Origin of the sequence: Neobacillus sp. (genome assembly GCF_031988165.1) — a bacterium.
Taxonomy (GTDB): Bacteria; Bacillota; Bacilli; order Bacillales; family Cytobacillaceae; genus Neobacillus; species Neobacillus rhizosphaerae.
Genome location: NZ_DALZYO010000005.1, coordinates 59,097 through 116,767 on the forward strand (window position 1 = coordinate 59,097; position 57,671 = coordinate 116,767).

Consider the following 57,671-nt stretch of genomic DNA (forward strand, 5'->3'; position numbering starts at 1 on the left):
ACTAATTGCTGTATTTGGATATAAGGGTATCTCGGTAGTGACCGTAAAGCATGAGCAGAATGGAAAAACAATGAAAGTTGTCAATAATAAGGTGAATTTGCAGGCTTTATTGATTCTTTGTTCTGGCTATTTACTATGTTGGGTTGCTTATAGTCAATGGACAACAACCATTGCTTCTTATACACAAGAAATCAATATTTCACTAACTCAATACAGCTTATTGTGGACGGTAAATGGTGCTATCATCGTCCTCGGGCAGCCGCTTCTCAATGGTGTGCTAATGAAACTGTCAGCTTCACTTAAGCTGCAAATACTGATTGGAATCGGTATTTTTATTATTTCATTTTTGGTTGCCGGAAAAGCTAGTGCTTTTTCAGGCTTATTAATTGCTATGATCATCTTAACCATCGGTGAAATGTTCATCTGGCCTGCGGTTCCTACTGTTGCATTTGATTTAGCACCAAAGGGCCGCGAAGGATTTTATCAAGGAATCGTCAACAGCACCGCTACAGGTGGTAGAATGATTGGCCCTTTACTTGGTGGAATGCTGGTAGATTTATATAGTATGTCCGCGTTATTCACTGTATTGATTGGTCTGTTTCTGATAGCAATAGTAACCACAATATTATATGATCGTGGTTTAAAAGCTAAAATGGTGTCAGGCACCAGCCATGGACAAATATAGTATTTGTCCGTGTGGAGTGGACAAAGGGGTATACTCCTTTGTCTTTTGTTCTAATATAAGAATTAATAATATTGGACTTTAAGAAGGGTTCAGAGCAAGCGCGCTTGCTCTTTTCTTTTTGTTGTTTAAAAGAGCAGTATTTCGTCCATCCTGAATTTAGGCAATTGTTTGCTTGCATAGTGGTAAAAAATTTAATACAATAACCGTAATACTTTTATATTGAAAAAACAGTGATCTGGAGTAGTAGTGGTTCATACCCGAGCGTAGAGAGTTGACGGCTGGTGGAAGTCAACCGGGTGTATCATGAACTCGCCTTTGAGTTGCAGACATGAACAAAAAGTAATGTTTGCCGTTTTCCGCGTTAAGGATGAATGAAGCGAGTGCATGCATGCACTAATGTGGGTGGTACCGCGGGAAGATACATACAATCCTCTCGTCCCTTTTTGGGATGAGGGGATTTTTTATTTTTTTTTAGGAGGAAACCAATATGAGTTTCGAACATCAGCATATCGAAAAAAAGTGGCAAAAAAAATGGGAAACAGAAAAAACATTCAAAACAAGTGAAGAATATGATAAACGAAAATTCTACGCGTTAGATATGTTTCCATATCCGTCCGGGGCTGGACTCCATGTTGGGCACCCTGAAGGCTATACAGCAACTGATATTCTTTCACGCTTAAAGAGGATGCAGGGATATAACGTGCTTCACCCGATGGGCTGGGACGCTTTTGGTTTACCGGCAGAACAATACGCATTAGATACCGGAAACGATCCAGCAGAATTTACAGCGAAAAATATTGATACTTTCCGAAGACAAATTAAAGCACTTGGCTTCTCCTATGATTGGGACCGAGAAGTCAACACAACGGATCCTGAATATTATAAATGGACCCAGTGGATATTCTTAAAGCTTTTTGAAAAAGGTCTTGCCTATATTGATGAAGTAGCCGTAAACTGGTGCCCAGCCTTAGGAACCGTATTGGCTAACGAAGAAGTCATTGACGGCAAGAGTGAACGTGGAGGTCATCCAGTAGAGCGTCGTCCAATGAAGCAATGGATGTTAAAAATCACGGCTTATGGTGACCGTTTACTTGAAGATTTAGAAGAGCTTGATTGGCCAGAGAGCTTGAAGGAAATGCAACGTAATTGGATTGGCCGCTCTGAAGGTGCCGAAGTAACCTTCCAAATCGATGGACACGCTGAAACATTTACTGTTTTCACTACACGCCCAGATACATTATTCGGTGCAACCTATGCGGTACTTGCTCCGGAGCATGATTTTGTTGACAAAATTACTACAGCTGACCAACGTGCAGCAGTTGATGCTTACCTGGATAAAGTAAAAACAAAGAGTGATCTAGAGCGCACAGACTTAGCAAAAGAGAAAACAGGAGTATTTACTGGTACGTATGCCATCAATCCTGCAAATGGCGAAAAAATGCCGATCTGGATTGCCGACTATGTATTGGTAAGCTACGGAACGGGTGCGATCATGGCGGTTCCTGCTCACGATGAACGTGACTATGAATTTGCCAAAGAATTTGGTTTATCAATTAAGCCAGTTGTTGCCGGCGGAGATGTTGAAAAAGAAGTCTATACTGGCGATGGCGAACACATCAATTCAGCTTTCTTAGATGGTCTTAATAAAGAAGAGGCAATCAAGAAAATGATTGCTTGGTTGGAAGAACAAGGGATCGGAACAAAGAAAGTAACTTTCCGATTACGCGATTGGTTATTCAGCCGCCAGCGTTATTGGGGCGAACCGATTCCAATCATCCATTGGGAAGATGGCACGATGACTGCGGTTCCTGAAGATCAGCTTCCATTGACATTACCAAAAACAAAAGATATCAAACCGTCTGGAACGGGTGAATCACCGCTTGCTAATATTGCGGATTGGGTAAATGTCATGGATCCGGAAACAGGTAAAAAAGGCCGCCGCGAAACCAATACGATGCCGCAATGGGCGGGCAGCTGTTGGTACTATTTACGTTATATTGATCCCAAAAATTCTGAAGCCCTTGCTTCACAGGAAAAATTAAATCACTGGTTGCCAGTTGATATTTACATTGGCGGTGCTGAGCATGCGGTGCTTCACTTGCTATATGCTCGCTTCTGGCATAAATTCTTATATGATATCGGTGTTGTTTCAACAAAAGAACCATTCCAAAAGCTATTTAACCAAGGAATGATTTTAGGTGAAGGCAATGAAAAGATGAGTAAGTCGAAAGGGAATGTTGTGAACCCAGATGATATCATTGACAGCCATGGTGCTGATACGCTTCGCTTATATGAAATGTTTATGGGTCCACTTGATGCCTCGATTGCTTGGTCGACAAACGGTTTGGACGGTTCCCGTCGCTTTCTAGATCGAATCTGGCGTTTATTGATCGAAGAGGATGGTTCTTTAAGTCCAAAAATCCAGTCAAATAATGAAGCATCTAACTTGGAGAAGGTTTATCATCAAACCGTGAAAAAGGTAACCGAGGATTACGAGGGCTTAAGATTTAATACCGCAATTTCACAAATGATGGTATTCATTAATGAAGCCTATAAAGCAACAGTGCTTCCAAAGGTTTACGTGGAAGGATTTGTCAAATTAATCGCGCCTATTTGTCCACATTTTGCAGAGGAACTTTGGGAAAAACTAGGACATAAAGGAACCATCTCTTACCAAGCATGGCCTGCATATGATGAAGCAAAGCTAGTGGATGAGGAAGTTGAAATTGTTATCCAAGTTAACGGTAAGGTTAAGACAAAGCTTATGGTGCCAACTGATGCGAGCAAAGAAGCATTAGAAGGAATCGCGATGGACGATGAACATGTGAAGGAACATATCGAAGGAAAAACGATTCGAAAAGTTATTACGGTTCCGGGAAAACTTGTTAACATCGTAGCAAACTAATAAAATAGAACATCCTCCACAATCGGAGGATGTTTTTCTAAAGGGATGATTGGGATGGAAGAAATTAAAATGATTACACCAGAAGAGTTACAAGAAAAGCTCGAGGCAGGGGAAAAACTTGAGCTTGTTGATGTTAGGGAAGATGAAGAGGTAGCATATGGTATGATACCTGGGGCGAAGCATATTCGCATGGGGGATATTCCTGCTAATCTCGATTATTTTGACAAGGATAAAGAATATATTTTTATCTGCCGCTCCAGTCACCGTAGTGAAAATGTATGCTATTACCTTCAAGAGCAGGGATATAAAGTCCGCAATATGATTGGCGGTATGATGAATTGGACAGGAGAGACAGAATACACAGAATAGCCGATTCCAATTTGGAATCGGTTTTTTCCTGCTAATTATCAAGGGATACGGAACTTTTTAATAGAGTTTATTTTTAAAATTCAGAAAAGTGGTGAATAATGATAATAAAAAAGAGAGGGAGAGTTCAATGATCCAGGTAAAGTTGTTCGATCGCGAGCATGAGAAGGATTTGGAACGGGAAATGAATCGCTTTTTAAAAGGGATTGAGGAAAAAAGTCTGCTAGATATTAAATATAATGTGGCAGCGATGACAGAGGAAGAAGAGGAAGAACAGATTTATTGCTTTTCGGCAATGATTATCTATCGGGCCTGACGATCAGGCCCGATTTTTTGTAGCTAGGGAGGCATTTGTTCCAGCTAATCTCCCGGTCACAAGCGCGGAGGTGATATTATATCCCCCGGTATATCCATGAACATCAAGGATTTCACCGCAAAAGTATAAACCATTCATTAATTTTGAACCCATTGTTTGCGGTTCGATTTCTTTTACTGAGACTCCGCCGCCAGTCACGAATGCTTTTTCGAGAGGAAGTGTCCCATTCACATTAATCGGAAATTGCTTGCAGCTTTTTGAAAAACTACGAATTTTTTCATTAGAAATCGTGCTGCCCTGTTCAGAAGGATCAATCCCATTATGTTCTAATAGAAATAGCAGGTAACGTTCTGGCACTAAGCCTTTTAACGTATTTTTGATACTTTTCTTAGGCTCGCTTTTTACGAGCTTGATGATGTCTTGAAAAACTTCTTCTTCCTTTTTATCTGGTAAAGAATCAAGGCTCATCGTTACTTCTTTTAAATTCCACTTCTTCATTGCTTTCACAACAAATTGACTGCAGCGCAGTACAGCTGGGCCGCTAATACCAAAATGGGTAAACAACATATCCATTCGATGCGATATAATCGGCTTTCCTTTTGGATTCAACACGCTTAAGTCAATCTCGCGTAATGATAAACCTTGAAGGGTTTTATTTTTAATAAAAGGTTCACTAGACGTGACAGGAACTTCGGTTGGAAACAATTCGGTAACCGTATGTCCGGCTTTTTTCGCCCAAGCATAGCCATCTCCGGTTGAGCCTGTATGGGGAACTGATTTGCCTCCGACAGCAATAACGATGGATTTAGCTGATATTTTTTGGCCATCTTTTAATACCACGGAAGAGACATTCCCATTTTCATAAATGACATCAGCAACAGGACTATTTTTGAAGATTCTTACATGGAGCTTCTCTAATTGCTCTAAAAGAGCGTCGACAACCGATTGAGCTTTATTAGAAGCGGGAAACATACGGCCATGGTCTTCTTCTTTTAAAGCGATACCCAACTTTTCGAAAAACTTAATAATATCTTCATTACTGAAGATTGAAAAAGCACTATATAAAAATTTTCCGTTACCGGGCAAATGTTTGATAATTTCCTCAATGGGCAGCCGGTTGGTAACGTTGCAGCGGCCACCACCAGAAATGGCAAGTTTTCTTCCAAGCTTATCTCCTTTATCAATTAACAGGACTCTAGCCCCTTTTTCTCCTGCGGCAATGGCTGCCATTAACCCTGATGGGCCGCCGCCAATGACGATTACATCATATTCCATATTTCCACCAACTTTATGTTCATTCGTTTTTATGGGAACCTAATGGTATTAAAACCAATTACTTCATTATAACCATTTCACCATAAACTGAAAACAAAATGAATAGTCAACAATTGTTAATAATTTTGCATGGTTGTTAGTAGCATCATAGGGAAAAGAGTTGTAAACTACAATAGTGTGAAAAAAAGTCGAATTTACTTGGTAAGGCGCTTGCGCTTTTCTAAATAGGAAGGGATTTTATGCAATCAAAGCTTTTAAGAGGTACGTTTATTTTAACTTTTGGAACCATATTATCAAAGGTTATCGGCTTAATTTATGTTATACCGTTTTATCAAATTGTCGGGAAGCATGGGACTCAGCTTTATTCCTTCTCGTACGTCCCCTATACGATTTTTATTAGTATTGCAACGGCTGGTGTTCCGCTAGCTGTGTCAAAGTTTATTTCAAAATATAATGCCCTTGAAGAATACGCCGTTGGCCGAAAACTATTTAAATCGGGAATAGTGGTCATGCTATTTACGGGGATTGCAGCCTTTCTTGTCATGTATTCAGCGGCACCGTTGTTGGCAGAGATGAGTCATCCTGGTAAAAAAGACATGGCAAGTGTTATTACCGTCATCAGAGCTGTTAGTTTCGCGTTGATTGTTGTGCCATTTATGAGCTTAATCAGGGGCTATTTTCAAGGACATCAATCAATGGGACCTTCTGCTGTGTCACAGGTCGTGGAACAAATTGTGCGGATTATTTTCACGCTTGCCGGTGCCTATGTTGTTCTGAAATTTTTAAATGGAACGATTGTTTCAGCTGTTAGCGTCGCCACTTTTGCTGCCTTTATTGGTGCCATCGGCGGCTTGCTCGTATTATTTTGGTATTGGTATAAAAGAAAACCTTATCTTGATGAGCTTTTGAAACACGATAAAGGAACAATCGATATCTCGCTAAAGGAAATCTATAAAGAAATTTTTATTTACGCAGCACCATTCGTGTTTGTCGGTATTGCCAATCCACTATTTCAATTCATTGACCAATTTACGCTTACCCGGGCATTGATGGAAATGGGGATGAAGGAGAAGTTAGCAGATGTCGCTTTTGGTATATTGAATTTTGAGTCACATAAAATCGTCATTATTCCGGTTTCACTCGCAACGGCCTTCTCTTTAACTCTAGTGCCAAGTATTACCAAGGCATTTGTTGAGAATGATCGCACGAGCATGAACCGGCAATTAAACCAAACATTTCAGGTCCTATTGTATCTAACTTTACCTGCAGCGATCGGGCTGTCTTTATTAGCCGAACCTGTTTATACGGTGTTCTATGAACATGATGTACTTGGAACACAGGTATTAGGCGCTTATGCACCGGTTGCCATTTTATTTTCTCTCTACGCGGTTACAGCTGCAATTTTGCAGGGAATCAATGAACAGCGCTTTACCATCTTAAGCTTACTAGTTGGTTTATTAATAAAACTCGCCCTAAATATCCCACTTATAAAAATGTTCGAAACAAGAGGGGCAGTATTAGCGACAGCACTTGGTTACATCGCAGCTATTATCATTAATTTGGTTGTAATTAAAACCTTCTCCCGTTACCAATTCCGTCTTGTTTGGAGACGAAGCTTATTAATTGTAATCTTTGCTGGTCTGATGTGGGCAGGGACAGAGATTGTTTATAAATTATTGTTGCTATTTCTTTCACCAGCGTCGAAGACTCAATCTGTTATTTTAATCCTATTAAGTGCTGGAGTAGGTGCCGTTATCTATTTTTACCTAGGATTGAAATCAGGTTTAATCGACCGATTATTTGGCGATCGGGTTGTTCGCCTTAAGCAAAAATTGCGGTTGCGCACTTAAAAATCTTCTTAAATTGAGGGGGATTACTATTGAGAATTGATAAAATGCTAGCTAATCTCGGCTACGGCAGCCGTAAGGAAGTCAAACAATTGCTAAAAGCCGGTGCTGTTAAAGTAGATGATCTCGTTGTGAAGGATGCTAAGCAGCAGGTGGATACGAACATTCAAACTGTTACTTTGAACGGTGAAGTGATTGAATACAAAGAATTTATCTATCTGATGATGAATAAGCCGCAAGGGGTATTGTCGGCAACAGAAGATAACGCCTGTGAGACCGTCATCGATTTATTGGAGATGGAGGACCAAGTGTACGAGCCATTTCCTGTCGGACGGTTGGACAAGGATACAGAAGGATTGCTGCTCATCACCAATGACGGCCAATTGGCTCATCGCTTGCTTTCTCCTAAAAAGCATGTGCCGAAGACGTATTTTGCTGTGATTGATGGGGAAGTGACAGAAGCAGATGTTGGTGCATTTGCTCGCGGTGTAATCCTTGATGACGGTTACGAAACAAAGCCAGGTGAATTAATAATTTTAAAATCAGGAATTCGTTCCGATATTAAACTGACCATTACCGAAGGGAAATTTCATCAAGTGAAAAGAATGTTCGAAGCCGTTGGAAAAAGGGTTGTTTACCTGAAAAGGATTTCAATGGGGCCTTTACCGTTGGATGAGACACTGGAACTTGGTGAATACCGAGAATTAACGGATGAAGAAGTTGAGTTATTGAGAGATTATCAAGTGAAATAGAGAATTTTTCTGAAAAAGCAGCTAAAATTAGCTGCTTTTTCAATGTTTTCAAGCACTTTTCCTCCTTATTGGTTTGGAATAAAGTTTGATTTAAAACAACCTGCAAACACTGATCTTACCAGGAAGCAAAAGAACTCATTTTGAATAAACATTGATCAAAATGAGTTCTTTTCTAACTTATTCCTGTAGTTATTATAAAAAAGTTTAATCAATCTTATTAAATTAAGATTCGCAAGAATTTCAAAAGTTAATTCCATCCGCGACTTTTTTATAAATGTTTAAACTTTATTTCAAATCCACACAACCTATAAATTTAAATAAAAAGACCTCTTTATGGCGAATAAATATATTATTAGTTAAGTGGTGAAAACATTGTTATCCATGAAGTAAATTATGCCCTTTAGTGTTATTCCTCTTTCGATAGAATTCAAATGCAGTAAAAATAAACAGCGCAAACAAAAGTGTAAATAAAGCAGACGCAACATTCGTATCTGGAATATAAACATCCCAGAATGAATTAATTAAGGCATGGAAAATAATACATAGAAAAATGCTATTGGTGGATGAATAAATGACCGTCAGCAGTAATGATAATGCCAAAGCACTTAGAGTGAACCAGAGAAAGTTCATACTCTTTTGATTTGAACCAACCACGAACCATAGTGGCAGATGCCATATTGCCCAAATACCACCCACAATGAGAGTACTTGTGAATGGCGACCATTTTTTTTGCAACGTAGGTTGTAAATAGCCGCGCCAGCCGATCTCTTCCAAACCACCTCCGATAATCATGATTGGGAATTCAATCAATGCTAGATATAGAGGGTTCTCCATAGATGCTCCACCCCAAAGAGTTGGCAAAAAACAAACTGCAAACGCAAGTCCGATGGTAAATAGGTACCATGCTAATGGGTGTCTAGGATTTTTTATATTATTAATTAATGATTTAAACTCTTCTTTAGAACTATATTTCTTTTTCAGCCAAATCTCGCAAATGGCAGGGGTAACACCACCAAGAATAAACAACATCATTGAAAATGCAGTTCCAAATCTGAGTAGATTTAACTGTGTTAATATCGCTAAGCCACCCCATAGTATCCACGACAAAACAAAGGTATAGAATAGAAACCTTCTTATCTCTTTCCCCAATTTTGAACCTCTCCTCTACTTATTTAGACCCCAACAATAATAATACGGACTTGCTTAGAGAATTCATCAGACGGATTTCGTCAAATTGCACTTGTTCATTTTGGAACATACCGTAACATTTTTGTAATATAACATCTCTTACAATGCCATCAATGGATGTCATAATAAAAGTAAATAAATCTTCTGGTGATACTTCAGGCTGAAAGCTCCCTAAAGAAATTCCCTCATGAATTGTACTAAATAACCGCTCGACCAAATATTGTCCGCTTTCATTTTCAGTAATGTTCGATAAAATTTTCTTTTGTCTCTCTGGATTGTTGGCAAATACGATTGTGAGCTCAAATTGAATTTTGCCAACCGTTGATAAGTTTTCTTTAATGTACTCACCGAGAAAAGTAAACAGTTTTTTTATCGATTCTTTGGGAGAATTACTATTTTCAATGATCGCATCGACAACTTGCCTATAGTCTGCATTAGCATTGGCTTGATTAATGACAGCAACAAGTATTTCGTCCAAATCCGAATAATAGCGATAAATCCCACCTTGACTTACCCCTGACGCTTTAATGATATCTCTCATCGTAATTTCATAGAGTGGCTTAACTTTACACACCGATAAAGCTGCTTCTAAAATGATATTTTTCTTTCTTATCACATACTCATTGCTTACCTTTGGCATAGTAACCACCTCCTATAATAAAAATGACACCGTAGTCATCTTTATATTATGTCACAAGCTATTCATTGTCAATATTAAAATGACACTATAGTCATTTTAAAATGATCATAATTTCCACCATTCTGAATGAGTTGCATACTCTTAGATTGGGATAGGTTAATCGCTAGAAGAGGAGAAAATTATAAATGCTAATCTTAATATGTACAAAAACGCTTAAATAAAGATGTACACTTTCGACGAGAACATTCATACTGACTTTCAAGTGGGAGATCAGTTTTTACATCACGTTGAATGTTCTTTTTCTTTTAGACATAAAAACCCCTCTTTAGATATGATTATTTAAAGGGGTAAAGCTTCGCAATTTTTTTACAAACATCGGATCTTTTTTATAAACATCGCATCTTTATTTTAAATCTACACTCCTCAACCCTTTGAAATAGTCTTCCTATCAGAGAATCAACATTTCCTAAGGTAGTAACCAAAGTTTTTTAATAATTTGAATTAAAACAGCTAAATAATGTATAATGTTGTTAATTTTCAAACTATTTGATTAAAAAATAGGTAAACACCTTGTTGGGAAATTATAGAAAGAGGAGAAGGTATGGAAAACACTGAATTCAAACAAACCATTACACTTAAAGAGGTTAATTTAGATAATTTTAGAGCCTGTATAAGACTAAAGGTAGCGGGGGATCAGGAGAAATTTATTGCTTCCAATCTTTTTACAATAGCAGAATCAAAGGTTGACCACTCAATGACTCCGTATGCTATATATGCAAATGAAACCCTTGTTGGTTTTTGCTGTTTGGAGTATGTACCTGAGAATGCAGCAAATGATAGGTATGGCATCCCAAGATTTATGATTGGAGAGGAGTTCCAAGGAAAAGGCTATGGAAAGCAAGCAATGGAAGAGATTATCTCGATGCTTTCAAAAAATGATGATTGTATTGAAATTAGCTTATCCTATGTTCCTGAAAATCAAGCAGCACGCAACTTCTATCTATCGTTAGGATTTGTTGATCAAGGGGAAAAACTCTCAAATGAAAATGTTCTCCATTATTTTGTGACCGAATAAATGGATTAAAAAGGGACCACTTTAAGATTGGTCCCTTTTTAACTATTTCCTACTAACAAACATCAATTATTGTTGTTGTCTTTATGCTATAAGAATGCATATCACTAGACTTTAAGAATTGTCCAGCTCCAGCGCACAGCGGCTAGTGTCCTTCGCTCTTCTCCTTACGATAAATTAACATTGCCTTTATCTAAATCGAAGCACTCTCGTCCATAATCCTCTAAATGTGCGCTTGCGCTTTTCTTACAATATAAGAATTTATATATTGAACTTTGAAAATTGTCCAGCGCAAGCGCCCTAGCGACTAGAGTGCTTCCTTCACCTCCCTACGATAAGTCAACATCGGTTCACTTCGTTTACCGTGTTTCCTTTATCTCAGTCGGTTCAGTCCAGCCCTTACGTCGCTGAACAGGACGCTTGCGCTTTTCTTACAATAGGTTATTGATAAGCTTTAATATTCAACAAATCTTGCAAGTCGACAATTTCAAAGTTTCTTTTTTGCAATTCTTCGATTAACAGCGGTAATGCTTTTTTGGTCTCACTCTTATCGGAATCGGAGTGCATTAAGATAATATCACCGTTTCGAACATTGGTGATTACATTGCTAATAATATTTTTTGAATCCTTCTGGGACCAATCCAGTGTATCAATCGACCATAGGACAATGGAATATCCTTCTTGCTTAGAAATCTCCGCCACTTGTGCGTTCGTATCCCCATAGGGTGTCCGAAGGATGGCAGGCTCTTTTCCGATAAGTGACTTTATGGCTTTTCCGGCACTATCAATTTCTTCTCGAATAGCTGCATTTCCTAATTTCGTTAATTCCACATGGTTGTAGCTATGGCTCAAAACCAAGTTTCCATGATCAAATGCATCCTTAACCACATCAGGGTGTTCCTTTACTCTGCTTCCTAAAAAGAAGAAATTTCCCTTCACATGATGGTTAGATAAAATATCAATGATTGCTGGGGTGATGATCTTATCTGGTCCATCATCGAATGTAAGGGCCACCTTCCTTTTATCAGGGCCATTAATATATACATTTTCCTGACTTTTAGAAAAAAGGATGATATCCTTCCGCCAATTTTGCATCGTTGTCCAAGCTTGCTCAGTTAGTTGATTAGATTTTCCTTTAATATCGAGAGTATAATCATTGTTTGCCTCTGCTCTTTTGGTGTTAAAAACAGAAATATGGTCAATGACATTGCTGCTTTTTGGAATGATGATTTTAAACTGAAGCTCCGGGCCTAATTTATAAACATAAATATGTTCATTATTATTGTCCTTTACTTCCGACGGCTGTCCGAATGATTTTACCAACAATTTGTTAGATATTTCTTTAAGGTCTTTAGAATAGGAACGGACATCGAAAATTTCGCCCGCCTTGTTATAGCCTAGAACGATATTCTTTTTATTATAGGTAGCATAGGAGCCATAACCTGCCTGGTCGACCTTGTCCGGTTCTCCCCATTCTGATTTCGCCTTTTCTATAGTGCTACCTAACGCATTAAATGGACAATCTTTAACCGTTCCTTTCTTAGCCCAAGCCATTATTTCATTAAGTAGTATAGGAGAGGAGTTGTTTACTTCCTTAGGAGCTAAGGCAGTTTGCTTTGGCTTTACGTTATTGTTTTGGTCTGGTGTTTGCGACACACAGGCAGTTAATATGGTGGAAAAAGAGAAAACAATCATTAATAATGCTTTTGGTAATTTCTTCAGATTCATTCCCTCCTTAAATTCTTTGTAATCTTATCTTGCTTTAATATTAACAAATCTGCTGCTATTCTTTTATATTTTATTAGTTAAAAAAAACGGACAAAAGCAGTGGGCTTTGGTCCGTTTACAATTAGTTTTTTTATTATGCTTGCAAGAAGGATTTTAGCATCCAGTTATGTTTATTAAGCTTGCCAATTAGGGCAAGAAACATATCGCTAGTAACCTCGTCATGGTTTTGTTCAGCCACTTCCATGCCAGTTTTTAATTCATCGATAATTAAAGAATAGTCGTTTACGATGACCTGAACCATTTCCTCAGCTGATAATGCTTCAGTTGTTTCTTCTATTGTTGCAAATTGAAGGTATTCCTTTAGGGTGGAAATTGGGTTTCCAGCGCTGGCTAGAAGTTGTTCTGCTAATTCATCCATAGTAGTTGCTGCATCCTCATATAGCTCTTCAAATTTTGCATGAAGGGTAAAGAATTGCGGACCTTTTACATACCAGTGAAAACGATGCAATTTTGTGTATAATATGTTCCAGTTAGCGATTTGTTGATTGATAACTTGTTCAATTGTCATTTAGCATTCCTCCAAATTTCTTATCTGAGTTAATTATAACATACATTAAATTAAAGTAAATATTAAATTATAATAATTATAATTTAGGCAAAAAATACCTATTAATATTAAAAGGTGCACTAAACTAGTTAGAGTTTAATAATTAAACAATAGTGAAGCGAAGAGACTACGCTGGTCTCTTTCTATGGCTTCATTTCAAAAAAATCATAACCACCAACGTTTTTTATCCAAACCTTGGGATTTTCCCTTTTTTGACCGGCAATCCATAAATCCCTTTGCGTTTCAGCCAAATCCTTTTTCCGCAGCCATGTTAATTTATTGGCTGAGGGAAGATAAATTGGGTCATAATCACCATAGTCCTTTGGCGGGTGGGTAATTTGCATTTGTGCATGATCGCCAATTTTTATCAAAAATAATGAAGGATCAGGCCGCTGCTTCTCGTTATTCGACCATTCGCTTTCTTTGACCCTAGAAACAACAAGTGAATGATCATTCTTCCAAGCAAAGCCTAATTCAGCAAACTTTGGTGGTGTAAGACTGATTGATTTAAAGGCAGGCATCTCGGTAACTTTCAAATCTTTATTTTTAAAACCAAAGACAATTCTGCCGCCGCCGGCAATATATCCGATACGATTTTGTTGAAAGGCCCATTTTGGTGAGAACTCTCCAATAATTTCGTCTAACGTTTCGAAGTTTTGCCCATCAGACGAAATCACACAGACCATATTGCTATCCATCGACCATGAAGCCGTCGGACTAACCACAAAAGAAATCCACTTTCCGTCAGGAGAAAATTGAAAATCAGATGCATCGATCGCCAGCAGGCTGATGTTTCCTTTCTTCAATTCACTAGGAATGGTATAAAGCTGCTTCACATTTTTGGTCAGACTGGTGATTTTAGCTAAATCCTTTTCCAGTCCGATTTTAAAAAGAATTGGATTCGTCCATCCATCGGGTCTTAGGGAAGCACCTGAGGCCGTAATGAAGGAACGGCCATCCGGGTACCAGCTATAATCTCCTACACCTAAGGCAATATTATAAAAGTGTTCAAGGTTTGAGACATTTAGGAAACCGCCACTTTTAAAAGCAAGGATATTCTCGACCGGTGACCACTTGGGATTAGTTCCATCTATTGTAATTCTCTTGTGCTTTTTCGTTTCCAGATTATATACCCATATTTCTGTCTGAGACTCTATATATGGACTTAGTTTCTTTTTAGCTTCAACCTGATAAGCTATCCATTTCCCATCGTGTGACCATTGGGGAGGATTAGTATAGGTGGACTTTTCTGTCGTGATTTTTTCTTCCTTATTATTAATTTTTGTCCATAGGAAACCATCCCTAACAAATGCAACTTTTACACCTTCAGTTACGGGTTCTGCATTTGCTATGTTTGGCAGCAATAATAGAAAAACAACTAATAGACAAAACTGTTTTTTCATCCTTTCACCTCATTTAGAAGACCTTCAATTATTTTCCTCAAGAAAGCGAGAAATATAATGAAAAATAAAAAACAAAGGATATAAGTTTTAATCCTATGCTCCGTTCTGAATAAACGGCAATTTTTATTTCAAAACATGGTATTCTTTTTGAAATAATAAGTAACCTGGCATAACAATGGGTACTATAAAACTAAAAAATGGATGAAATGAAAGGGGAATTATCATGAAACTTACTCACGAGGAGGCAATTGAATTACATGGCTTTAATAACCTGACGAAATCGTTAAGTTTTAATATGTATGATATATGTTTTACGAGAACGAGGGGAGAGCGAGAAGCCTATTTGAAATATATTGATGAACAATATAGTGCTGATAGACTGCAAAAAATTTTAAGGCATGTATCAGATATCATTGGTGCTCATGTTTTAAATGTTGCTAGTCAGGATTTTGAGCCGGCGGGGGCGAGCGTGACGTTGTTAGTATCTGAGGGGCCAGTTGCCAATGCTCCATCAGAATCATTTGAAGAATCCCCAGGACCGCTTCCTGAATCGGTAGTAATGCAGTTGGATAAGAGCCATATTACCGTTCATACATACCCGGAATTTCATCCTGATGAAGGAATCAGTACTTTTAGAGCAGATATTGATGTCTCAACCTGCGGAGAAATTTCTCCGCTTAAGGCGCTTCATTATTTAATCCGCTCGTTTGAGACCGATGTGATGACGATTGATTACCGCGTTCGCGGTTTTACAAGGGATAAAACGGGGCACAAGCTATTTATTGACCACGAAATAAACTCGATTCAGAATTACATCCCTGAAGATGTCGGCGAATTATTCGATATGATTGACGTCAATGTCTATCAGGAACATATTTTTCACACAAAATGCAAGCTGCGGGAATTTGATCTAAATAACTATTTATTTGGCTATACAAAAGATAAGTTAACGCCGGAAGAACATATTGAGATCACAGAGAGATTAAAGCTTGAGATGGATGAAATCTTTTATGGAAAAAATATTGTTCAATAAAAGGGCGCAGGACTTGCGCTCTTTTTGGCTAATAGGAAATTATAAATTTTCAAAAGACCAAATTGGTTAGTTCTTTCCTATGTCGCATAAGGGCAACTACGCCTCTGTCTTCGCCTAAAGGCCCGCCAGTCGGCGAGTTTTCTTTATGTCGATATCATTATCCATTTAACAAATGATGCAGCATTCTATCTTTATCATCAAAAAATTGTTTCATAATCCGATAATGGTTCGTTTCTTCAAGTGTGCTTTCTTTTATTCCTTCTTCCGTAAATTCAAAGATTTTTGCATCTGGATAGGCCATAATGATGGGCGAATGGGTAGCGATTACAAATTGGGAATTCTCGTTCACTAGGTCATGAATCCTCGTCAACATCGACATCTGCCTAAGTGGCGAGAGAGCGGCTTCAGGTTCATCTAAAATGTATATACCATTTCCCCCAAACCGATGAAGAAATGTGGCAAAGAAGGCCTCACCATGTGACTGTTCATGAAGGGAAACTCCGCCATAGCAATCAATTACTCGACGGCCCCTAAATTCACGATCCATTTCCTCAATGTTAGAAGCTACGTTATAAAAGCTTTCCGCCCGCAGAAAAAATCCATCTCTCGGTTTTTCTATTCCTTTGATTAATTTAAGGTAATCGGTAAGTGCAGAATGTGAATCATAGGTAGAAAAATTGAAATTAATAGATCCGCCTTCTGGGTTAAACCCTAATGAAACCGCAATCGCTTCAAGCAAGGTGGATTTACCCATCCCATTTTCACCGATGAGAAACGTTACATTAGGATGAAAAGATAGTTCGTCTAACGTCTTCAAACTGGGCAGGTTAAAGGGATATTTCTTAAATGAAGGAACTTCCTCTCTCTTAAATTGGACACTTCTTATATATTGACTGTTAAACATAAAAACTACCTCTTCATTTTTTGATTTATGTAATTGTACCATTTTTTTCAACCGTTTTATTTAAAGCATACCACTTAAGTAATAATAATGAGAAGGTTTCTTTTGAGGAGCTAATTGCTGTTGTCATGGGTATAAACGCCATACAGAAACGAAGAAGAAGTAACGCTGCTGCCAATGGTGGTGCGGGAAGTTGGTAGATATATGTATATTTCTAAAGCCCATCCCATACATTGAAATGAAAAGATGATGGGGGGATGTCTATGCAATTTTATTATGGGCCGCAAATGCCGTTAAGAATTTTAGATGAAGCAGAATTCTGGAAGCATCAGGAAGAAGAACATACGGTGGTTATTAGAGAGCTGGTCACGGGACTAGAGCCCGAATTTGTCGATGCCTTGAAAAAGTGGGAACAAGCTCTCGGCGAAACGCATCAGCAGGTTGTCCGTTTCATTGAATCTGTCATCCGCTCTGGTTCTCAAGTATCAGACCAATTACATCAACAAGTGCTTCAGCTTGTTTCGTATTGCCTGGAGCAGAGTGAAGCGTTTATTCAGCTTTGTGAGCAAATTAAAACACTTAGTGTAGCTGTAAGTAGTAATCCTACGGCCAAAGTAGTTTTGAACCATATTATTCGGGAATCAGAGTACTTTATTGGAATTGCCCAAGCACTGTTATATAGCGATCAAGGAAGCAGTCACTAGTTTTGATATAGGCAGAGCGCCCAAAAACGAATTATTATATTTAAACTGGCGAAAAATAAACATTTTAGTCGACGAATGAAGTGAAGCTCTGCTCAAAACGCCTCTATTTGGTTAGGCCGGTTCTCTAAATGTATTATCACAGCATATAAATTTAGAATGAAAATGGTAGTTTACGGTGACTTTACAAAATGTAAAGCACCGTTTTATTTTTAAAAAGAAATACTTGACGTGAAACCAAATGGTGTTATATTATTTTTGATGTGAAACCAAATGGTTTCGTATTGGAAAAAAATTTTTGACGATTTAAGGAGGCATTTCAATGGGAAATGAGACACAAGCAACATTAAAGGATATAAAGTACACGGTTGTTTACAATGCGCCTATTGCTAAAGTATGGGACGCGGTTGCTACAGCAGAAGGAATCGCTACCTGGTTTATGCCAAATGATTTTAAACCAGTAGAAGGTCATGAATTTCATATAAACGCGGGCCAGTTTGGGATGTCTCCATGTAAAGTTACACATATCGATCCTCCTAATAGCCTTTCATTTAATTGGGGAAAAGATTGGACACTTACATTTGAATTAAATGAACTGGATGGAAAAACAGAATTTACCCTCATTCATGGCGGGTGGGATGCAAATAAAGTTACAGAGTTTGGTGCTCCACATACCCCAATTCGTGAAAACATGAATCAGGGCTGGGCAGGTCTTGTGCAAAAATTAAAGGCATTTGTTGAGGCGTAAATGGCTGCTTCTTCTGCAAAGCATGATGTCTTTCAAGCTATCGCAGATCCGACAAGGCGAAAGCTGTTGAAACTTCTTAGCCATGACGAGATGCCTGTTACCGCTATTAGTAGCCACTTCCCAACGAGCCGAACGGCTGTATCCAAGCATTTACGCATTTTAGCAGATGCCGGATTAGTTAAAGAGCGAAAAGTCGGCAGGGAAACAAGGTACAAGCTTGAGCCAGAACCACTAAATGAATTAAAAGATTGGCTCCAATTTTTTGAATTATATTGGCAGAATAAGCTGACCGCACTGAAACTTTTTGTGGAGTCGGATGTCGAAGATCCAAGCCAAAAATAAGCAACACCTTAACTTAGATAAGAGATAGTTACCTGAGCCAGGCCAGTCGCCTGGCTTTTTGCCTGCTTGGGACGGTGGTCTGGAAGTGAGTTGACGGGTAAAAGGAGGAATGTGAGGGGTAAATCGGCAAAACGGAAGGGTAAAAAGGCCAGCAAGATATATATTTGCTGGCTCAGATTTGTGGCTATCTTTAAACGGTAATTTCATTAACACTAGTTTTCTTATGAATAAAAGAGAGAATGATAAGAAATCCAATTGTTGCAATGCTTACGGATGAACCGATGACATTATTTGAATTGAATAGGAACCCAATTAAGATAACACTCAAAGATCCCATTGCAAAGATGGTCGTGATGGGAAACCATTTTACCTTAAAGGCTGGTTGACTTTTGTATTGCGGTCTTAGCTTTAAATGTGCTGCACAAATACTAATCCAAATCATCATGACGGTAAAGCCTGGGATGGTCATGAGATAACCAATGACCTGACTGGGAGTTAAATAGGCTAAGTAAACAGCTCCTAAAATAAATACACTTGTGATCAAAATCCCATTAAATGGGGTGCCCTTACTAGATGTTTTTGCTAAGCGTTTAGGTGCAACCCCGCTTTGTGCCATCGAAAATAAAGTTCTAGAAGTGGCATAAATACCAGAATTAGCCGCGGAGAGTACGGCTGTCAAAAGAACAAAGTTCATAATATGTGCAGCACCTGGTAATCCTGTGATACTGAAAACCTGAACGAAAGGACTATCTACGCTAGAGACTTTGTTCCATGGCGTGATTCCACATATAATAAGGATAGGCATAATGTAAAAAATGATAACCCGCCATACGGCTCCTTTAATAATTTTGGGCAGGACACGCTCTGCATCTTTTGTCTCAGTTACAGCTACGCCAATTAATTCTGCACCGCCGTAGGAAAACATGACGACTAAAAGGGCACTTAAGGTTCCGTTAATTCCGTGCGGGAAAAATCCACCATGGGCAGTATAGTTCGAGAATGGATCCTGTATAGTGCTTGGAATAATACCCAAAAGAAGTAAACAGCCTAAAATAATAAAAGCAATCAAGGCAATGATCTTAATTCCAGCAAACCAAAACTCAAGCTCCCCGTAATATTTCACTTGAAATAAATTGATTCCTACGATGACTGCTGCGCAGAAAAAACTGAGAAGCCATAAAGGTATTGAAGGAAGCCAGAATTGCAGAAAACTTCCTGCTGCTAATAATTCCACAATAGTTACGATCGTCCAGTTGATCCAATAAAGCCAACCGATGATAAACGAATACTGGAATCCAAATGCTTTGTTAACTAGATGTTGAACATTGGAATTTGGAAAAGCTATCGCCATTTCCCCAAATGCTGCCATAATAACAAGTAATATTAGTCCACCAAATAAATAAGTGAACACAACACCCGGTCCGGCAATATTCAATGTGTCGGAACTCCCTTTGAAAATTCCTGTTCCTATCATACCTGCTAAAGCCATAAACTGGACATGCCTTGGCAATAGCCCCTTTTTTAATTCCTGATGATTATTATTCATGATGATTTTACCTACTTTTCTTTTATGCTTAGACGCTTTTAAGTACTAAAGTAATTTTATACTAATATATCATATTTTTGATCCCTGTCAACTAGATATAGAAGTTTGACTAGAAAATATAAGTATTTTTTTGGCTAAAGGAAACTTATTTGGGGGCGGTGAATATAATTTATTAAACTAGGAGGTTGATTTATATGATTACTAGCCTTCGATTGCAACGGAGGATATTCATTTATTCGTATGTTTTTAAGAAGCTGGGAATCTTAAGCGAGCAAGAATTTAACAAGATTAATTCTTTTACACAATTACAAGAATAGCGATAAATTATTATTTGAAAAACAAAAATGCACGCAGATTGCGCGTGCATTTTTTATGAATATCATTTAAAGTTTATTTTTAATGTTAAGATGACATCTTCACTTTCTTTTGGGTAGTCGTCCATTTTCCGCGGCTTGGGCTTATGACCAAGTCATTATAGGCTAAGACATTTAAATCTCGTTGTATGGTGCGAGGAGTGATACCAAATTCCTCTACAAGTTCCTGTGTTGTGACAGTGCCGTTATTGCGGATAAACATGTAGATACATTTGATGCGGTTTAACATCCGGTTAGTTGAAGGTTTCAAAGAACCACTCCCTATCCTTTTTTCAAACCTATGGCTTAATCCCTCTACCGACAGCCTCTTTGAAGATTACTCTTCAAGAAATATGTAGTTTCTTTTCCGCGCAGCCATCTCCTTTTTTCTGGCCGATAGGAAAGTATAACATTCCTATCAGGCATAAGTGCAACTACGCCTTTGACTTCGCCTAACGGCTTGCCAATCGGCGAGTTTTCTTTAGATGGGTTGAAGTGAGTTCTTAGATGTCATACATCTATTCTTATTGTACCCACAATTTCTGAAAATTTCTACCACTATAGAAAAAAATTACAAAACTTTAATAACTACTAAAAATAATTTGAATTTGCCGCCTCCTTTATTTTTCTCATACTATAAGTTATGGTGTACATTGTTTGGATTATGATAAATTATCTGAATTTTTAATTAAATATTTCTCTTTTTTATGGCATATATGCTACTAAAAAAAAACAGTGTTTTTCTTAAGCAAAATTGCTTAGATATTTGCAATAATGATATTGTTAATAATGGGTAAATATCTTGTACAGGGGGTAAACAATATTGGCACAATTGAATTGGCTAAGTGAAGTGGAAAAAAGAAAAGAGGCTCTTATAAAGGACACTCAGGATTTATTACATATTAGAAGCCTATTGGATGAAGAAAATGCAACGGATGATGCACCGCTAGGGAAAGGAGTAAAAGAAGCGCTAGATTTTATGCTTCAGCTAGGTGAAAGGGATGGCTTTACACCGAAAAATGTGGGCAATCTTGCAGGGCACCTAGAATTTGGCGAAGGGAAAGAACTGCTCGGTATCCTTTGCCATGTGGACGTCGTTCCAGAAGGGGATGGCTGGTCAAGTGATCCTTATGGAGCAGAAATTCGCGATGGGAAAATTTTTGCCCGCGGTGCATTAGATGACAAGGGGCCGACAATGGCGGCGTATTATGCAATGAAAATTGTGAAAGAACTTGGTTTGCCGCTTAAGAAGCGTGTTCGGATGATTATTGGTACAGACGAAGAAAGTAACTGGCGCTGTGTTGATCATTATTTTAAGCATGAAGAAATGCCGACGCTAGGATTTGCTCCTGATGCTGATTTCCCAATTATTAATGCGGAAAAAGGGATTGCCGATTTTGATTTCGTTCAGAAAAAAATGTTACAAGATATACCTGTGACAAATGTTGTGGTCGTGAGCTTTGTTTCTGGAAAAAGATACAATATGGTTCCCGATCATGCCAAAGCAACCCTTTTGATTAAGGATAATCAAGATGATGTCGTCCAGCAATTTGAAGATTTTATGAAGCAACATGAGCTAGAACATGATTACCATATCGAAAACGGAGAATTAATATTAGAAGTGAAAGGTATCTCTGCCCATGGAATGGAGCCCAAGAATGGGACAAATGCCGGATTGTTTTTAGGAGAATTTCTTTCTAATCTAGGTTTAGATGCGAAAGCCGCACATTATTTCCAATTCGTTTCCGACTATTTCTTTAACGATTCACGCGGTGTCAATCTTGGTGTCGCTTATTCAGATGATATTTCTGGAGAATTAACCATCAACCCTGGTAAGCTTTCCTATACAAAGGACTCTGGTGGAAGAATCGGAATGACATGCCGCTATCCTGTGACTAACAAAATGGAAGCAACAAAAACGAAGCTAGATGATCTATTGTTAAATAAAGGCTTCGAGATTGAAAACTTTTCTGACTCTAAACCACATCATGTCGACGAAAAAGAATTTCTGATTCAAACCTTGAAAAAAGTATATGAAGAACAAACAGGAGAAAAGGCGGAGTTAATTGCGATCGGAGGAGGTACCTATGCCCGTTCGCTAAAAGCGGGTGTGGCGTTTGGTCCATTATTTCCTGGAAGACCAGATATTGCACACCAAAAAGACGAATATATGTATATAGAGGATTTACTGAGAGCAACAGCGATTTATGCACAAGCCATTTATGAGCTTGCACAAAATGAATAAGTAAATCAGAGGAGAAATGGGAGAATGAAGTATGCAATTTTAAACGGGAAAATGATTGCCCGGTCGGAAGCGAAAGTGGATGTAGAGGACCGTGGCTATCAATTTGGCGATGGGGTGTATGAAGTCATCCGTGTCTATAACGGAAAAATGTTTACTGCCAAGGAACATTTGAAGCGTTTTGTCAAAAGTTCCGAAAGTATCGGCATATATATCCCATACACAATTGATCAATTAACGGAATCTCTTGAAGAACTCATTGAACAAAATAAGCTTCATCTTGGAACCATTTATATGCAAATTACAAGGGGAGTTGCCCCACGTAATCATGCCTTTCCAACTGCGGATGTAACACCAACTCTTGTAGCCTATACGAAGGAAGTTGCTAGACCAGAGGATAGTTTAAATTCGGGTGTGAAAACAATCATTATGGAGGATATTCGCTGGCTACGCTGTGACATTAAAAGTTTAAATTTGCTGGGCAATTTATTAGCCAAACAGAAAGCAGCTGATGAAGGTTGCTTTGAAGCAATCCAGCATCGTGGACAAGATGTGACAGAAGGAAGCTCGTCGAATGTTTTTATCGTTAAAAATGGCGTTGTTATTACCCATGAATCGAATAATTTAATTTTGAAGGGCATTACGAAAGATGTGATTTTGCAGGTTTGCACGGACAACAATGTTCAGGTTGAGGAACGAACATTTACTCTCGAAGAGCTAGAGCAGGCGGATGAGGTATTTCTCTCAAGCACGACATCCGAGGTCATGCCGATTGTTGAAATAGATGGAAAAAAAGTCAAAGAAGGTTTAACTGGACCTGTAACAAGAAAACTGCAAGAACTATTTGAGAGAGAAATTGCCAAACAATGTGGCAATCTTAAGCACGAGTTTTTATTATAGTAAAGAAAGACGTGTTAGCAACCTGCGACACGTCTTTTTTCAAAAGTTTAGTTAAACTGAAACAAATCACTCGATAAATATCTTCCTCCCATCTCACAGGCAATGCAAATGACCACCTGATCAGACGAAAGGTGCTTCGCGATCTCTATTGCAGCAGCAAAGCAAGCTGCACCAGAGGACCGGCCAACGAGAATTCCTTCCTCTAGCAAGGACCTTCCTTTCTTATTCTTTCTATCTCCATCATAAATATATTTTTTATCATTGTAAAAAATATCGGTTAACTTCGTCTGCAAATAGATACAATTAGGAGAAAATAGACTAAAATTGAGAAAAAGGAATGAATAAAATGGAGCAGCGAAACCACTATTTCTTTGCTGTAAGAATTCCCGATGACACGAAATTAATCATGAAAAATCGTATCAGTCAATTAAAGGAAATCATCTCTTTTAGCCGGTGGGTCCACTATGAAGATATCCATATTACATTGACCTTTCTTGGCGGTGCTGAAACAGTAAAACTAGATGCAGCAGTACGAAACGTGAAAAAGGCTTTAAAGGATGCAAAAGCCCTGCCGTTGAAAATTAACAAACTAGGATTTTTTGGGGCGGAAGATTCTCCGCGGGTATTTTGGGCGGATACCGAGGAAAGCAAGGAGCTACAGATTATCAGAAAAAAAGTATTTTCTGCCTGCGAGGAGGCAGGATTTCAACTAGAGACAAGACCCTTCCGACCCCATATAACACTTGCACGAAAGTGGAACGGGGCCTCAGTATTTCAAATTGAACTGCTGGACGAGTGGAATAAACTTCAGCCCGAACCACTGCCTTTTCAAGCAGATGAAATCGTTTTATACCAAACACATCTTCACCAAACACCGAAATATGAAGCAATAAATAGATTCCCATTGCAATCATAGAATTTTATAAATAAAGGTTGGTTTTATGAATTACATTTACTTTATTATTAATCCAAAAGCGGGAAACGGTCATTGTTTTAAAATTTGGGGGGGAATTGAAGCGCAGCTTAAGGCTGAACAGGTTCCCTATCTGGCATTTTTCACTGAATATCCAGGTCATGCTAAAAAACTTGCCAGTCAAATTGCCGTCAAAAATGATAACGAAAAAATCATTATTGCAGTTGGCGGTGACGGAACAATGCATGAGGTCATGAATGGTGTCATCAAGCATAATAATATAACACTTGGATTTATCCCAGGCGGGTCTGGGAATGATTTTTCAAGAGGATTTTTAATTCCTTCCGATCCATTAGAAGCCTTAAAAGTGCTACTTCGGCTGATGAAACATGAGCCAGCATTAATTGATGCTGGGAAAATGATCATGAAAGATAATACTGAACACTATTTTATTAACAATATGGGTGCAGGATTTGATGCAATCATTGCCTATAAAGTGAATCATTCGCGGATAAAGGCAGTGTTAAATAAGCTATCCCTCGGCCGTTTGGTTTATGTTTTTTTTCTGTTAAAAGAATTATTCACTTATAAAACAGCAACAATTGATTTATCAATTGATGGGCAAAAGCATATATTTGAAAAAACATGGTTTGTTACTGTCTCCAATCAACCATATTATGGCGGAGGGATGAAGATTGCCCCTGACGCACAACCGGATGATGGCCAGCTTGATATTACGGTTCTCCAACAGTTATCAAGATGGAAGCTATTACTTGTTTTCATCAGTGTTTTTTGGGGAAAGCACATACATTTTAAAGAAGTAAAGACATTTAAGGGAAAAATGGTGTCTATCCACTCGTCCGCCTCCTTGTATGTCCATGGTGATGGAGAGCATATTGGTTATACCCCATTAAATATAGATATCCAGGTTAAAGGATTGCAGGTGTTAACAAGAAGAAAAAATAAGAATGAAGTTGACTTGAAAGAGAGGAGCTCGAATGATATCTTCTGAACGAAAATTTCTGGCCTACTTGGATGAGATGAATATCATTACGGTACTTCTTCCACTTTCATATCATCAAGGTCTGTCGTCCTCATTCTTTCTTATTTATGATTCTGAGAAGAGCCCACTGTCAATCATTAGCAAAAGCCAGATTGAACATAATCAAAAATATATTTGTCAGCTAGCAGGGGATTTTTCATTTGGTAAGCAATATTGGATCATGGATGAACATGGGGGCAAAACAGACCTGCAGATAGGTGCAGTGATTCGAACGGAGTCATTTGATAATAAATTTTATTATGGCGGGAATGATCTTGGCGTGACCTTTGCTGCCAATCAAACTCGTTTTAAACTTTGGGCACCAACTGCCACTCAAGTGAAATTAAAAATACTTCCGCCAAACAGTCATTTTTCCGAAATGCTCAAGATGAAACGGGAGGATTTTGGTGTATGGTCAGTGGGAGTCAACCGGGATTTAGAGTTCTTTCAATATAGTTTTCTCATTCAAGTGAATCAGGAGTGGCGAGAGGCTGTTGATCCATATGCGAAGGCTGTGACAGCCAATGGGGAGCAAGGGGCTATTGTGAAGCTTGAGAAAAGCCGTGGGCAAAAATATTGGTTATCTGCCTTTGAAAGTCCGGTGGATATGATTATTTATGAAACTCATATTAGAGACTTCAGTATTCATGAAAACAGTGGAATCCACGATAAAGGACTCTATCTTGGTGGCGGAGAGCTAAATACCAAGGGGATTGACGGTGGGCCAACTGGATTATCCTATTTAAAAGATTTAGGAATTACCCATATTGAATTCCTCCCATTTAATGATTTTGCTGGTATTGATGAATTGGAAAGAAATAAAGCCTATAATTGGGGATATAATCCCCTTCATTTCAATACTCCCGAAGGCAGTTTTTCCACCGACCCCTCGAATCCTTATACAAGAATTATCGAATTGAAACAATTAATTGATCAGATTCATCGTAGCGATCTCCGCGTGATAATGGATGTGGTTTACAACCATGTTTTTATTCGTGAAAATTCCTCTTTTGAAAAAGTAGTCCCTGGCTATTATTTTCGCCATAATGAAATGGGATTGCCCTCTAACGGTACAGGTGTTGGAAACGATATTGCTTCCGAACGAAGAATGGTCAGGAAATTTATTCTTGATTCAGTGCGGTATTGGCAGGAGGAATATCATATTGATGGTTTTCGTTTTGATTTAATGGGGATATTGGATGTAGAGACCATGTCTGAAATCTGTAAACTGTGTGAAAGTTTGGCAAAAGGAACGATCATACTCGGCGAGGGGTGGAACCTCAATACCCCCCTTCCTCACGAACAAAAAGCGATTATTGCCAATCAGGCGAAAATGCCTCAAGTTGCTCAGTTCAATGATAAATTTCGCGACACGATTAAAGGCAGTACCTTTAACTTGTTTGATAAAGGATATGCCTTAGGGAATGAACATTATCGAGCCACTGCTTTCGAGGTCATCACAGGAAGCATTGGTTTTCAAAAGAAAGAAAATCGACTCTTTAATGAACCCTTTCAATCCGTGAATTATATTGAATGCCATGATAATCATACACTATGGGATAAACTTCTTTCATGTCTCCCTGAAGGGGATGACTTGACGCGGATGAAATATCACCGGCTTGCTACAGGAATTGTCCTATTGTCCCAAGGGATTCCTTTTCTTAACAGCGGGCAGGAGTTTTTTCGAACAAAACTGGGTGATGGAAATAGCTACCGCTCCCCTGATCATATTAATCAGCTTGATTGGGACCGGAAAAGTCAGTTTATAAAGAATGTGAATTATATAAAAGGACTCATTCAAATTCGTAAAGCCTTTCCTTGTTTCCGAATGAGAACGGCGGTTGAAATCCGTAACAATATCCACCCCTTACTAATAGCTGAACCGCTGATAGGATGCGTATTACACAAGGATCCACATGAGGTTCTTTTGTTGATTAATCCGTGCTCCAAGCAGCAATCCATTTCCCTTCCTGAGGGAGAATGGTCGATTTTGGCTGATCATGATTATGTGGGAATTTCTTCCAAATATGATCCTATTAAAGAAGAAATCACGATGGAACCTGTTTCGCTTTATGTTTTACTAAAAAAATAGTTTCTCAAGATTACTTGACGAAAAAAGGCAATTGGAGATAAAATTTATAAAGATGGCTATTGAATGGAATGGTATCAATAGCTTTTTTTTTATTTTCCGATAAGAAAGAATAACTTTTCTATCGGACATAAGGGCAACTACCCCTTATGAACCGCCCTTAGGGGCTCGCCAATCGGCGAGTTTTCTTTATGAAAAAGTAAAGCTGTTGATATGATTGTGGTTAAATAAACCTTCGGCAGCATAGGTTTTCCCACTGAATAAGATGGGTAATTAAGTCCATTAGAACGGCATAAATTGAAGGTGAACAATTTTGGAACATATACTAGGACAAGAATGGGAAATAATCCCTGCTGGGGGCGCAACGGGAGAGGCCTTTTATGCAAGCTATGAGGATCAAAGGCTTTTTTTAAAGCGGAATTCTTCTCCATTCCTTGCGGTTCTTTCAGCAGAGGGTATTGTCCCAAAGCTTGTTTGGACGAAACGATTGGAAAACGGAGATGTTATAACGGCACAACAATGGCTAGAAGGCCGTGAACTAAAGCCGTTTGAGATGGACCATGAGCTTGTGGCCAGGTTATTAAAGAAAATTCACCGTTCAGAGCCGATGCTGGGAATGCTTAGTCGGTTAGAGACTTCACCATTGCTGCCGGAAACCTTTTTTCAATCGGTGGTAAATGAGTTGGATGAACAGGTGTTATCCTTAACGGAAGTGCAAAAGGCGATGAGCTTTTTAAAGAAGGAAGCAGTAAATGTCTATTGCGAGGAAAAAGTCGTTTGCCATGGCGATGTGAACCATAACAACTGGCTGCTCGCGGAGGACAACCAGTTGTACTTGATTGATTGGGATGGGGCGATGATTGCCGACCCGGCCGTTGACTTAGGATTACTGCTTTATTGGTATATTCCAGAAGAAAACTGGCAAGATTGGCTAAACATGTACGGAAAAAGGCTTACCGATCATTTAAGGTTACGAATGAAATGGTATGTTGCTCTTCAAACCTTAACATCGATTCAGTGGTATAAAAGTAAAAATCGCCTGGAAGAAATGAACAAATGGATAACGTTTTTAAACGATATCCTCTAGCTAAGAAAACTGATCCATATTGTTTACCCATTGTGATAAATTATTTTGGTTGGATAAAATATGCTGATCCAAATCAGCAGTTTGCGCTCCGTGCTGGCTATACTGGTAGACCTCCTGCAAAATGTTTTTAATATTTTCATCAACTTGAGTGTTTACCATCAGTGATTTTACCAGGCGTTCCAATTGTTCACACTCTGCTACGGATCCACAGCAATCTGTTTGATGATTGTTTAAGATATCTTTTAATAAGGTTACTTGGTCATTATGATTTAATGGCATGAAAGCACATCCTTTCAAAGTGGGAATTTAAAAAGGAATTCACAGTTAGGTTGTGAATTCTTTTCTTGTTTATACATATGCTTCTTTCCTTAATTACCATTTAATTTAGCTTGCATGCGTGTATTTAGCGTGATATGGTTTGAACTATAATTTTTACTAGGAGTGCTAAAATGAGACTTAGGAATAAGCCTTGGGCAAAGGACAAAATAGAGCAACACTCACAATATATTGTGGCAAATCCAGAAAACAGCAAAGGTAATTGGCATAAAGTTTTTGAAAAGGATCAGCCGCTTCATATTGAAGTTGGCACCGGAAAAGGCCGATTCATAACGGAAATGGCACGAGCCAATCCAGAAATAAACTATATGGGAATTGAATTATACGATAGTGTTATCGTAGCGGCTTTGGATCGTTTAATTGAAGCGGATTTACCGAATTTAAAGCTTCTAAATGTCAATGCTGCTGATTTAGGGAAATATTTTGCGAAAAATGATGTAGATCGTGTTTATTTGAACTTCTCTGACCCATGGCCGAAAATCCGTCATGAAAAAAGAAGATTAACCTATAAAGACTTCTTAAAGCTTTATGAAGATATCATGGTCGATGGCGGAGAAATTCATTTTAAAACGGACAATCAAGGATTGTTTGAATACTCGCTGATGAGCTTCTCTGAATATGGGTTATTATTGAAATACCTTAGTCTTGATTTTCATAAAAGTGGCTATGAAGGAAATATCATGACAGAATATGAAGAGAAATTTTCCGAAAAAGGGAATCGTATTTATCGTTGTGAAGTTAAATATCAGAATTAATAAAGTAGACAGTTCTTTAAGAGAGCTGTCCTTTTTTGTTTTCTCCAGCATAAATGGGCAGTAAGGTCCCCAATGATTGAAGGAAGTTTCACTTTATTAATAATCAGCTAATGGTAAAATAGGGGAATAAGGAGGTTGGGATGATGGAGACATTACAGATTGGACATGTTTCACTTACGTGGTTATCAGGGGGTATTACCAATTTAGACGGCGGTGCTATGTTTGGGGTCGTTCCCAAAGCGCTATGGTCAAGGAAATATCCGCCAAATGAAAAGAACCAAATTGAATTGCCTACTGACCCGATTTTGATCCAAATCGATGGGAAAAATATATTAGTCGAAGCAGGCATTGGCAAAGGAAAGTTAACAGAGAAACAACTAAGGAATTATGGAGTAACGAAAGAATCCGAGCTTGACGAATCTTTACAGTCCTTAGGCTTAAATGTGGAGCAAATTGATTATGTCTTAATGACGCATTTGCATTTTGACCATGCCTGCGGTTTGACAAAGCTTGTGGATGAAGAGTACGTATCAGTCTTTCCTAATGCAAAAATCATTTCTTCACAAATCGAATGGGATGAAATGCGCAACCCTAATATCCGTTCGAAAAATACATATTGGAAAGAAAATTGGGAAGCGATAGAAGCTCAGGTTGAAACGTTTGATGGAACATGGAGTCTTGGTCCAATTCGGTTGGTCCATGTCGGAGGACATAGTAATGGACTTTCCATCCTTATCATTGAGGACGAAGGAGAAATGGCGATTCATATGGCTGATTTGATGGCGACACACGCTCATCAAAATAGTCTTTGGGTAATGGCCTATGATGATTACCCAATGGATTCGATTGCAGCAAAAGAAAAGTGGATTCCCTATGCACTTGAAAAAAACGCCTGGTTCACGTTTTACCATGACGCCTTTTACCGTGCAGTCAAATGGGGAGCAGATGGACAAATAGCAGAGAGTATTAAACGATTAAGATAAAGAAAACTCGCCGATTGTGAAGTGACCACCAAAAATGGGGGTGCAGTTCAATTGTGGCGAGTTTTCTTTCATCAAGATACTATTTCATTGGATAAACGACATATATCTATGAGGGTTCCTGTTTGAGCGTCGGCAATAAATTCATACTGTTCATTAGAGCCGTTGTTATTTTTTGAAATGCCTCCCTTGTAAACTTTATAATGGATTTGGTATTTTTCATACGGTTCTGCTTCCATATGTATCCATGAACCACTAATAGGTCCATTCTGTTTAAATTGCTTTTTTACCTGTTCTAATACTTTTTCAGGTGAGACTTTTATCTTTTGAGTAATGACTTCGTGAGCGGCATATCCCCCAATGATACCAACCGCAGCACCTAGGATAAACGACTTCCAGTTCATTTGCAAAAACCTCCAAAAAATTAATTGGAAAAGATTACATCCAAGATTCTCCTCTCAGTATATCGTATTTGCAAGTAACAAGGTAATATTACAAATATTGAAATGAAATATTGGTAAGCGGTCAAAAATTTCTGTAAAATAAAATTTATTCGTAGAATTAAAAAATGACCAAAAGGAGTTTCACAATGAACGAACAAACCTTAAAGCTTTTTCAAACGTTAACAGAGCTGCCCGGTGCACCCGGAAACGAGCATTTAGTAAGAAAATTTATGAGGGAACAGCTTTCTTCATACTCTGATGAAATTATCCAAGATCAGCTAGGAAGCATTTTTGGTGTAAAAAAAGGAAATGGTACTGGACCAACCGTGATGGTGGCGGGGCATATGGATGAAGTGGGATTCATGGTGACTTCGATTACAGATAATGGGATGATTCGGTTTCAGACGTTAGGTGGATGGTGGAGCCAGGTTCTTCTAGCCCAGCGTGTTCAAGTGATGACCAAAAATGGTCCGGTCATTGGTGTTGTTGGGTCGATTCCACCACATCTATTAGACGAATCAAAGAAAAATAAACCAATGGAAATGAAAAACATGCTTATTGATATCGGAGCAGATGACCGTGAGAACGCCGAGAGAATCGGGATCAAACCTGGTCAGGCAATCCTGCCAATTTGCCCATTTACGCCAATGGCAAATCCAAAAAAGATTTTAGCGAAGGCTTGGGATAACCGTTACGGCTGTGGATTAGCGATTGAACTGCTCAAGGAACTAAAAGACGAGACTTTACCAAATATCCTCTATTCCGGAGCAACGGTTCAGGAGGAAGTCGGTTTGCGCGGCGCTCAAACTGCGGCTAATATGATTAATCCTGATATCTTTTTTGCGTTAGATGCAAGCCCGGCAAATGATATGAGTGGAGATAAAAATGAATTTGGTCAATTAGGAAAAGGAACCCTACTTCGTATCCTTGATCGCACCATGGTAACACATCGCGGTATGCGCGAGTTTGTTCTTGATACAGCAGAAACACACAATATCCCCTATCAATATTTTGTTTCCCAGGGCGGTACAGATGCAGGGCGTGTTCATTTATCCAATGAAGGAGTTCCAAGTGCGGTTATCGGTATTTGTTCACGCTATATTCATACACATGCCTCTATCGTCCATGTTGATGATTACGCTGCCGCAAAAGAACTAGTGGTAAAATTGGTAAAAGCTTGTGACCAAACAACGGTAGATACCATCAAATCAAACAGTTAATATTCCAGGGGGCATAATTATATGTCTCCTTTTAATGTTGAAAAGGAGATTACCGTTATGAAAATTATCATCGGATCAAAAAATCCAGCAAAAATTAATGCTGTAAAAAATAGTTTTTCTCTCCAAGTAGCAGAGTTTATCTCGGTAGATATTCCATCTGGTGTAAACGAACAGCCGTTTTCTGATGAAGAAACGATTAAGGGAGCGATCAATCGAGCCGTAGGTGCTTTAACGCAAGGAAACGGCGATATTGGGATTGGTCTTGAGGGAGGAGTACAAGAAACGAGCCACGGTTTGCTGCTCTGTAACTGGGGAGCTCTTGCTTCAAACGAAATGGAGCCGATTATTGCCGGTGGTGCAAGATTCCTTCTTCCTGAAGAAGTAGCAGCAAGACTTAGAGCAGGCGAAGAGCTCGGCCCGGTTATGGATGACTACGCCAAAAGGCAAAATGTAAGAAAACATGAAGGGGCAGTTGGGATTTTTACAAATGGAAGAATTAACCGTGTGGAAATGTTTTCCCATCTAATGAACCTGCTAGTCGGACAATTTACCTATCAACGAGAAAGATAACTTATTTTTCGACCGCAAAAATCGACAAAAGTCTTGTCATTTGAATATTCTGGCAGGTATGATGGAAATAGGACTTTATTCGTGTTATTAGGAGGCGGAAAATCTGAATTTCTTCAAAACCATTACTATTTTCTTACTATCGGTTCTTTTATTAACTGCTTGTAACAAAGCAACCTTTAAAGAAGAAAGTAAGACAACTATAAAAACGGTACAGACAACATTTAATGAAAAGGAAAAAAAGCCAAATAAAAAAAGTGGAAAAATTCATTTTTATTTACCTGCCAGTTACGAAATAAAAGATGAATCTCCTACTAATATCATTTTAAAAAAGGGTGCTGACACCTATATTCTTTTTATTAATCCGCAAGAAGAAACCTCAAGTGATGTTAACTATAAAGCAACGGTTGACCAGTATAAAGCTCTTGATACGAACGAAAAATTTACACATGATAATAAACTTGGCTTTTTGACAATTAAGCAGTTGAAGGATGATAACTTAAATGAACTAACCATAGGTGTCGGTGGAGCAAAAATAACGACACAAGTAAAAACAAGTAATTTGAATGATGATTCAAAGGACATGATGGAAATTGTCAATTCGGTTAAAACAGAAAAATAAAACGGAGAGGGAGACCCCCTTCGTTTTTTTTCGTATAGAAAATAGCATTTTCTAGTAGTTCTATATTTTTTATGCTGTAAAAAATATAAGTAAGGAAACAAATAGGAAAATTCCAATATTGGAATTGGACAGAAAAAGAATAAATCTTATAAAGTTTGCCTGGTTCTGGGCACAATAATCGTATCTGATCATTCTTTTGCGAAAATATATCAGGTGCATATTATTGGACTGAAAAGCATTATGGTTGTTATGCTTTCAGTAGCAAGTTCCTAAAACACATATATTCAAACGGAGGCGTTGAATTTGAAAAACTTAGAGTCAATGGAGCAATTTGCCCAACTTCGTGACGGAGAAAAAACAATCTTTATGTTTTCAGCGAACTGGTGCGGGGATTGCCGCTTTATCGAACCTGTGCTGCCAGAAATAGAAGCAAAATTTAATGAATTTACTTTTATACATGTTGACCGTGATCAATTTATTGATTTATGCCAACAGGTGGACGTATATGGAATTCCAAGCTTTATCGCGTATGAAAGCGGAAAAGAGCTTGGCCGTTTTGTAAGTAAAGACCGCAAAACGCAAGAGGAAATCGAAGGATTTATTTCAGGTTTAAAATAAAATGGATGAAACCCTCTATCTTCTTTGAGATGGGGGTTTTTTAATGTACAATAGGATTTACAGCTCCTAGAAATGGTGGGTTTAATATGAAAATGGATAGCAAGAAAATGCGACGGGAATTAGAAGAACGATTGGCTAGAAAAGATAGAGTGATTTCTTATGACCGTGAAAAAGATCTGCTTCGTATCGAAAGTGAATTGAGTGGTAAGGGAATCACGATCTCATTGCCTGGAATTGTGGCTAAATGGCATGTCAAACAAGAAAAAGCCATCGATGAAATTGTTTACTACGTGGAAGAAGGACTCCAAGCAATGGAGGACCCCATCCAATTGACCGATCACGAGCGAAAAATATATCCTGTCATTCGCTCAACGTCTTTTCCGACTGAAGCAGAAGAGGGAGTCCCATTTTTAAGCGAAGAACATACTGCGGAAACCAAGATTTATTATGCCTATGACATGGGTAACACGTATCGCTTAATTGACAAACGTATTATGGAAAAAGAGGGATGGTCCCCTAGCAGGATTAAGGAAATTGCCTTATTTAATGCACGATCTCTTCCTACCCCGTTAAAAGAGGATCAGGTTGCAGGGAATACGTTTTATTTTCTAAACACCAATGATGGCTATGATGCTACTCGAATATTAAATAAGGGATTCCTAAATGATATTGAAAAGCGACTAACAGGGACAATGGTACTTGCCGTTCCCCATCAGGATGTGTTAATTATTGCTGATATCCGTAATGACCGAGGCTATGACGTTATTGCCCAAATGGCGATGAGCTTTTTTGCTAACGGCCATGTGCCTATCACAGCGTTGTCATTTCTATATGAAGATGGGGAATTAGAGCCGATTTTTATTATGGGGAAAAATAAATAACAACTCGGAGAAGGATCACAAAAAAAGAGTGGTCTTTTTTCATGACTACTTTCCTTATGTATCCAATTTGAATATATTTTGACTCATTCTTAAGAATAATGTCGAAAAAAAAATAATTACTGCTAAAATAGAATGATAGATAAAGTAGAAAGAGTGATAGTTTTGAGTTGGATTCAAGACTTTTTCCAAAAATTCAAAAGAGATGATGAAGAACAATACGACGAATACATTTTACATAATCATAAACCGGATGATTTCCCACTAGTTAACCAATATGAAAGTCTAAAAGATTTAGATACAAGAATTTCCTATCAATATCCAAAAGGGAGCGTTCGTCCTTCTCCTTCGCCGCAGGTAATTAGAAAAGTAAAGGAAGAGATAGGACTCCAAAAGAGAACGAAAAAGCTTCCTGAGGAGAGAAGGAAGATAGAACAAAAGGAAGTTCAGCCAGTAAAAAATGAAGTCCCTATTATGAAAAAAGAACAAACCCCAAGAAGAAATCGGGGTCCGTTTCAGCCAACCGAAATACCTTCACCGGTTTTCGGATTTAACAGGCCGAAAAAGACGAACACAGTCGTAGAGCATGAATTGAGTCATTTTTTAGATGAGAATCCTGATAATCAGCAAGACCATCTAGTTGCGATAGAGGAGACTTTAACTGCAGTCCATGAGTTTCTGGTTAACGAACAATATTCCCTGGAAAGCAATCAGACAAAAGAGGTTATAACTGTAGCTAAGGAAGCTATTGAAATCATTCAGGGACCTCGAGCCGACGAGTTAGATTATGGCCAAAAAGAAGTAGTGGAAGAGGCTGCACTTGGACTCGAAATCGAACTTGAAAGGAAGCCTGAACCAGAATCTGAACCAGAACGAGAACTAGAACGAGAACTAGAACGTGAATCAGAACGAGAACCTGAACCTGAACGTGAACCAGATCCAGAACCATCAGCACCAAAACGATCCCATTTGCCTTTCAATGTAATGATGTTAAAGCAGGATAAACAAAATTGGGAAGAAAGAAAACGAAGAAAAGAACTAGAACATCAGCAAATGGTTCCAACCGAAACCAAACCTTTCGAGAAGGTTAATCGGATTAATGAGCAAGTTCCTGACATAGTGGAGGAAATCCCGCATAAGATGGATGATGGATTATTCGAACTCCCAAAATCTAGTTTGTTAAGCCCGCCGGTAACTGAGGTAAGGGATACCAAATGGTTATTAGAACAAGAGGAACTTTTAAACCTTACACTACAAAACTTTAATGTTGGGGCAAGTGTTGTCAACGTGACCCAAGGTCCGTCCGTTACCCGCTTTGAGGTACAGCCGGAACCAGGAGTTAAAGTAAACAAAATTACCAACTTAAGTGACGATATTAAATTAAGCCTTGCTGCAAGAGATATTCGGATTGAAGCACCTATCCCAGGAAAACATACGATTGGTATTGAGGTTCCGAATCAAAAGTCAAGGCCTGTACTCATTAATGAAATTATCCAGACCAATGTTTTTGAAGAAGCATCTTCTCCATTAACGGCGGTACTTGGCCTTGATATTGCCGGAAAGCCGATTGTAACTGACTTAAAGAAAATGCCGCACGGATTAATTGCCGGGGCGACAGGTTCGGGAAAAAGTGTGTGCATTAACACGATTTTAGTTAGCCTGCTATTTAAAGCAAGCCCGGAAGATTTAAAGCTTTTACTGATTGATCCAAAAATGGTGGAGTTAGCACCATATAATCGAATTCCACACTTAGTTAGCCCGGTTATCACAGATGTGAAGGCAGCAACTGCCGCGTTAAAATGGGCTGTCGATGAAATGGAACGGCGCTACGAACTTTTTGCTCATACGGGTGTTCGTGATATCAACCGATTTAATGAACTAGCCATGCAGCATAAGCGCTATTCAGATAAGCTACCGTTTATTGTTATCGTAATTGACGAATTAGCCGATTTAATGATGATGTCACCGGCAGATGTAGAAGAGGCGATATGTAGGATTGCCCAAAAAGCAAGAGCTTGCGGCATCCATCTAATTGTTGCGACACAGAGACCTTCTGTGGATGTTATCACTGGATTAATTAAGGCAAATATACCAACAAGGATTGCTTTCTCCGTTTCATCTCAGGTTGATTCGCGTACAATTATTGATATAAGTGGTGCTGAAAAATTACTTGGCCGCGGCGATATGCTATTTTTAGAAAATGGCTCCTCAAAGCCTGTCCGCTTGCAAGGAACATTTGTATCTGATGAAGAAATTGATCTTGTTGTTGCCCATGTGAGGGAGCAGCGGGAGCCTGAATACTTGTTTGAGCAAGAAGAGCTGTTAAAAAAGGCACAAGTAACGGAAGACGAAGATGAACTTTTTTACGAGGCCTGTGAATTTATTATTGAGCAAGGTGGTGCTTCCACTTCAAGTCTGCAAAGGCGCTTTAAAATTGGCTATAACCGGGCAGCAAGATTAATGGATATGCTTGAGCAAAACGGTTATATTACAGGAGCTAATGGTAGCAAGCCACGTGATGTATTAATAACTGAGGCTGATTTAGAGGCTATTCAAGACTAGTACAATTCAATAATCTTTTGTATTCTTTGGAGACAAGGACAAATAATAAAATGACCAGAGTGGATTCAAAGTGAAATGGTCACAAATAGTTTTTATAAACGAACAATGGTATAATAATTAAATGATTTTCTTTAAGTTAAAAAAATATCTATAATGTTTCTGAGTTTCTCAGCAATTAGCAAATAAAAACAGATGTCATATACTGTTTTACAGTATTACGTTCGTTGGAGGTTCTTTCTATGACTATTTACCATTTTGTAGGTATAAAGGGGTCTGGAATGAGTGCGCTCGCACAAGTTCTACATGATATGAAATTTCAGGTGCAGGGCTCTGATGTCGAAAAGCACTTTTTTACTCAGGATGCCCTTGAACAATCAGGGATTACGATCCTTCCCTTTCAAAAGGAAAATATCAAGCCAGGAATGACAATTATTGCAGGAAATGCATTTCCTGATACTCACGAGGAAATTCAAGAGGCGATGAAGCTCGGACTTCCTATTGTACGTTACCATCGCTTTTTAGGCGATTTTATGCAGAACTTTACAAGTGTAGCGATTACAGGTGCACACGGTAAAACGTCTACTACAGGACTGCTTGCACATGTAATTGCGGGTGCTAGACCTACTTCATTTTTAATTGGTGATGGTACTGGAAAGGGGGAAGAAGGTGCAGAATATTTTGTATTCGAAGCCTGTGAATATAGAAGACACTTCTTATCGTACTTTCCAGACTATGCTATCATGACAAATATTGATTTTGATCACCCTGATTATTTTGCCAACATTGAAGATGTTTTTTTAGCCTTTCAAGAAATGGCGATACAGGTAAAAAAAGGTATATTTGCCTATGGCGATGATGAACATCTGCAAAAAATCCAAGCAAAGGTTCCTGTTTTGTTTTACGGATTTGACGAAGAAAATGACTATCAGGCCAAAAATCTAGTCAAATCGACAAATGGAACAAGCTTTGATGTTTTTATTCGTAATACATTCTATGATACCTTCTCCATTCCGACCTTCGGCGACCATAGTGTCTTAAATGCACTTGCTGTAATCGGATTGTGTCATTATGAAGAAATAAATGTTGATGTCGTTAAGGAACAGCTAACCACGTTCCAAGGTGTGAAAAGAAGATTCTCTGAAAAAAGAATGGGCACACAAATATTAATTGATGATTATGCTCATCATCCTACAGAAATTAAAGCAACCATTCAGGCAGCAAAACAAAAATACCCTGATCATAAGATTGTCGCTGTATTCCAGCCGCATACCTTTACGCGTACCCAAGCCTTTTTAGAGGATTTTGCCGAAAGCTTACGCCTTGCAGATAAAACGTATTTATGTGAGATTTTTGGCTCGGCACGGGAAAATCAGGGAAAGCTGACAATCAAGGACTTACAAGATAAAATAGATGAGTCTGAAATTATTACTGAAGAAATTACTTCTGTCTTAAATGAACATACCAACAGTGTTATTATTTTTATGGGCGCTGGCGACATCCAGAAGTTTCAGGAATCTTACGAAAAACAATTATCTTAAATTAAAAAGGATGCCGACATGCCGGCATCCTTTTACTGTTATTTTAAGTTTTCAGGATTCAATCCTGCTAATTCTGGAATGACGAACAGTCCATCTTTACGGATTAACACATCATCAAAATAGATCTCTCCGCCACCGTATTCAGGGCGTTGGATATTCACCATATCCCAATGGATATTTGAATGATTACCATTAAAGGCATCATCATAGCATTGTCCTGGAGTAAAGTGGAAGCTGCCTGCGATTTTTTCATCAAACAAAATGTCCTGCATTGGATTGAGGATAAACGGATTTACCCCAATCGCAAACTCGCCAACGTAACGTGCTCCTTCATCTGTATCAAAGATTTTATTAATGCGGCTGGTATCGTTAGACTCGGCTTCAACAATTTTTCCCTCTTTAAAGGTCAGCTTCACATTTTCAAATGTAAAGCCTTGGTATGGGGAAGGGGTATTATAGGTAATAACCCCATTGATGGAGTCACGAACGGGAGCCGTATAAACTTCTCCATCAGGAATATTTAATCTTCCGGCACACTTAATTGCAGGAATATCCTTAATCGAGAAGGTAAGGTCGGTTCCAGGTCCAGTAAGGCGAACCTTATCTGTCCGGTCCATGAGGTCCTTAAGACTATCCATGGCTTTATCCATTTTTCCATAATCCAAGTTACATACTTCAAAATAAAAGTTTTCAAATGCTTCTGTGCTCATTTTTGCTAACTGAGCCATGGATGAAGTAGGATACCGGAGAACCACCCATTTTGTTTTAGGAACACGGATATTGCTATGAACCTTTTTGCCAATCGTATTTCCGTGGATTTTCATTTTATCAGCTGGGACGTCGGCCTGTTCATTGATGTTATCACCAGAACGAAGCCCTATGTATGCATCCATTTTGCTCATCACATTTGCTTCAAACTCCGCTATCATGTTAAACTGCTCTTCCTGTGCACCTAATAATAGAGAGCGGTCAACTTGTTGGTCCTTTAGTAATACAAATGGATAACCACCTGCCGCGTAGGCTTCCTTCACAAGTGCGGTTACGAGTTCACGCTGCAGACCAAAGTTTTCAATTAATACTTTTTCACCCTTTTGGAGCTGTACAGAATAGTTAATTAAATTATTCGCTAGTTTTTCAATACGAGGATCTTTCAAAAGTAACGCCTCCAACTTAAAATAAGTAATAACTCTCTTATTGTACCCGAATGTAGCTTTAATGTAGAAAAATAATACTTGTACAACAAATTCAAGGTGAAATTTTTTAAACAAATGGCAGGAAAACAAGACAAAGATATGGAACTAGTATAAGATTATTAGCAAGGTTTATATCCATCTTGGATGGGTAATACATAATGATAGGATTAAGGCGGAGGTGCACGATGCAAATTATTTTATACTTAAGCGTAGCCTTGATAGCAATTGCGTTTTTAGTGCTTGTCATTTACTTGTCGACTACACTTAAATCACTTCAAGGTACACTTACAAGTGTTTCGAAAACGTTAACAGGATTGGAAAAACAACTGGAGGGTGTGACAAGTGAAACGACGCAGCTTTTACAAAAAACAAATGCACTTGCTGAAGATATTCAGCATAAATCCGAAAGTTTAAATAGTGTGGTGGATGCGGTAAAGGACGTTGGAACAACAGTCACTAAATTTAATGATACTCTTAAGAACATAACGGGTTCAGTTGATAAGCAAGTTGATGAAAATAAAGAGAAAATCTCGCAAATCGTTCAATGGAGTAATGTCTTGCTTGAACTTAAGGATAACTGGCAGGCCAGAAAGCAAGCAAAAAACAAAATAGGCTCAGACAAGGGTAAGAAGGTTAGATCTCATTAGAAATTTAAGGAGGTATATAAATTTATGTCCAATCGAGAATATGAATCACGTGAAACGAATCAAACTCGGACAGAAGAATCTTCTAATAGTTTTTTACTAGGAGCAATAATTGGAGGAGTGATTGGGGCGGCGGCTGCACTGCTTTTGGCTCCTAAGTCTGGCAAAGAGCTTCGAACTAGTTTAACCAATCAAGCAGGGACCATCAAGGATAAATCAGTTTTATTGCGGGAAAATGTGATGAACAAAAGCAATGGATTGGTATCTAAAACTACTTCTCTTTCTCAAGGGCTTGTCCAGCAATCCTCTGAACTATTAAATAAAGTAAAAGGAAAAAAAAACACTCAAGATGTTGTCGATGAAGAATCGGAAATTACTTATATTCCGATCTCTGACCCAAAAGAAAAGAAAACTTCCAAAAAAACCATCGCCATCGGAACAATAGATAGCACTTCGATTAGAAAAAAGTTGGAGGAAGCTCAAAAAGCTTTTGACGAGGAAGAGAGCAAAGTAAAACTTTAATGTTTTATCAAGTAAAACAGTTTATTTGTGATACAAACGGTGAAGTGATAAAATTACTTCACCGTTTATTTATGGAGGTTGTTAGTATGCTTAAGAAAATTGATTCCATTGAACAATTCGATGAACTATTAGAAAAAGAAAGTAAATTTTATCTTTTAAAACATAGTTTAACCTGTCCAATTAGTCACGCGGCGTACAAAGAATATGAAAAATATGCAGATGAACATCAGGATATTCCAACATTTTATTTAGCTGTTCAGGAATCACGCCCGTTGTCTAACGAAATAGCGGAGAAATTTCAGATTAAGCATGAAACCCCGCAAGCGATTCTTTTTTCTAACGGAAAAGCATTATGGAGCGCCTCACACTGGAAAATAACGAATCGTTCTTTGGTCAATTCAAGGACTGAAAACAAATAAGGTTGTTGTATTTATCGGCATAGTTAATAAATTTCTGCAAAGGTAGCACATCATAGTTGTTTTGAACATATTTTAATAAAATAAAATCTAATGCGCTTTAACACATAAAAGCGTTTAATCGTTAAAGAAAAAAGAGATGACAAAGAAATATATTTCCGCTATAATAAAGCCTAATTTAAAAAATTATAAAATTTTAAATTTTTTGCTTGTAAGCCAGTTACTTATGCTTGGATAAACAAACTTTTGTATAAGACTGATTTGCATCTGAAAGGATGGGGACGAATGATGGGCAAAAATGATTTGGATCAATTGCGGGCGCGTGTCGATGAACTTAACTTGGAGCTACTTAGGCTAATTAATGAAAGAGCTGAGCTCGTCCAAGAGATTGGACAGGTAAAAGGAAATCAAGGAGTTTATCGTTACGATCCAGTCCGTGAAAGAAAAATGCTTGAGGTAATCAAGGAGCATAACGATGGTCCGTTCGAAAATTCAACCATCGATCATATTTTTAAGGAAATTTTTAAAGCAGGCCTTGATTTGCAAAAGGATGACCACAGTAAGGCATTACTTGTCTCTAGAAAGAAAAAGCCAGAAAATACCATTGTTACGTTAAAAGGTGAAAATATTGGTGATGGAAAAACGCATTTCGTTTTCGGACCGTGCGCAGTTGAGTCATATGAGCAAGTAGCAACTGTAGCAAAAACAATGAAAGAAAAAGGCTTAAAGCTACTACGTGGAGGGGCATACAAACCAAGAACTTCTCCTTATGATTTCCAAGGTCTTGGGGTAGAAGGATTAAAAATTCTCAAACGAGTAGCAGACGAATTCGATATGGCCGTTATTAGTGAAATTGTCAATCCTGCTGATATTGAAATGGCGGTTGATTATATTGACGTTATTCAAATTGGGGCACGGAATATGCAAAACTTTGAATTACTAAAAGCTGCTGGTGCAGTCAATAAGCCTGTTTTGTTAAAAAGAGGAATTGCAGCAACAATCGAGGAATTTATTAATGCTGCTGAGTATATTATGGCACAAGGAAATGGACAAATCATACTTTGTGAACGTGGAATTAGAACGTACGAGCGGGCAACAAGAAATACACTTGATATTTCGGCAGTGCCAATTTTAAAACAAGAAACACATTTACCAGTATTCGTGGACGTTACTCATTCTACGGGCAGAAGAGATTTACTCCTTCCATGTGCAAAAGCCGCCATTGCAATTGGAGCAGATGGAGTGATGGCGGAGGTTCATCCGGATCCTGCTGTTGCCCTTTCCGATGCCCAGCAGCAAATGGACCTTAACCAATTTGACAATTTCTATAATGAATTACTCGCATCAAACTTTGTCAGGAATTAATTATTAATGGGAATCTTCATTAAAAAATCTTCTGCAGCATCCATGCAGGAGGTTTTTTTGATATTTTTTAGAAAATTAGCGAAAAATGTTGACACATGTAATTGCGGCTTTACTCATCTTGTCGTATCATTAAGTACATAAATATGATTGTATATTTCATCACAATGACTAGATTTAAATTAGATGATGTAAAATAAAGAAAACATTGAACGTTTTAGGAGAGTGTTATTAGTGAATATAACTATTTATGATGTTGCCAGAGAAGCCAATGTTTCGATGGCAACCGTTTCCCGTGTAGTCAATGGGAACCCAAATGTAAAGCCCGTTACCCGCAAAAAGGTTTTAGAAGTCATTGACAGATTAGGCTATCGCCCAAATGCTGTTGCAAGAGGATTGGCAAGTAAAAAAACAACAACCGTCGGCGTCATCATTCCGGATATCTCGAATATCTTTTTTGCTGAATTAGCCCGGGGAATTGAAGATATTGCCACAATGTATAAGTACAATATCATTTTAAGCAATTCCGATCAAAATAAAGAGAAGGAATTACATTTGCTAAACACGATGCTTGGCAAACAAGTGGACGGGATTGTCTTCATGGGAGGAAATATTTCCGCTGATCACGTGGAGGAATTTAAAAAATCACCTGTGCCGATTGTTCTTGCGGGCTCTATTGAAGAGTCAGAAAAAATTCCTTCAGTGAATATTGATTACGAAAAAGCTGTTTTTGATTCTGTTAAGGAATTCATTGAAAAAGGTCATAAGCATATCGCCTTTGTTGTCGGGCCTCTTCACGAGCCAAAAAATGCCCAGAAAAAACTCAAAGGGTATCAAAGAGCTCTTCAAGAATCAGGTCTACCATATAATGAAGATCTTGTTGTTGAAGGTGACTATACGTATGACTCAGGGATTGAAGCGATTGAAAAATTGCTAGATGCTGCTGAGAGACCAACGGCTATTTTAGTTGGAGCTGATGAGATGGCCCTAGGAGTGGTTCATGGCGCAGAGGACAAAGGCTATAAAATTCCTACCGATTTTGAGGTTATCACTTCAGATAATACAAGGCTGTCTCTGATGGTACGACCACAGCTGACAACTGTCGTTCAGCCGTTATATGATATTGGTGCCGTTGCGATGAGGCTACTAACAAAATTAATGAATAAAGAACAAATAAGTGAACACACGGTTGTTCTTCCACACCGGATTGAACACCGTCAATCCACGAAATAAATGAGAAGAGCAAGGGAGACTCTTTGAGCTCCAATTTAGACAATGAAAAGGGCTGCCAAATTATTGGTGGCCCTTTTTGAAGTAATTTGATTAATTTTTTTGCTGATTTCGAATTGGATACAATGCTTTTTCAAGCGTAATTAAATTCTTTTCTGTAATTTCCGCTTTTCTTGGAATCGGGGTATATAAGTTCTCAGGGTCGTCCCATTCCTTTGGCAATACCACAGGCGAGTCCTTTTGCCAATATGCTATCCAATCAGCCGGTAAACTGCCATAACAATTTGAGTTTTCTGACATTTCTAACCAAATATGGGCCCAGGCCCTTGGAACCACTCTCCATATATCATAACCGCCACCGCCTACAGCAATCCATTTACCCCCGCAATACTTATGCGCAATTTCATGAGCAAGCTTCGGAATCTCCCGGTAAATTTTCATCGTTGCAGATAAATGTGTTAAGGGGTCATAATAATGTGAGTCTGCCCCATTTTGTGTCAAAATCACATCCGGTTTAAAAAATTCCGCCACTTCTTTAAGGGCTTGAGTGTAGGCTTGCAGCCAGGATTCATCTTCAGTAAAGGCATCAACCGGAATGTTGAAGGAATAGCCGTAACCTAATCCCTGGCCTCTCTCGTTGAGGTTTCCTGTTCCAGGAAATAAATACCTTCCTGTCTCATGAATCGACAGGGTACACACGTTAGGATCATCATAAAAGGACCATTGAACGCCGTCACCATGGTGCGCATCTGTATCCACGTATAAAACACGGGCATTGTATTTTTCTTGAAGATATTTAATTGCTACTGAACTATCATTGTAAATGCAAAATCCTGATGCTTTTCCGCGAAAACCATGATGCAAGCCTCCGCCAAGATTAAGTGCGTGCAGGGCCTTGCCTGTCATCACTTGATCGACAGCTGTTAATGTGCCGCCAACTAATAAGGAGCTCGCCTCATGCATATTCGGAAATACAGGAGTATCTTCAGTACCCAATCCATAGTTCTCTGCGATTTCTTTTGGAAGTTGACCATGACCTGCTTTTTTAACTGCATCAATATAGCTTGGATCATGAATGAGAGCAAGCTCTTCTTCAGTTGCCATTCTCGGCGGGATAATATGTTCAGCATCTAATCCTTGAATCCTAGTTAATAAGTCTACAGTTAGTTTAAGCCGGAATTGATTGAAGGGATGATGACTGCTGAATTTATAATTCAGCTGTTCTTCTGAATAAATAAAGGCTACTCGGTCTTTCATAGAGAAATCTCCGGTAGATTTGGCCATAAGACCTGATGGCCTGCCTCTTTAAGTTCTTGAATTAATCCAGTTGGATTCATCAACTGCACCCTGATAACGAGTATTTTATATTGCTCATCCTGTCTATCGGGGTATACTAGTACACTAAGTATATTTGCCTTTCTTTTGCGAATAATTTCCGCAATATCGCTGAGAACACCAGAGATATTAGGGACCCGTAGTTCAATTTGCGATCCCGGCTGATGGGCCCCTGTTAACTCAACCATAGTTCGCAGTATATCTGTCTCCGTTAAAATTCCAACTAATTTCCGATCCTTAATAATGGGAAGAGCACTTATTTTATGTTCATAAAATATTGCAGCAACCTCTTCAACAAAATCAAGTGGATGTCCAGTGATGACATTTCGCTCCATAATCATTTCAAGTGTTTTTTTCAAATCGTCCGGATTTTCATTCGTCCGAAAAGTTGAAGGTAGTGCCTCTTTTAATCTGGAAATGGTTATAAGACCAACTAAATTATTTTCCTCATTAACGATGGGAATATGGCGAATATTATTGGTTTCCATCACATGAATGGCATCAGCAATGGAGTTAGTAGGATATAAGGTTACCACATTTGTTTTCATAATTTCTTCTACAATCATTAGGAAAACCCCCTAAAATCTAATAGAATTTGGTATCTAGCTTAAGCCCCAACGACTAGTATGCCTAGCTAAACGGGTGCTTCCGCTTTTCTATTAATACATAAACCGGTTCATAAAGCGTAGACGGTCAAATTTTTGGACGGACTCTAAATCCACACGTTTACCGATTTTGGCCATCAAACAGTTGGCCGGATGCGAGCAAATTTCGGGGTCATCGGTTGCATACCACTCTAAGCCTCCGGCATTCATCATCTTTTCCATGACTTTTCGATATTCCCAGACATTTAATTTGGTGTTTTTTAAATCCCAATGCCAATAATACTCTGTTGTGATAATAAGATAATCTTCCATCGCATCATCCATCATCGATACGATTAAAAGGTTTTTACCGACAGCGTAGCCTCTGAATTCTGGAATCACCTCAATGGCGCCAAGTTCAATTAAATTAACCATTTTACCCTCAGACCACCGTTCAAGCGGGTCTGGGTAAAGGTATGTCACATAACCAACGATGGTATGCCGATTTCTTGCGATAATAATTCTGCCTTCTTCTAGTTTCGCAATCCCAACTAAGGCCTCATGCTGCTGGGCGGGGGGGCGAAACGCGACAAGATCTTCATGAAATTCATAGCCAGCTAGTTTATCTGAAGAAATAGGACCTTCAATGATTAAGTTCCCATGAGGAGTTTTCAGTTGTTTAGCATTGTATGTCTTTTTGTGTTCCATACGGTCACCTACCTTAAATAAATAATGGTTAGTGTATCAGTTCTATTATACATAAAATCTATTAAATTTAGATAATTTTACAAAATTTTCAGTCTTGTAAAAAATATTCAAAATAATATTAGATAAACATTAAAATAATATAAAATAAATTTTTAAAATTGTGAATAGTTACTATTTGTTCTATAATAATTTCATATATCTGAAGAGGGGGAGATGGAATGAAAGTGGAAGCGTTACCAGTTATGCAAGGAGAGCATAATTTACGTAATTATGAAGAGACGTATAAGCATTTCAACTGGAAAGAAACCGAAAAGGCATTCTCTTGGAGTGAAACTGGGCTTGTTAATTTGGCCTATGAGGCCATTGACCGTCATGTGAAATCCTTTAGAAAAAATAAGGTTGCCCTCTACTATCGCGATGCATCAAGAAATGAGAAGTACACCTTTAAGGAAATGAAGGATCTTTCCAACAAAGCAGGGAATGTGTTAAAGAATTATGGTGATGTAGAACAGGGAGACCGTGTATTTATTTTCATGCCACGTTCACCTGAGCTTTATTTTACTGTGTTGGGTGCGATTAAGCTTGGAGCAATTGTCGGCCCATTATTTGAGGCCTTCATGGAAGGGGCCGTCAGAGATCGTCTGCAAGACAGTGAAGCTAAAGTTTTAGTTACGACCCCGGAATTGCTGGACCGTGTTCCTGTAGCCGAATTATCCGCATTAAAGCATATTTTCCTTGTTGGAAAAAATGTTGATGATGAGGGCCCTCATATCAATTTCTTGAAAAAATTTGAAGAGGCAAGTAAAGAATTGAGAATTGAGTGGGTAGACCGGACTGATGGCCTTATCTTGCATTATACTTCCGGTTCCACTGGGAAACCCAAAGGGGTATTGCATGTGCATAATGCTATGATTCAGCATTATCAAACAGCAAAATGGGTCCTTGATTTAAAAGAGGACGATGTTTACTGGTGTACAGCCGACCCAGGCTGGGTTACCGGGACATCTTATGGAATATTTGGCCCGTGGTTAACGGGAACATCCAATGTGATTATTGGCGGACGGTTTAGTCCAGAAGCCTGGTATCAAATGATTGAAGATTTCGGGGTCACTGTTTGGTATAGTGCCCCAACAGCATTCCGGATGTTAATGGGTGCGGGTGATGAGGTCGTAAAGAAATTCGATTTAAGAAGCCTTCGTCATATTTTAAGTGTTGGAGAGCCGCTAAACCCTGAGGTTGTCAAATGGGGAGTAAAGGTATTTAACCATCGAATTCATGACAACTGGTGGATGACTGAAACCGGTGCCCAATTGATTAGTAACTATCCTTGCATGGAGATTAAGCCAGGTTCGATGGGAAAACCGATTCCTGGTGTGGAAGCGGCGATTGTCGATCATCAAGGGATTGAACTCCCTCCATATCGAATGGGGAACCTCGCGATTAAAAAAGGTTGGCCATCCATGATGAATGCTATTTGGAATAACCCTGAGAAATATGAATCCTACTTTATGCCAAATGACTGGTATGTCTCCGGAGATTCGGCCTACATGGATGAGGACGGATATTTCTGGTTCCAAGGTCGCGTGGATGATGTCATTATGACATCAGGAGAGCGGGTAGGACCATTCGAAGTGGAAAGCAAGCTAGTCGAGCATCCAGCGGTAGCAGAAGCAGGTGTTATAGGAAAACCGGATCCAGTTCGCGGGGAAATCATAAAAGCCTTTGTTGCCCTTCGTGACGGCTACGAAGCCTCTGATGAATTAAAAGAGGAAATCAGACAATTTGTGAAGAAAGGTCTTGCCGCTCATGCTGCCCCACGGGAAATTGATTTCCGTGACAAACTGCCGAAAACAAGAAGCGGTAAAATAATGCGCCGTGTCTTGAAGGCATGGGAACTAAATTTACCCGCAGGTGATTTATCAACATTGGAAGATTAATTTCATTATTCACATAAAGAAACAGCCCCGAATTTCATTTCGGGGCTGTTCTTTATCAAAAGAAAAGAAACAATGAACTTCAATAACTGTCTAGTTTCAGTGTTGTTCTTTACTGAGGTGCTGGAGGATCTACTGCCCCTACCTCAACTAGATTGGAGGGAGCGGATTCTTTCCCAGCGATATCAACTGCTGTTACATAATAAGTACCGTTTCCAACGGTAAATGAAAGATTCGAACCACTAATAATGCTAGCGACTTTAGTTGAAATTATGCCCCCTTGATAAACCCGGTATCCGACAACATCATTATCCGGTGAGGCTGACCAAGTTAACGTATTACCTGAAACATTTAGGCTTACACTATCAGGATTCTTCCCATTATCGACCATTTTAGCGTCAGGGACTAGAATTTTTCCCCAACGGTCCTTTTTAGGAATAAGCTGGCTTATATTTTTGAAATTCTTACCGACCATTCGAGTGATAAAGTCCGGGTTTAAGATAAGGCCAAACTGGGCAAACTCTTTTGGGGTAGAATCTAAGGCTAAATATTTTTTGCCTCCGATAGTGACAAAATTCCCTTCAATCAAGCTATCATCAATTTTGCTTGGAACATTATTCACGTTAAAGTAATCACTCTCGATTAATCCTGCTTTTGAACAGGCATTTGATGGCAGCATTCCTGAAACAGCACAATAGGAACGTTTCACAATTCCTTCAGGCATGCTAAATGATTCTTTTGGAGCAACTATATCTGGCTTAATTCTATAGGCGGCATTGATTAGTTCAGCCCAAAGGTTATTGGTGCGCTGGCTATAAGACATCCCCGAAGTTTTTAGGGATTTTGGTGTATCATAGCCTGTCCAAATACCAAAGGTAACGTTAGGGTTTGTCGCTACGAACCAGGAATCGATGTACTCATTCCCTGTACCCGTTTTCCCAGCCCAATCCGCGCGGAAATTCAATTTACTTCTAACTCCAGCAGCAGTCCCCATTTTGACAACGTCGCGCATCATATCAAGTGTTAGATAGGCTGTTTGCGGTTTGAATACGTCCACTGGCTTAACTTCGTGCTGATAAATGACCTTACCGTTATTATCGACAATTTTATCAATCAAATAAGCATCAATAAATTTGCCGCCATTTGCAAAGGTACTAAAGGCATTTGTATTCTCTTCAATGGTAACCCCAGTCGTCAAGGAACCAATAGCGGTTGCAGGGATTTCATAATCAGCTTTTTTCAGAGAGGTGAATCCCATCTTTTCAAGATACTTTGCCGGACGTTGATCAAGGATTTCCTTGTATAATTTCACAGCAGGAACGTTATAGGATTTTGCTAGTGCATAGCGGGCAGAAACGATCCCGCTGTACCTTAAATCATAGTTGCGCGGCCATGGAGTACTTCGAGTCGGATCGAGTCTTAATTCAACATCTGGCAGCGGCGTTCCTGGTGCTGCTCTTCCTAACTCAATCGCAGGACCATAGACAAGTAATGGTTTCATGGTGGAGCCGTTTTGTCTCAGTGCCCGAGTTGCGTGATTGAGCTGCTGTTTGCTGTAATCTCTCCCGGCAACAAAGCTGATAATTTTTCCGGTCTTATTTTCAATCAGTTCTGCTCCAACTTCCACAGGCTCTATGACTGTTTTCTTTTCCCCAGTTTCCGGGTCTAGCTTCTCCTGAGGTTTATCTGGCCCATAATATTTATAATTATCTTTAACCTTTTGCATCGCATCGTAAATATCTTTGTCAATGGTTGTATGAATTTGGTACCCATTTTGATGCAAATTATGGTCAGCAAATCTTTGATACTTGTAATAAAGATTGTCATCATTTTTTAAGTCTTTTTCTGTATAGCCATCTTTTTTGGCAAGTACAGTAGTCAGAGTCTCAATCGCCCGCTTTTCAATTTCAACCGTCAACCAAGGATATTTTTCGAGTGGATTAGCAACTGGCGGAATAAAGTCCTTAGTAATATCGTAGGCAGACGCCTCGGCATATTGTTTCTGGTTTATGTACCCACCATCAAACATTCTCTTTAATACCGTTTTCATTCGGGAGAGACCTGGTGCAAGATTGTTCTTAATCGTACCCTCTCTTGTAAAAGGGGTATAGCCAAACGGACTTTGAGGCAAGCCGGCAATGAAAGCCGCTTGTGGTAAGGTTAAGTCACTGGCATTTTTCCCGAAGATCCCTTTAGCCGCCGTTTGAACACCGGCAATGTTTCGTCCAGATGAGTTTCTTCCAAATGTCGAGACATTCAAGTAGGCTTCAAGAATTTCTTTTTTGTTGAAAAATTTCTCTAAACGAAGGGCAAGTAATATTTCGTTGGCTTTCCTTTGAAAAGAAACTTCATTGGTTAAGATTTGATTCTTAATTAATTGCTGGGTTAAGGTACTGCCACCTGATTGAACAGAGGAGTTAGTCACTTCCTGGAAGACGGCACGAAAAACAGCTTTTGGGACGACCCCATTATGCTTGTAAAAGTATGAGTCTTCGGTTGCGACAACAGCATTGATCAAATCTTTCGATACTTGATCCAACTTTACCTCTTCACGTTCAAGATCGGTCCTGAGTTTACCAAGATAGACATCATTAGCAAAATATAATTCCGAGGTTTCTGTGTAATCATAAATATCCTTTTTCATACCTTCATATGAGCGGACGGGTTCGTCCTTTACGAGTGAAGCGAAATAACCGGCCCCAACCCCTGTTGCAAATGAGCCTCCAATAATGACGACTGTCATTAAAAGGAGAAATAAGTTCCAAACAACTTGATATGTGATTCGTGCACTTTTTACCGTTTTTTTATTAGTAAAAAAGTTTCTTACGGATTTTGCTTTTTCTATCCACACTTGTAATTTTTCATTTTTCAAAAGCATCACCTCTTCTAAAATCACATACATTATAGCATATAGGTGGTATAAAAACTGATAAACTTCTACATTTTTCTGAAATTTCCAGTTTATGTTTGACATCAGGATATAAATATGGTGAAAATGCTTTAAGTTAAATTTAATAAAAAGCTGTGGAGGGAATCAACTGTAGTTCTTCTATCCCTATTAAAAGAGAGCCAGCGGTGGTGGAAGCTGGTATATATAAGAATGAATTACGTCCTCCAGCTTTCTCTGTGAATGTTATTATTAGTAGTGGAGAACGGTCATAACCGTTATTTTTTCAAGTTGGAGGATTTATTTCCTCAAGCTGGGTGGTACCGCGTAAGTTTACGTCCCTGCATATTTGCAGGGGCGTTTTTATTTTGTATGGGAAAGGGGCGGAGCGTCGCAAAAATGGATCTGTGTATTCACGGGGTTTGGATGGTATGTTTTAAAAATTTCGTTTTTGGCGGTCGGGCCCCATCGCCATCAAGCTAACAATAACGAGTTACCCCAAAACGATAAAAACGAGTAAGATGCATAAAATTTTCGTTCTGGGGGTATTATGATTTCTTACCTTGATGGGCATGTGGCGGTACCTCTACTTTGAAATAAAGTTGCACCATTTGTAAAAAAGATGCGTCGTTTTGAATAAAGTTTAACCATTTATAAAAAAGTCGCACCGTTTTACCCCTTAAGATATGAGTATCTAAAGGGGTGTTTCTATGTCCCATAGAAAAAGAAATAGTTAATACTTGCAACATTCAAACTAGTACTATATAGTTCTAGTTATGACAAAGGTAAAATTAATGAATCAAAAACGTGTGATTGAAGTGGCGGCAACATTATTTTTAGAAAAAGGGTTTGCTTATACAAGTATGGATGAATTAGTGCGTGTAAGCAAAGTATCAAAATCTAATGTGTATTATCACTTTTCTAATAAGGAAGAATTGTTAGAAGGGGTCGTTGATTATTGGATTGAAACGTATCAGCGTGCCATTGATGAAATACTTTCTCAGAACCAATTATTAGTTGAAGATCGTGTCCAGCTGTTTTTAAAGCATTTATCACAGGGAGTTCAGTCAAGGGAGTATAAGGGTGGCTGTCCATTTATTACTCTTTATATTCAAAGTCCTGCACAAGCCACGCACATAAAAGAAAAAATAGGTCTCTTTTTTACAGGATTACAAACGAAAGTCTCTCTATTACTAAAACAAGGAGTAGAAAAAGGGGAGTTTAGAAATACGATTAATATTGACGAGGTAGCGGCACTTTTTATAACGAATCTTGAAGGAGCGCTATTTATTTCAGAAACATTGAAGGATGCAACTGTTATCAAGCAAACAGCAAACCATTTTTTTAACTTGCTTCGATAAGAGAAGCATTTTTTTTACATTGAATTAGTACTATATAGTACTAAAAAGGAGCACGGATATGAGGACAATATTTTTAACTGGTGGAACAGGCTTTATTGGGAGGCAATTAGTGGAGGAATTAACTAAAGAGGAAGTTATGATTTTTCTTTTAGTTAGGTCAAAAAGTAAGGCAACACGCATTTTTCAAGAAAAAGGTATTGTAAATGAGGCAGCCATGCACTTTATTGAAGGTGATTTAACGAAAACAGATTTAGGTTTAAGTGATGAAGATAAGGATAGGATATTAAAAACGGATGTGATTATTCACGCGGGTGGACCAATGGATATTAAAGCGACAGAGCAAGAGGCAGTTTCTGTAATTTTAAACGGTGCCAAGCATATCGGTGAATTAGCTAAAAGTATTCATCAATTGAAGGGCTTGCAGCAATTTATTCATATAGTAGGTTATATGAGCCCCTTGGATGATAAAAGTAGCATGGTTACGATTGATGTGTTTAAGGAAGGCAACGATTATTTGAAAATAAAAAATTCATATGAAAGAACAAAATTTTTAGCAGATCTTTATATTCGCCAGCAGGCATCTGAAATAGGCTATCCGCTTTCTGTGATTAATCCACCAACTGTAGTCGGCAGTAGTAAAACAGGGAGTACGGAGCAAGTAGCAGGCTTAGGCTTGCTTGTGACGAGTATGCGAAGAGGGCTAATGCCAGTTGTTCCTGGAGGTAAGGGGTATAGATTACCACTTATTTCAAACGATGAGCTAGCGAAGTTTATTGTGCAGGTTTTTAAGCAGGAGCAACCGTCTATTCAAACATATACACTTGTTCAAGACAAACAGCTTGATCCAAATATGTCTGAATTATTAGGAGTTATGTCAGAAAGTATGAATATGGTAGCACCTAAAATCTCTGTACCAATTCCTTTCATGAAGGCACTTATGAAAAGTGGGGTAAGTAAAATAACACAAATTCCATCGGATGGACTGAACTTTATTACAAATAGGAAGTTTTCAAATGATTCATCGAAAAAAATCATGGGAGGGGATTGGTTTAAGAAGACGAGTGTAATGAAATTTTTCCCAGCCGTCGTAGCGGATTTGGATTATCGCTTGATGTATCAAAATGACCAGCATAATCATGCATTTGAACGAACATTAATCGGAAACACTGTCATTTATCAAATACAAGGAGAGGGTAAGCCGTTTATTTTATTACACGGTTTATTGAGCGATGGAGAGGATTTATTTCCTTTAGGACTAGAGCTTCATGAAAAAACTGGTCAACCGGTATGGATCCTGGATCTTCCAGGTTTAGGACGTTCCCCTTTTAAACGAGAGAAAAACCTTCTGGATCTCTATTTGAATGTAGTGAAAGAGTTAATGGGGGAAGCTACTAATGGTGCACATTTGATTGGCCATTCCTTCGGTGCGGTAATTCTTCTGGAAGCATTAGTACAAGAGTACATTGATACGAAGAATACTATTACTTTACTTCAGCCACCTGTTGCAAAAAGAAATTCTAACTCGTTTAATGCTCCTCAATTTATGAACAAATGGGCGTTGAAATTGGCAACTGCTAATTTGATAGAGCGATATTTATTAGGTAATGGTCTGTTTGAAAGTACGGAGAGCATTCCGGAACATTATATTGCCAAAGTAAGTAGGAGCTTTACTTCGCCTAGAATTTTAAATACAACGGTTCAGCTTAACAGTTTTCTATTGAAAGACTATCAGGGTGATTTTAATAAAGTACAAAGGTATAATCTTCATATTATTTGGGGAGATCATGATAGAAGCTATTTTGCTCCATTGCATCTTGGTAAGGTTGATATTGTTCCATATGGTCATCATTTCCCTCTTAGCCATCCGAGGGAAACGGCTGATTTGGTTATAAAAAATAGTAGTACTAGCAGATGATAGTGTGGGGTAAATACAAAAAAAGTGTGTAGTAAGATTGTTCGTTCAAAGTTTGGTTTAACATCATCGGTTGTCCTGTATCCAATAATAAAAGAAAATAGTATTTTTTGCTTGGATTAGCTTAATCATAGGTGCATTATCATATTGCTTCTTATGTATTTTCTATTAGGGGTAGTACCACATGCCCATCAACCTAAATTACTAGATACGAAATGATCCTTGTTTAAAAACTAGCGAGTGATGGAAAAGTAGCCATGCCAAAAAAGCCTATTAAAACGAGATTTTTTTGCTAGGCAGCTTGTCTATTCTTCACTGTCGTTTCATACACAACCCCTAGAATATCAAAGACGGTCAGCTTCTTATACCGATGACATTTACGACCGTTCTTTTTGAGCAGCTGATAAAGGCGATGCAGAATTTTCAAAAGTTCTTTTGTGCCAACTGCTATCGCTTGAAACAGTAACGGAAAGTAATCTTTAATCATATAAATTGCTTTGTATTCACTCAGCTCCTGCTTTTTCTTTTCAAGCAGAAGCTGTCGCATTTGAAACATCGTAGAAGAACAGAGGAGAATGCCAATGAGTTGTCCATATAAATGGCACTCTAGGCGTTCTCTTTTAATGTTTTTACATTCATCTATTTCAAAGAATGACTTCCACGTTTTAAACAAAATCTCAATCTGCCAACGAAGTGAGTACAATGAATGCACGTAATTCGTCGGTATTTCTTCTAGCGACGTGTTCGTGATATATACATTCATGCCCATTAAACGTTTACTTTTATTCTTCATGACAATACCTTTCTTCTTTTCACGTATCGCTTGGTTTTTCAGTCGTGTTTGCGTTTGATCGTCAGTTAAACGATGGATAATGACACGTGCCGGAAGCTTCTGATTTTGGCCAATGTATGCCTCGGAGATTTCCATCGTTTCACCAGTAGTTAGACCAGACATCATTTGTGTCATATCAAGCTGGATGTATTCTGTTTGCTTTTTTAACGTGCCATTTTTGAAGTATTTTGGCTCAGGGTTCTTGATATAAATGCGTGTATTCAGCTTCAACCGCGAGATATAGTAAGCCTTTTTATCATGAATGACTTGTAAGTCTCCTAAATCGAAGTAACCAAGATCACGCAAACATAAATCGCCCTCCTCTACGGTTTCAAGGCAGATTGTACCGTATGTTTTATCATTGTTCTTTCCCGGTCCTAGCTGCACGTTTAAAAATTGGCCACTCAGTAAATCGTATTCCAATTGGATTTTCAAGCCTGCCGTATTACTACTCCCACCAGAGCCTTGATAATCGGTGGCGAAGGAATCAGGTAGCTGAAACACAGTTGCATCTAAAATCCGAATGCGTTCGAAAGATGAAATCATGTGTGAAGATAGTGAATGTGTCGCACAGAGTTTTTGTGTTAGGAGTGAAGTAAAGACTTCTCGGAGGAAAGCGACAGCTGTTGGATTAAAGCGTTGATTGAGTCCCTCTTGACTCATTAGTACACCCGTCGAAGCCTCTAACCGACTACATAGTTGCGTAAGCGATGTACTAGCGACTTCTTGGCTGAGCCAAACGCAAAGGGCGATGAGTTCATTTGCTTGAAACTTACTAGATCGCTGCACAAAACCAACTTGTTTGGCGATTTCTTGTAGGACTAATGGAGATAGAAATCGTTGTAATTCTTGTGCGAAAAGTGAAAGTTCACTGGAGATGATAGGATTCATAAAAAACACCATCCTTTCTCGTAAACTTCTTACGATAAGCATAGCGTTTTTCCATTTTTGGGGGTATTGTTTTAACTTAGCTTTATGGGCATGCGGTCGGGCCCCCCTTTTATCTCTTGTACGTTCTAACTTGATCGCTTTACGGTCAAAATCCACATTATTCCACGTTAAACCGATTTACTTAAAAATAGCTTTTGACTACGGAAATATTTTTTGACCATAACTCATAACTCGTTGTTCTTTTTGAAATTTTGCTGAAAGACATCTACCTTTAGTCTGTTAAAGATTTCAATGAAAAAGGTTTTTTTGAAACAAGCTTAAATAGGAATGGTCATCCCATGAGTGCTTCGTATAGTGAGCAACATTCTATTTACACCTTCAAAGTAAAATAGGCTATTAAATCAGTGACAACAACCTAAAATAATCATATTTTGTTGAAGAGAGGTACTCGTGGTACTTTAAAGTTTAATTTACACAGAACTGACAAATTACCTTCGTTTCCACTCTCTTTTCAGGTGCAACCTGTTGAATAAATACAAAGGGGAGGAAAAAATGCATAATTTTCAGAATGGTTTACAATCATTAGGAATGGATCATTACCAAGTTGGTGATTTAATTCCTATAGATCCTCAGAGCCAAGATCTGCGTGTGTTTGGAATG

The 57,671-nt window shown here is 38.6% G+C and carries 52 protein-coding genes, 1 pseudogene and 2 other annotated features (1 of these 55 only partly in view); of the genes and pseudogenes, 35 read left to right on the top strand and 18 right to left on the bottom strand.

The features are described 5' to 3' along the window. The 4 genes from RTR43_RS04215 to RTR43_RS04230 all read left to right on the top strand — a co-directional run. The coding region (locus RTR43_RS04215) for an MFS transporter (RefSeq protein ID WP_312469904.1) at positions 1-685 on the top strand (685 nt) is incomplete at its 5' end. A gap of 221 nt (positions 686-906) precedes the next feature. Next, positions 907-1,129 (top strand) — a binding site (T-box leader). Positions 1,130-1,172: 43 nt separating this feature from the next. Continuing rightward, positions 1,173-3,590, top strand: a complete 2,418-nt coding sequence (gene leuS / locus RTR43_RS04220; RefSeq protein ID WP_312469905.1) for a leucine--tRNA ligase — start codon at positions 1,173-1,175, stop codon at positions 3,588-3,590. A 54-nt stretch (positions 3,591-3,644) separates the two neighbouring features. Beyond that, entirely contained in the window at positions 3,645-3,959 is a 315-nt protein-coding gene (locus tag RTR43_RS04225; RefSeq protein ID WP_312469906.1) for a rhodanese-like domain-containing protein, read from the top strand. 127 nt (positions 3,960-4,086) lie between these two features. Further along, on the top strand, positions 4,087-4,272 hold the full coding sequence (locus tag RTR43_RS04230; protein WP_248737739.1) for a sporulation protein Cse60: 186 nt from the start codon (positions 4,087-4,089) through the stop codon (positions 4,270-4,272). A 3-nt stretch (positions 4,273-4,275) separates the two neighbouring features. Here the strand turns inward: RTR43_RS04230 and RTR43_RS04235 are convergent, their stop codons facing one another. After that, positions 4,276-5,547 carry a BaiN/RdsA family NAD(P)/FAD-dependent oxidoreductase gene (locus RTR43_RS04235; RefSeq protein ID WP_312469908.1) on the bottom strand — a complete coding sequence of 424 codons (1,272 nt, stop codon included), beginning with the start codon at positions 5,545-5,547 and terminating at the stop codon, positions 4,276-4,278. A gap of 239 nt (positions 5,548-5,786) precedes the next feature. Between RTR43_RS04235 and RTR43_RS04240 the strand changes: the two genes are divergently transcribed. Both RTR43_RS04240 and RTR43_RS04245 read left to right on the top strand, forming a co-directional pair. After that, the gene (locus RTR43_RS04240; RefSeq protein ID WP_312469909.1) at positions 5,787-7,397 is read left to right on the top strand and encodes a putative polysaccharide biosynthesis protein; all 1,611 of its coding nucleotides are present in this window, start codon (positions 5,787-5,789) and stop codon (positions 7,395-7,397) included. A 29-nt stretch (positions 7,398-7,426) separates the two neighbouring features. Beyond that, the gene (locus RTR43_RS04245) at positions 7,427-8,146 is read left to right on the top strand and encodes a pseudouridine synthase (RefSeq protein ID WP_312469910.1); all 720 of its coding nucleotides are present in this window, start codon (positions 7,427-7,429) and stop codon (positions 8,144-8,146) included. A 375-nt stretch (positions 8,147-8,521) separates the two neighbouring features. On the opposite strand, the gene RTR43_RS04250 is transcribed toward RTR43_RS04245, so the two are convergent. After that, on the bottom strand, positions 8,522-9,295 hold the full coding sequence (locus tag RTR43_RS04250) for a CPBP family intramembrane glutamic endopeptidase (RefSeq protein ID WP_312469911.1): 774 nt from the start codon (positions 9,293-9,295) through the stop codon (positions 8,522-8,524). A 19-nt stretch (positions 9,296-9,314) separates the two neighbouring features. Continuing rightward, on the bottom strand, positions 9,315-9,974 hold the full coding sequence (locus RTR43_RS04255; protein ID WP_312469913.1) for a TetR/AcrR family transcriptional regulator: 660 nt from the start codon (positions 9,972-9,974) through the stop codon (positions 9,315-9,317). A 601-nt stretch (positions 9,975-10,575) separates the two neighbouring features. On the opposite strand from RTR43_RS04255, the gene RTR43_RS04260 reads away from it, so the two are divergent. Next, complete coding sequence (locus RTR43_RS04260; protein WP_312469914.1) at positions 10,576-11,049, top strand: GNAT family N-acetyltransferase; 474 nt, start codon at positions 10,576-10,578, stop codon at positions 11,047-11,049. Between the two features lie 438 nt (positions 11,050-11,487). Here the strand turns inward: RTR43_RS04260 and RTR43_RS04265 are convergent, their stop codons facing one another. The 3 genes from RTR43_RS04265 to RTR43_RS04275 form a co-directional block, all read right to left on the bottom strand. Then, positions 11,488-12,774: a DUF4309 domain-containing protein gene (locus RTR43_RS04265; protein WP_312469916.1), complete on the bottom strand. Its 1,287-nt coding sequence runs from the start codon at positions 12,772-12,774 to the stop codon at positions 11,488-11,490. Positions 12,775-12,907: 133 nt separating this feature from the next. After that, positions 12,908-13,342 carry a Dps family protein gene (locus RTR43_RS04270; RefSeq protein ID WP_312469917.1) on the bottom strand — a complete coding sequence of 145 codons (435 nt, stop codon included), beginning with the start codon at positions 13,340-13,342 and terminating at the stop codon, positions 12,908-12,910. A gap of 182 nt (positions 13,343-13,524) precedes the next feature. After that, complete coding sequence (locus RTR43_RS04275; protein ID WP_312469918.1) at positions 13,525-14,784, bottom strand: TolB family protein; 1,260 nt, start codon at positions 14,782-14,784, stop codon at positions 13,525-13,527. Between the two features lie 223 nt (positions 14,785-15,007). On the opposite strand from RTR43_RS04275, the gene speD reads away from it, so the two are divergent. Then, positions 15,008-15,817: an adenosylmethionine decarboxylase gene (gene speD, locus RTR43_RS04280; RefSeq protein ID WP_248737732.1), complete on the top strand. Its 810-nt coding sequence runs from the start codon at positions 15,008-15,010 to the stop codon at positions 15,815-15,817. A gap of 157 nt (positions 15,818-15,974) precedes the next feature. Here speD and RTR43_RS04285 read toward each other — a convergent pair whose 3' ends face one another. Next, entirely contained in the window at positions 15,975-16,721 is a 747-nt protein-coding gene (locus tag RTR43_RS04285; protein WP_312469921.1) for an AAA family ATPase, read from the bottom strand. Between the two features lie 260 nt (positions 16,722-16,981). Between RTR43_RS04285 and RTR43_RS04290 the strand changes: the two genes are divergently transcribed. From RTR43_RS04290 to RTR43_RS04300, 3 genes are all read left to right on the top strand, one after another. Further along, positions 16,982-17,422 carry a DUF2935 domain-containing protein gene (locus RTR43_RS04290; protein WP_312469922.1) on the top strand — a complete coding sequence of 147 codons (441 nt, stop codon included), beginning with the start codon at positions 16,982-16,984 and terminating at the stop codon, positions 17,420-17,422. Between the two features lie 319 nt (positions 17,423-17,741). Continuing rightward, positions 17,742-18,167: an SRPBCC family protein gene (locus RTR43_RS04295; RefSeq protein ID WP_312469923.1), complete on the top strand. Its 426-nt coding sequence runs from the start codon at positions 17,742-17,744 to the stop codon at positions 18,165-18,167. Continuing rightward, a complete protein-coding gene (locus RTR43_RS04300; RefSeq protein WP_312469924.1) occupies positions 18,168-18,509 on the top strand; it encodes an ArsR/SmtB family transcription factor in 342 nt (113 codons plus the stop codon). Between the two features lie 190 nt (positions 18,510-18,699). Here the strand turns inward: RTR43_RS04300 and RTR43_RS04305 are convergent, their stop codons facing one another. Both RTR43_RS04305 and RTR43_RS04310 read right to left on the bottom strand, forming a co-directional pair. Continuing rightward, on the bottom strand, positions 18,700-20,055 hold the full coding sequence (locus RTR43_RS04305) for an amino acid permease (protein WP_312469925.1): 1,356 nt from the start codon (positions 20,053-20,055) through the stop codon (positions 18,700-18,702). Positions 20,056-20,457: 402 nt separating this feature from the next. Beyond that, a complete protein-coding gene (locus RTR43_RS04310; RefSeq protein WP_007086548.1) occupies positions 20,458-20,679 on the bottom strand; it encodes a DeoR family transcriptional regulator in 222 nt (73 codons plus the stop codon). 552 nt (positions 20,680-21,231) lie between these two features. On the opposite strand from RTR43_RS04310, the gene pepV reads away from it, so the two are divergent. Both pepV and dat read left to right on the top strand, forming a co-directional pair. Beyond that, positions 21,232-22,653, top strand: a complete 1,422-nt coding sequence (pepV, locus tag RTR43_RS04315; RefSeq protein ID WP_312469934.1) for a dipeptidase PepV — start codon at positions 21,232-21,234, stop codon at positions 22,651-22,653. A 24-nt stretch (positions 22,654-22,677) separates the two neighbouring features. Then, positions 22,678-23,550 carry a D-amino-acid transaminase gene (gene dat / locus RTR43_RS04320; protein ID WP_312469936.1) on the top strand — a complete coding sequence of 291 codons (873 nt, stop codon included), beginning with the start codon at positions 22,678-22,680 and terminating at the stop codon, positions 23,548-23,550. A 47-nt stretch (positions 23,551-23,597) separates the two neighbouring features. Here dat and RTR43_RS04325 read toward each other — a convergent pair. Beyond that, positions 23,598-23,759, bottom strand: a pseudogene (locus tag RTR43_RS04325) (cysteine synthase A); the annotation flags it as partial. 137 nt (positions 23,760-23,896) lie between these two features. Here RTR43_RS04325 and thpR point away from each other — a divergent pair. From thpR to RTR43_RS04345, 4 genes are all read left to right on the top strand, one after another. Beyond that, on the top strand, positions 23,897-24,466 hold the full coding sequence (gene thpR / locus RTR43_RS04330) for an RNA 2',3'-cyclic phosphodiesterase (protein WP_312469937.1): 570 nt from the start codon (positions 23,897-23,899) through the stop codon (positions 24,464-24,466). A gap of 25 nt (positions 24,467-24,491) precedes the next feature. Then, positions 24,492-25,475, top strand: a complete 984-nt coding sequence (locus RTR43_RS04335) for a diacylglycerol/lipid kinase family protein (RefSeq protein ID WP_312469938.1) — start codon at positions 24,492-24,494, stop codon at positions 25,473-25,475. Continuing rightward, positions 25,462-27,597, top strand: a complete 2,136-nt coding sequence (gene pulA, locus RTR43_RS04340) for a type I pullulanase (protein WP_312469939.1) — start codon at positions 25,462-25,464, stop codon at positions 27,595-27,597. Before RTR43_RS04335 ends, pulA begins: the two co-directional genes overlap by 14 nt. A gap of 310 nt (positions 27,598-27,907) precedes the next feature. Further along, the gene (locus RTR43_RS04345) at positions 27,908-28,681 is read left to right on the top strand and encodes a phosphotransferase (protein ID WP_312469940.1); all 774 of its coding nucleotides are present in this window, start codon (positions 27,908-27,910) and stop codon (positions 28,679-28,681) included. On the opposite strand, the gene RTR43_RS04350 is transcribed toward RTR43_RS04345, so the two are convergent. Further along, the gene (locus RTR43_RS04350; protein WP_312469942.1) at positions 28,682-28,960 is read right to left on the bottom strand and encodes a YtzH-like family protein; all 279 of its coding nucleotides are present in this window, start codon (positions 28,958-28,960) and stop codon (positions 28,682-28,684) included. A gap of 170 nt (positions 28,961-29,130) precedes the next feature. Here RTR43_RS04350 and trmB point away from each other — a divergent pair, with 170 nt between their 5' ends. Together trmB and RTR43_RS04360 are read left to right on the top strand one after the other, a co-directional pair. Next, positions 29,131-29,772 carry a tRNA (guanosine(46)-N7)-methyltransferase TrmB gene (gene trmB, locus RTR43_RS04355; protein ID WP_312469943.1) on the top strand — a complete coding sequence of 214 codons (642 nt, stop codon included), beginning with the start codon at positions 29,131-29,133 and terminating at the stop codon, positions 29,770-29,772. A 143-nt stretch (positions 29,773-29,915) separates the two neighbouring features. Then, complete coding sequence (locus RTR43_RS04360) at positions 29,916-30,755, top strand: YtnP family quorum-quenching lactonase (RefSeq protein WP_312470026.1); 840 nt, start codon at positions 29,916-29,918, stop codon at positions 30,753-30,755. A 71-nt stretch (positions 30,756-30,826) separates the two neighbouring features. On the opposite strand, the gene RTR43_RS04365 is transcribed toward RTR43_RS04360, so the two are convergent. Beyond that, positions 30,827-31,156 carry a PepSY domain-containing protein gene (locus RTR43_RS04365; protein WP_312469944.1) on the bottom strand — a complete coding sequence of 110 codons (330 nt, stop codon included), beginning with the start codon at positions 31,154-31,156 and terminating at the stop codon, positions 30,827-30,829. Positions 31,157-31,341: 185 nt separating this feature from the next. On the opposite strand from RTR43_RS04365, the gene RTR43_RS04370 reads away from it, so the two are divergent. The 7 genes from RTR43_RS04370 to murC all read left to right on the top strand — a co-directional run bounded on the left by RTR43_RS04370 (position 31,342) and on the right by murC (position 39,200). After that, the gene (locus tag RTR43_RS04370; protein WP_312469946.1) at positions 31,342-32,415 is read left to right on the top strand and encodes a M42 family metallopeptidase; all 1,074 of its coding nucleotides are present in this window, start codon (positions 31,342-31,344) and stop codon (positions 32,413-32,415) included. Positions 32,416-32,472: 57 nt separating this feature from the next. After that, the gene (locus RTR43_RS04375; RefSeq protein ID WP_312470027.1) at positions 32,473-32,985 is read left to right on the top strand and encodes a DUF84 family protein; all 513 of its coding nucleotides are present in this window, start codon (positions 32,473-32,475) and stop codon (positions 32,983-32,985) included. A gap of 466 nt (positions 32,986-33,451) precedes the next feature. Then, positions 33,452-33,604: a hypothetical protein gene (locus tag RTR43_RS04380; protein ID WP_312469947.1), complete on the top strand. Its 153-nt coding sequence runs from the start codon at positions 33,452-33,454 to the stop codon at positions 33,602-33,604. A 303-nt stretch (positions 33,605-33,907) separates the two neighbouring features. Then, positions 33,908-34,222 carry a thioredoxin family protein gene (locus tag RTR43_RS04385; protein ID WP_312469948.1) on the top strand — a complete coding sequence of 105 codons (315 nt, stop codon included), beginning with the start codon at positions 33,908-33,910 and terminating at the stop codon, positions 34,220-34,222. An 86-nt stretch (positions 34,223-34,308) separates the two neighbouring features. Continuing rightward, on the top strand, positions 34,309-35,103 hold the full coding sequence (locus RTR43_RS04390; protein WP_312469950.1) for a DUF1444 domain-containing protein: 795 nt from the start codon (positions 34,309-34,311) through the stop codon (positions 35,101-35,103). A gap of 471 nt (positions 35,104-35,574) precedes the next feature. Further along, positions 35,575-37,662: a DNA translocase FtsK gene (locus RTR43_RS04395; protein ID WP_483870152.1), complete on the top strand. Its 2,088-nt coding sequence runs from the start codon at positions 35,575-35,577 to the stop codon at positions 37,660-37,662. 239 nt (positions 37,663-37,901) lie between these two features. Next, positions 37,902-39,200, top strand: coding sequence for a UDP-N-acetylmuramate--L-alanine ligase (gene murC, locus RTR43_RS04400; RefSeq protein ID WP_312469954.1), 1,299 nt, complete (start codon positions 37,902-37,904; stop codon positions 39,198-39,200). Between the two features lie 38 nt (positions 39,201-39,238). Here murC and RTR43_RS04405 read toward each other — a convergent pair whose 3' ends face one another. After that, the gene (locus RTR43_RS04405; protein ID WP_312469955.1) at positions 39,239-40,354 is read right to left on the bottom strand and encodes an aminopeptidase; all 1,116 of its coding nucleotides are present in this window, start codon (positions 40,352-40,354) and stop codon (positions 39,239-39,241) included. Positions 40,355-40,578: 224 nt separating this feature from the next. On the opposite strand from RTR43_RS04405, the gene RTR43_RS04410 reads away from it, so the two are divergent. The 5 genes from RTR43_RS04410 to ccpA all read left to right on the top strand — a co-directional run bounded on the left by RTR43_RS04410 (position 40,579) and on the right by ccpA (position 44,570). Then, positions 40,579-41,040, top strand: a complete 462-nt coding sequence (locus tag RTR43_RS04410; RefSeq protein WP_312469956.1) for a DUF948 domain-containing protein — start codon at positions 40,579-40,581, stop codon at positions 41,038-41,040. 24 nt (positions 41,041-41,064) lie between these two features. Then, positions 41,065-41,559, top strand: coding sequence for a YtxH domain-containing protein (locus RTR43_RS04415; protein WP_312469957.1), 495 nt, complete (start codon positions 41,065-41,067; stop codon positions 41,557-41,559). 86 nt (positions 41,560-41,645) lie between these two features. Beyond that, positions 41,646-41,978, top strand: a complete 333-nt coding sequence (gene ytxJ / locus RTR43_RS04420; protein ID WP_312469958.1) for a bacillithiol system redox-active protein YtxJ — start codon at positions 41,646-41,648, stop codon at positions 41,976-41,978. Between the two features lie 285 nt (positions 41,979-42,263). Then, positions 42,264-43,340, top strand: coding sequence for a bifunctional 3-deoxy-7-phosphoheptulonate synthase/chorismate mutase (locus tag RTR43_RS04425; RefSeq protein ID WP_312470028.1), 1,077 nt, complete (start codon positions 42,264-42,266; stop codon positions 43,338-43,340). 231 nt (positions 43,341-43,571) lie between these two features. After that, complete coding sequence (ccpA, locus tag RTR43_RS04430; RefSeq protein WP_312469959.1) at positions 43,572-44,570, top strand: catabolite control protein A; 999 nt, start codon at positions 43,572-43,574, stop codon at positions 44,568-44,570. A gap of 90 nt (positions 44,571-44,660) precedes the next feature. Here ccpA and RTR43_RS04435 read toward each other — a convergent pair whose 3' ends face one another. The 3 genes from RTR43_RS04435 to RTR43_RS04445 all read right to left on the bottom strand — a co-directional run bounded on the left by RTR43_RS04435 (position 44,661) and on the right by RTR43_RS04445 (position 47,194). Further along, complete coding sequence (locus RTR43_RS04435; RefSeq protein WP_312469961.1) at positions 44,661-45,824, bottom strand: acetoin utilization protein AcuC; 1,164 nt, start codon at positions 45,822-45,824, stop codon at positions 44,661-44,663. Next, positions 45,821-46,468, bottom strand: a complete 648-nt coding sequence (locus tag RTR43_RS04440; RefSeq protein ID WP_312469963.1) for an acetoin utilization AcuB family protein — start codon at positions 46,466-46,468, stop codon at positions 45,821-45,823. Before RTR43_RS04440 ends, RTR43_RS04435 begins: the two co-directional genes overlap by 4 nt. Before the next feature lie 93 nt (positions 46,469-46,561). Further along, positions 46,562-47,194 (bottom strand): N-acetyltransferase, encoded by a 633-nt coding sequence (locus tag RTR43_RS04445; RefSeq protein WP_312469965.1) that lies wholly within the window; start codon positions 47,192-47,194, stop codon positions 46,562-46,564. Positions 47,195-47,412: 218 nt separating this feature from the next. On the opposite strand from RTR43_RS04445, the gene acsA reads away from it, so the two are divergent. Continuing rightward, on the top strand, positions 47,413-49,131 hold the full coding sequence (acsA, locus tag RTR43_RS04450; RefSeq protein ID WP_312469966.1) for an acetate--CoA ligase: 1,719 nt from the start codon (positions 47,413-47,415) through the stop codon (positions 49,129-49,131). Between the two features lie 109 nt (positions 49,132-49,240). Here acsA and RTR43_RS04455 read toward each other — a convergent pair whose 3' ends face one another. Then, entirely contained in the window at positions 49,241-52,006 is a 2,766-nt protein-coding gene (locus tag RTR43_RS04455; RefSeq protein WP_312469968.1) for a transglycosylase domain-containing protein, read from the bottom strand. Positions 52,007-52,143: 137 nt separating this feature from the next. After that, positions 52,144-52,361, top strand: a binding site (T-box leader). Between the two features lie 448 nt (positions 52,362-52,809). On the opposite strand from RTR43_RS04455, the gene RTR43_RS04460 reads away from it, so the two are divergent. Next, positions 52,810-53,376: a TetR/AcrR family transcriptional regulator gene (locus tag RTR43_RS04460; RefSeq protein WP_248737866.1), complete on the top strand. Its 567-nt coding sequence runs from the start codon at positions 52,810-52,812 to the stop codon at positions 53,374-53,376. 58 nt (positions 53,377-53,434) lie between these two features. Continuing rightward, entirely contained in the window at positions 53,435-55,291 is a 1,857-nt protein-coding gene (locus tag RTR43_RS04465) for an alpha/beta fold hydrolase (RefSeq protein WP_248737867.1), read from the top strand. Positions 55,292-55,580: 289 nt separating this feature from the next. On the opposite strand, the gene RTR43_RS04470 is transcribed toward RTR43_RS04465, so the two are convergent. Further along, entirely contained in the window at positions 55,581-57,011 is a 1,431-nt protein-coding gene (locus tag RTR43_RS04470) for an IS4 family transposase (RefSeq protein ID WP_312469972.1), read from the bottom strand. Between the two features lie 552 nt (positions 57,012-57,563). Between RTR43_RS04470 and RTR43_RS04475 the strand changes: the two genes are divergently transcribed. Continuing rightward, positions 57,564-57,671: the 5' end (the start) of a heterocycloanthracin/sonorensin family bacteriocin gene (locus RTR43_RS04475; protein WP_312469973.1), read on the top strand. Its footprint extends 204 nt past the window's final position; only the first 108 of its 312 coding nucleotides appear in the window; it begins with the start codon at positions 57,564-57,566; its stop codon lies beyond the right edge, outside the window.

Excerpts from the sequence above, each read along its gene's own strand:
- RTR43_RS04365 (WP_312469944.1), bottom strand. The coding sequence starts at position 31,156 with ATGAACTGGAAGTCGTTTATCCTAGGTGCTGCGGTTGGTATCATTGGG.
- RTR43_RS04375 (WP_312470027.1), top strand. The coding sequence starts at position 32,473 with ATGAAAATTATCATCGGATCAAAAAATCCAGCAAAAATTAATGCTGTA.
- RTR43_RS04235 (WP_312469908.1), bottom strand. The coding sequence starts at position 5,547 with ATGGAATATGATGTAATCGTCATTGGCGGCGGCCCATCAGGGTTAATG.
- RTR43_RS04255 (WP_312469913.1), bottom strand. The coding sequence starts at position 9,974 with ATGCCAAAGGTAAGCAATGAGTATGTGATAAGAAAGAAAAATATCATT.
- RTR43_RS04290 (WP_312469922.1), top strand. The coding sequence starts at position 16,982 with ATGCAATTTTATTATGGGCCGCAAATGCCGTTAAGAATTTTAGATGAA.
- RTR43_RS04350 (WP_312469942.1), bottom strand. The coding sequence starts at position 28,960 with ATGCCATTAAATCATAATGACCAAGTAACCTTATTAAAAGATATCTTA.
- dat (WP_312469936.1), top strand. The coding sequence starts at position 22,678 with ATGAAGTATGCAATTTTAAACGGGAAAATGATTGCCCGGTCGGAAGCG.
- RTR43_RS04275 (WP_312469918.1), bottom strand. The coding sequence starts at position 14,784 with ATGAAAAAACAGTTTTGTCTATTAGTTGTTTTTCTATTATTGCTGCCA.
- RTR43_RS04425 (WP_312470028.1), top strand. The coding sequence starts at position 42,264 with ATGGGCAAAAATGATTTGGATCAATTGCGGGCGCGTGTCGATGAACTT.
- RTR43_RS04270 (WP_312469917.1), bottom strand. The coding sequence starts at position 13,342 with ATGACAATTGAACAAGTTATCAATCAACAAATCGCTAACTGGAACATA.
- trmB (WP_312469943.1), top strand. The coding sequence starts at position 29,131 with ATGAGACTTAGGAATAAGCCTTGGGCAAAGGACAAAATAGAGCAACAC.
- RTR43_RS04455 (WP_312469968.1), bottom strand. The coding sequence starts at position 52,006 with ATGCTTTTGAAAAATGAAAAATTACAAGTGTGGATAGAAAAAGCAAAA.
- RTR43_RS04465 (WP_248737867.1), top strand. The coding sequence starts at position 53,435 with ATGAGGACAATATTTTTAACTGGTGGAACAGGCTTTATTGGGAGGCAA.
- pulA (WP_312469939.1), top strand. The coding sequence starts at position 25,462 with ATGATATCTTCTGAACGAAAATTTCTGGCCTACTTGGATGAGATGAAT.
- RTR43_RS04410 (WP_312469956.1), top strand. The coding sequence starts at position 40,579 with ATGCAAATTATTTTATACTTAAGCGTAGCCTTGATAGCAATTGCGTTT.
- thpR (WP_312469937.1), top strand. The coding sequence starts at position 23,897 with ATGGAGCAGCGAAACCACTATTTCTTTGCTGTAAGAATTCCCGATGAC.
- RTR43_RS04225 (WP_312469906.1), top strand. The coding sequence starts at position 3,645 with ATGGAAGAAATTAAAATGATTACACCAGAAGAGTTACAAGAAAAGCTC.
- RTR43_RS04305 (WP_312469925.1), bottom strand. The coding sequence starts at position 20,055 with ATGAATAATAATCATCAGGAATTAAAAAAGGGGCTATTGCCAAGGCAT.
- RTR43_RS04415 (WP_312469957.1), top strand. The coding sequence starts at position 41,065 with ATGTCCAATCGAGAATATGAATCACGTGAAACGAATCAAACTCGGACA.
- RTR43_RS04230 (WP_248737739.1), top strand. The coding sequence starts at position 4,087 with ATGATCCAGGTAAAGTTGTTCGATCGCGAGCATGAGAAGGATTTGGAA.
- RTR43_RS04435 (WP_312469961.1), bottom strand. The coding sequence starts at position 45,824 with ATGAAAGACCGAGTAGCCTTTATTTATTCAGAAGAACAGCTGAATTAT.
- RTR43_RS04390 (WP_312469950.1), top strand. The coding sequence starts at position 34,309 with ATGAAAATGGATAGCAAGAAAATGCGACGGGAATTAGAAGAACGATTG.
- RTR43_RS04265 (WP_312469916.1), bottom strand. The coding sequence starts at position 12,774 with ATGAATCTGAAGAAATTACCAAAAGCATTATTAATGATTGTTTTCTCT.
- RTR43_RS04300 (WP_312469924.1), top strand. The coding sequence starts at position 18,168 with ATGGCTGCTTCTTCTGCAAAGCATGATGTCTTTCAAGCTATCGCAGAT.
- RTR43_RS04470 (WP_312469972.1), bottom strand. The coding sequence starts at position 57,011 with ATGAATCCTATCATCTCCAGTGAACTTTCACTTTTCGCACAAGAATTA.
- RTR43_RS04445 (WP_312469965.1), bottom strand. The coding sequence starts at position 47,194 with ATGGAACACAAAAAGACATACAATGCTAAACAACTGAAAACTCCTCAT.
- RTR43_RS04335 (WP_312469938.1), top strand. The coding sequence starts at position 24,492 with ATGAATTACATTTACTTTATTATTAATCCAAAAGCGGGAAACGGTCAT.
- RTR43_RS04440 (WP_312469963.1), bottom strand. The coding sequence starts at position 46,468 with ATGATTGTAGAAGAAATTATGAAAACAAATGTGGTAACCTTATATCCT.
- leuS (WP_312469905.1), top strand. The coding sequence starts at position 1,173 with ATGAGTTTCGAACATCAGCATATCGAAAAAAAGTGGCAAAAAAAATGG.
- RTR43_RS04285 (WP_312469921.1), bottom strand. The coding sequence starts at position 16,721 with ATGTTTAACAGTCAATATATAAGAAGTGTCCAATTTAAGAGAGAGGAA.
- RTR43_RS04460 (WP_248737866.1), top strand. The coding sequence starts at position 52,810 with ATGAATCAAAAACGTGTGATTGAAGTGGCGGCAACATTATTTTTAGAA.
- RTR43_RS04295 (WP_312469923.1), top strand. The coding sequence starts at position 17,742 with ATGGGAAATGAGACACAAGCAACATTAAAGGATATAAAGTACACGGTT.
- RTR43_RS04360 (WP_312470026.1), top strand. The coding sequence starts at position 29,916 with ATGGAGACATTACAGATTGGACATGTTTCACTTACGTGGTTATCAGGG.
- ytxJ (WP_312469958.1), top strand. The coding sequence starts at position 41,646 with ATGCTTAAGAAAATTGATTCCATTGAACAATTCGATGAACTATTAGAA.
- RTR43_RS04370 (WP_312469946.1), top strand. The coding sequence starts at position 31,342 with ATGAACGAACAAACCTTAAAGCTTTTTCAAACGTTAACAGAGCTGCCC.
- RTR43_RS04240 (WP_312469909.1), top strand. The coding sequence starts at position 5,787 with ATGCAATCAAAGCTTTTAAGAGGTACGTTTATTTTAACTTTTGGAACC.
- RTR43_RS04395 (WP_483870152.1), top strand. The coding sequence starts at position 35,575 with ATGAAAAAAGAACAAACCCCAAGAAGAAATCGGGGTCCGTTTCAGCCA.
- murC (WP_312469954.1), top strand. The coding sequence starts at position 37,902 with ATGACTATTTACCATTTTGTAGGTATAAAGGGGTCTGGAATGAGTGCG.
- speD (WP_248737732.1), top strand. The coding sequence starts at position 15,008 with ATGAAACTTACTCACGAGGAGGCAATTGAATTACATGGCTTTAATAAC.
- RTR43_RS04260 (WP_312469914.1), top strand. The coding sequence starts at position 10,576 with ATGGAAAACACTGAATTCAAACAAACCATTACACTTAAAGAGGTTAAT.
- acsA (WP_312469966.1), top strand. The coding sequence starts at position 47,413 with ATGAAAGTGGAAGCGTTACCAGTTATGCAAGGAGAGCATAATTTACGT.